Raw genomic sequence first — 47,045 nt, forward strand, 5'->3', positions numbered from 1 at the left:
CTCCCCCCCCCCCCCGGGGGGCGGCCCGCGCCCCCCCCCCCCCCCCCCGGGGAACCAGCTTAATTCAGCACCGGCAGCAGCGAATCAGATCGCGTCCGGGCCTTCCTTGCCCGGGTGGTTCTTCAGTTCGTCGCCGACCAGGGTCACCACGTGCAGCACGTTGGTTGAGCCCGGCGTCTTGAACGGCACGCCGGCGCAAAGCACCACGCGGTCGCCCGATGCGGCGATGTGATGGCGCAGCGCCATCCGCTTCGACTTGGCGACCATCTCCTCGAACGAATCGACGTCGCGGGTGTGCACCGCGTGCACGCCCCACAGCAGGCCGAGCCGGCGCGCGGTGTCGATATGCGGGGTCAGCACCAGGATCGGCACCGCCGGACGCTCGCGGGCGATGCGGCGCGCGGTCGAGCCCGAGCTGGTGAAGCAGGCGATGCCCGATGCCGAAACCGTCTTGGCGATGTTCTTCGCCGCTTCGGCAAGGGCATCCGCGGTCGTGGGATCGGGGCGCAGCACGGTGAAGTGGACGCGGTCGCCATGCGCGGGGTCGCGCTCCACCGCATCGGCGATCGAGTTCATCATCGCCACCGATTCGACCGGCCACTTGCCCGCGGCGCTCTCGGCCGAGAGCATGATCGCGTCGGCGCCGTCGTACACGGCGGTGGCGACGTCCGAGACTTCGGCGCGGGTCGGCGACGGGCTCTCGATCATCGATTCGAGCATCTGGGTGGCGACGATCACCGGACGGCCCATGCGGCGGGCGGTCTCGACGATGCGCTTCTGCAGCGGCGGCACGGTCTGCGGCGGCAGCTCGACGCCCAGGTCGCCGCGCGCGACCATCACGCCGTCGCACTGCTCGACGATCTCGTCGAGGCGGGCGATCGCCGAGGGCTTCTCGATCTTGGCGAGCAAAGCCGCCTTGCCGCCGATCAGGCGGCGGGCTTCCATCAGGTCCTCGGGGCGCTGGACGAAGCTGAGCGCGATCCAGTCCGCGCCCTGCTCGACCGCGAAGGCCAGGTCGCTGCGGTCCTTCTCGGTGAGTGCCGCGAGCGGCAGCACCATGTCGGGCACGTTCAGGCCCTTGTTGTTCGACAGCGGGCCGCCGACCTCGACGATCGTGGTCAGCCGGTCGGGCGCGACCGAGATCACGCGCAGCACCAGCTTGCCGTCATCGAGCAGCAGGCGGGCATTCTCGTGCGCCGCCTCGAAGATCTCGCGGTGCGGGAGTTCCACACGGGTGGCGTCGCCCGGCGTCTTGTCGCGGTCGAGGATGAATTCGTGGCCGGTGACCAGCTGCACCTTGCCGTCGGCGAACTTGCCGACGCGCAGCTTCGGCCCCTGAAGGTCGGCCAGGATCGTGGTCGGTCGCCCGAACTTCTTCTCCAGGCCGCGGATCGCCTCGAACAACGGCACCTTCGATGCCTGGTCGCCATGGCTCATGTTGATGCGGAACGCGTCGGCGCCGGCTTCGAACAGCTTGGCGATCATCTCCGGGGACGCGCTGGCGGGGCCGAGCGTCGCGAGGATGCGAACCTTGCGGGTGCGGGGGCTGATTGCCTTTGTCATCGTTGTCATATCCTCGGCTTGTGCCTCGGTGCCTCTAACCTCATATCGCACAGGATCAACCGCCGAGGTGGAAAATGGACGAACTCGATCATCTGGATGACGCTACCGCCGCCAAGGCGTTCCGCACGCTTGTCCGCCACCTCCGCCATCGCACCGATGCGCAGAACATCGACCTGATGGGCCTTGCCGGCTTCTGCCGCAACTGCCTGGCCGACTGGATCACCGAGGCGGATCCGTCGATCGCGAAGGACGAGGCGCGCCGCATCATCTACGACATGCCCTTCTCGGAGTGGAAGGCGCAGCACCAGGGCGAGGCAACGCCCGAGCAGATCGCCCGGATGGAAGAGAGCCTCAGGAAGAACGAAGTCCGCGACGAGGAACTGGACGAAGCGCTCGATGAGAGTTTCCCGGCTAGCGACCCGCCTTCGATGACCGAACCGGGCCGCTGACCGGCTTTGCCGGCGGCTTGCCCGCGCCGTGCGCGGGGGGCTTGGGCAGCGCGCGCGGGGGCAGGGGCGCCAGCTTCCACTTCATCGCCTTGCCCACCGCCGCGCGCCAGATGTCATAGCCGGTACGGGTCATGTGCAGCCCGTCGCCGAGGAACAGTTCGGGGCGCGGCCTGCCGTCCGGCCCCAGCATCTGCGGCACGATGTCGACATAGCCGAGCAGCGGATCGGTCGCGGTGTATTCGCGCACCAGCGCGTTGGTCGCGCGGATGCCGTCGATCAGCCGCCAGCGCGAGATACTCGGCTTGATCGACAGGAACAGGATGCGCGTGCCGGGCAGCTTCGCCCGGATCCTGGCCACCAGCGCCTGGAAATCGGCGAAGACCTCGTCGGGGGTGTGGCCCGCCTCCAGGTCGTTGTCGCCGGCGTAGAAGACCACCGTCTTCGGCGCATAGGGCGTGACGATGCGGTCGACATAGCGCACGCTGTCCGGGATCGTGGAGCCGCCGAAGCCGCGGTTGATGACATTGTGGCCCGGGAAATCCTTCGCCAGGTCGGTCCACATCCGGATGCTCGAGCTGCCGAGGAACAGCACGCCGCCTTTCGCCGGCCTGGCGACCGCGTCGCGCGCCTCGAACGCGGCGATCTCGGCGGCGAAGGGCTGCTTCTCGACCGGGATCGGGGCGGGGCGGATCGGAGCCGGCACGCGCATCGTCGGCGGCAGCTGCACCGGCACGGCCGGTTTGGTCTGCGCCAGGGCGGTGGCGGGCTGCAGGACAAGCGTCAGGGCGGCGAAAAGCGGGATTCGGCGGAAAAACGGCATGGCCCCGGGATAGCCGTCCCTGCCGCCGGGGGCAATCGACCGAAATGGATGGGGATGCGACCAGCGCGGAGCACGCGGATTGCGAGCTTGTGACTACAGACGTAAACGTTCTTCATGATCCGCCTCGCCTCCCTTCTCGCCCTGTCGCTCCTGCTTGCCGGCGGCCCGGCGCCGGTCCGTGCGCAGGCGGCGGATCCGTCCGCCGAGATCTACAAGCTGATGGCGCCGTGGAGCAGGCCGGACCGGCCGGGCTGCGCGGTTTCCGTGATCCAGGGTAGCAAGCCGCTCCACGCGCGCGGCTACGGCGCTGCCAATGTCGAGGCGGGCATCGCCAACACGCCCGACACCGCCTTCCACATCGCCTCGCTTTCCAAGCAGTTCACGGCTTTCGCGGTGCTGCTGCTGCAGAGCGAGGGCAAGCTCTCGCTCCAGGACGATGTGGGCAAATATGTGCCCGAGCTGCACCGCTTCGCTCGGCCGATCACGCTGGCCCAGCTCCTGCACCACAGCAGCGGGCTGCGCGACCAGCTCAGCCTGTTCTGGCTGCAGGGGCGGCGCGGCGAGGACAGCGTCACCCAGCAGGACGCGCTGCGCGTGATCTTTGGCCAGCGCGAGCTCAATTTCGCGCCGGGCACGGCCTTTGGCTATTCCAATTCGAACTACACGCTGCTCGCGCTGGTGGTCGAGCGTGTCTCGGGCAGGTCCTTCGCCGATTTCCTCGCCGAGCGGGTGTTCCGGCCGCTCGGGATGGACCACAGCTATGTGGTCGACGACTATCACCGCATCCGCGCCGGCCAGGCAATGCCCTATGCGGCCGGTGAGAAGGAGGGGGCGCCTGGGGACAAGCTGCCCGAGCGCCGCTTCCTGCCCTATGCCAGCTATGGCTCCACCGATATCCGCTCCACCGCCGCCGACCTCGCCCGCTGGGCGGGCAATTTCCACGATCCGAAGGTCGGCGGCAGGGCGATCATCGACGCGATGCTGAAGGCCGATCCGGTCACCGGTTACGGCGGCGGCCTCTATATCGGCACGCATCGAGGCCTGGCGATCGCCGGGCATAGCGGCATCGATCCGGGTTTTGTCGGCCACTTCCTGGTGGTTCCCGCACAGGGCCTTTCGGTCTCGCTAGTCTGCAATATCGAGACCGAGGACCCCGTCTTCCTGGCGCGCCGCATCGCCGATCTCTATCTGGGCGGCCCCTTCACCGATCCGCCGCGCCCGGAAGTGAAGCTCGCCCCGGCCGAGCTGCGGCGCGTCGCGGGCAACTACCGCGATCCGCTCGGCGTCGGCTTCCTGATCGAGGCGCGCGAGGGAAAGCTGTGGATGCAGGGTTTCGCGCCGATGGTCGCGCACGGCGCGGGCGCCTTCAGCGTGAAGGACGCGCCGGTGGCGATCCGCTTCTCCGGAGAAGTGCCGGCGCGCACGCTGACGATCGACGGCCCCGGCGGCGCCCAGGTAGCGACGCGCTATGTGAAGCGGCGCGCGGTGGCGCTCACCCCGGCGGGCATGGCCGACTATCTCGGAACCTATTACAGCCCCGAGCTCGCCACGCTGGTGACGGTCGCGCGGCGCAAGGATGCGCTCTGGATCATCGGGCCGGGGTGGGAAGCCAGGATCAGCCAGCCGCCCGAGAAATATCGCGAGCACGATATTTTCGACACCGACTCGGTGACCGGCACGGTCCGCTTCCGTCGCGATGCGCGTGGCAGGGTGGTCGCGCTGACCAGCACCAATGGCCGCATCGTCAACCTGCGCTTCCTGCGCGTGACCGGGTTGCCGCAGCTTGGCGCGCTTGGGGGTTGAGCGGCGGGGCCGGCTCCGATAATCGCGCCCCTTTCCCGACTCTATTCTTCCAGGAGCTTCCACCTTGTCCGATTCGATTTCCGCCGAGCAGCTGCGCCTTTTCATCGAGCGGATCGAGCGCCTCGAGGAAGAGAAGAAGGGCATCGCCGACGACATCAAGGATGTCTATGCCGAAGCCAAGTCGACCGGTTTCGACGTGAAGACGATGCGCAACATCGTCCGCCTGCGGAAGATGGAGAAGCATCACCGCGACGAGGCGGAGATGCTGCTCGAGACCTACAAGCAGGCGCTGGGCATCTAGGACAACGCGTCATCCCGCCCCGGACCCGATCCGGGACGGGATCTCGTGCCACGGGCCGGGCAATTGCCGCCTGAGGTCCCGGCTTTCGCGGGATGACCCAGTGGGCCGGGATGCCGAAATGGGGCAGGCATTGCCCATCCCCCCGCGCCTGGCCTAAAGCCGCGCGACCAGATTCATAGAGAAGCGCAATGGCAGGCCATTCCAAGTTCAAGAACATCATGCACCGCAAGGGCGCGCAGGATAAGAAGCGCTCGAGCATGTTCTCCAAGCTCAGCCGCGAAATCACCGTCGCCGCCAAGATGGGCTTGCCCGATCCGGACATGAACCCGCGCCTGCGTGCCGCGATCGCCGCCGCCAAGGCGCAGTCGATGCCCAAGGACAACATCCAGCGCTCGATCGACAAGGCGAGCAAGGGCGATGCGGAGAATTACGAAGAGATCCGCTACGAGGGCTTCGGCCCGGGCGGCGTCTCGCTGATCATCGAGGCGCTGACCGACAATCGCAACCGCACCGCCACCAATGTGCGCACCGCGGTTTCGAAGAATGGCGGCAATCTCGGCACCGCCGGCTCGGTGAGCCACGGCTTCGACCGGATGGGCCTGATCAACTATCCCGCCAGCGCCGGCGACGCCGAGAAGGTATTCGAGGCGGCGCTCGAAGCGGGTGCCGAGGACGTGACCTCTTCCGAGGACGGCCACGAGATCTGGACCGCGCAGGGCGATCTCCACGAAGTCGCCAAGGCGCTCGAGCCGGTGCTCGGCGAGGCCGAGGGCGCGAAGCTCGCCTGGCGCCCGCAGACCATGGTCGATGTCAACGAAGACGACGCGACCAAGCTGTTCAAGCTGATCGACGCGCTCGACGATGACGACGACGTCCAGACCGTCTGGGGCAATTACGAAGTCTCCGACGCCGTGATGGAGAAGCTGGGTTGATCCAGTAAAAGCCCCTCCCCTTCAGGAGTTGCAGGCCGGTCATGCCCCGGGCATGACCTAAACGATGCGGGGCATCGTTTGCCTGCAACTGAGTTGGGGTGGGGCAGTGCTGACAGAGAAAGAACTTCTCGATCGAGCCCATCAAATGCGCCGCAACCCCACGGAGCTGGAGGTGCGGGTCTGGCGGCACCTCTCCAACTCCCGGCTCGGCCACAAATTCCGCCGCCAGCATGTGATCTTTCCGTACATCTGTGACTTCTTCTGTCCGTCGAAAGCGCTGGTCGTGGAGATCGACGGCGACACGCATGACGCGCCGTACGATGCGCGTCGTGACGTACGCCTTGCGACCAAGGGATTTGCGACGGTGCGATTCACCAACCACGAAGTCTGGGACAATCTGGACGGGGTCATAGCTTCGATCGCGAGCGTCCTTGCCGAGCGACCGGATCGCTGGTCCGGCATGCCCCACCCCAACCCCTCCCCCGAGGGGGAGGGGCTAGCCAAGCCGCAACCAAAGCCCCTCCCCTTCAGGGGAGGGGTTGGGGTGGGGCCTATCCTCACTCCTGAAAGCTCGACAAAATGATCATCCTCGGCCTCGATCCCGGCCTCGGCACCACCGGCTGGGGCCTGATCCGCGCCGAGGGCAATCGCCTGTCGCACCTCGCCAACGGCAAGCTGAAGACCGATACCAAGGCGGCGCTGCCCCGCCGCCTCGCGCATCTCGATGCCATGCTCGCCGCGCTGATCGCCGATCACGCGCCGGAAGCGGCGGCGGTCGAGGAAGTGTTCGTCAATTCCAATGCCCAGTCGACGCTCAAGCTCGGCCAGGCGCGCGGCGTGGTGCTGTGCGCCGCCGCGCGGATCGGCATCGATGTCGGCGAGTACAAGCCGAGCACGGTCAAGAAGTCGGTGGTCGGCGTCGGCAATGCCGAGAAGGAGCAGGTCCATGCCATGGTCTCGCGCCTGCTGCCCGGGGTGAAGATCGACGGGCCGGATGCGGCGGACGCGCTCGCCGTGGCGATCTGCCACGCGCACCATCTCGCCAGCGCGCGGCTGGGGTTGCGTTGAGTTTTTCTATCTCGTCACCCCGGCCCTGAGCCGGGGTCCCGCTGCCTCGCTCCCAGACGATAGAAGAAAGAAGCGGGAGCCCGGCTCAAGGCCGGGATGACGGTGGAGATGAATCTAGGCAGCCAGCGCCAACCCCGCTCCATCCTCGTCATCATTGGAAGCCTCACGCCTCACCGGCCGAACCCGCCGCGCCCGCGTTGCCCGGCGCCCGATCGGCAACCGTGCCGCCACCCAGCCGCGCACCGCGCCCAGTCGCAGCGTCGATGCCGCCGCCGCCGTCACCACAAGCGCGTCGACCAGCGCGCTGATCTCGAACATCGAGACCCAGCCGGCGATCTCCGGCATCGCCATGGTGAACAGGCGAAGGCCATCCTCCTCGAGGAACCAGAAGCACAGCAGCCCGATCACTCCGAGCAGCGCCCAGGTGATGACTGCGCCGCGCTCGATCCGCGCCAGCCGCGCCGCCGGCCATTCGACCAGCACCCGGCGCAATATCCGCCCGATCGGCGTGCCTTCCGCCAGCGCCAGCATGCACCAAAGCCCAAGCAACGCGACGAACATCGAAAATCCCCCAATTCCCTGTCCGTGAATTGGGGAGGCGCGCGGCATTCCGCCAGAGCAGCCGGGGTGATTTCGCTTTCCTACACCCCGTTGTTCCGCTTATGTACCGGCCATGCGCCAGGCTCTCCCTTGTCCATCGATCCCGCTTCATGCGCGCATGCGTGGGGACTCAAGAGATTCAACATTTTTGCCCGGCTGCCCGGCTGGACAGGAGGGGGAGGCGGCATGATCGCGCATCTCAAGGGCCGCATCGAAGCGACCGGGATCGACAGCGTCGTGATCGACGTCAACGGCGTCGGCTATCTCGCCGGCGCTTCGGCGCGCACCCTGGCGGCGCTCGGTGCGGTCGGCGAGTTCGCGACGCTGCATACCGAGATGCTGGTCAGCGAGGACTCGATCCGGCTGATGGGCTTCGCCACTGCCGCCGAGCGGGACTGGTTCCGCCATCTGACCAGCGTGCAGGGCGTCGGCGCCAAGGTCGCGCTGGCGATCCTTTCGATCCTGTCCCCTGAGGAAGTGCAGACCGCCGTCGCCCGTGCCGATGCGGCGATGATCGCCCGCGCCAATGGCGTCGGGCCCAAGCTCGCCCAGCGCATCGTCAACGAACTCAAGGACAAGGCCGGTGGCGTCGCGCTCGGTGCCAGCGCCGGCGGTGCGGCTCCGGCGAGCGGCGCGGCGCAGGACGCCGTCTCGGCGATGCTCAACCTCGGCTTCAAGCCGGCCGAGGCGAGCGCCGCGGTCAATGCCGCCGCCGATGAGCTGGGCGCGGGCGCCACGCTCGACGCCTTGGTCCGCCTCGCCCTGCGCAAGGCCGCCAAGTGACCACCCGCACCGCCGCCTGCCGCTGCGGCCAGCTCCGCGCCGAATGCACGGGCGAGCCGGTGCGCGTCTCGGTCTGCCATTGTCTCAACTGCAAGCGGCGCAGCGGATCGGCCTTCGCCGTGCAGGCGCGCTTCCCCACGGATCAGGTGACGATCACGGGCCAGTCGACCGAATGGCTCGCCCCTTCGGAGAGTGGCGGTGCGCCGGCCAGCTTCCATTTCTGCCCGGTCTGCGGCGGCAATGTCTGGTACAGCGGCGGCGGCATCGCCGACACCATCGCCATTCCCATCGGCCATTTCGCCGACCCCGCTTTCCCGGCGCCGAGCATCTCGGTGTTCGAGGACCGGCAATGTGCCTGGCTCAGCATCACCGGCGTGGTCGAGCATTATGACTGAAAGGTCAGAGCAGAGGCGTCACCAGCCGCTGGCCCGCGAAATGCGCGTCGAGATTGGCGAGCACCAGCTTTCGCATCTCGGTGCGGCTTTCCTCGGTGGCGCTGCCCTGGTGCGGGGCGAGGACGACCCGGTCCATCGCCTTGAGGGCGTCGGGCACCTGCGGCTCATGCGCGAACACGTCGAGTCCGGCGCCGGCGATGCGGCCCTCGGCAAGGGCGGCCACCAGCGCCGCCTCGTCAACCAGGCTGCCCCGGGCGATATTGACCAGCACGCCGTCCGGCCCCAGCCGGTCGAGTATCTCGGCATCGACGATGTTCTGCGTGTCGCTCCCGCCCGGCGCCGCGATAATCAGCACGTCGCTGGCTTCGGCGAGCGCACCGATGTCGGGCACGAAACGCCACGGCACCGGCTTTGCGCTGCGGGCAGTGTAGAGCAGCTCGCCGGCGAAGGGCGCGGCGCGAAGGGCAATGGCGTGGCCGATCCGGCCCAGCCCGAAAATGCCGATGCGCCGACCGCTCGCCCGGCGCCCCAGCGGCGCGCTCCAGCCGCCGTTGCGCACCAGCGCGTCGTTCGCGGCAATCCGCCGGTGCACCGCGAGCATCAGCGCGATGGCAAGATCGGCGACATCCTCGGTCAGCACGTCCGGGGTCAGCGTCAGCGGAATGTTGCGAGCCCGCAGCGCCGCTGTGTCGATGCCGTCATGGCCGATGCCATGGATCGCGACGATCTCCAGATCGGGCAGCTGGTCGAGCAGCGCCGCGTCGAGCTTCGCCATGCCGCCGCCCACCACGGCGCGGATGCCGGGCACGGCCTCGCCTTCGTGCAAGGTGAAGCGTTCGGCCAGCGCCGCGCGGAGCGGGGCGGGCACGTTCGAGATCAGCAACAGGTCGGGGCGGGGCATGCACCGGCCCTAGCTCCTAGGGTGCAGGCAGGATAGGGCAGCGCGATGGAAATCGAAGTCAGCGCCGAGGCCAAGGACAAGTCGCTCAACCGCAAGGTGGCGATCACCGTGGTCGTGCTGTCGGTGTTCATGGGCCTGTGCGGGATCAAGGACGGCAATATCGTCCAGGCGATGCAACAGGCCCAGTCGGCCTCGGTCGACAAGTGGAATGAATATCAGGCGACCAAGACCAAGCAGCATGTCGCCGAGGCGAGCCGCGTCCAGATCGCCGCGCTCGCCGACCCGAAGCGCGCCGCCCCGGTCCTCGCCGGACTCGACGCCGATATCGCCAAGTACAAGGCCGAGGCGCCTCGCCTGGCCGCCGATGCGAAGGCGCAGGGCGACCAATATGACGCGCTCAATGTCCATGACGACCAGTTCGACGCCAGCGACGCGGCGGTCTCCACCGCCATCTCGATCGCGGCGGTGGCGGCGCTGGTCGAGAGCGGGTGGCTGCTCTGGGCCGGCTGGGCCTTCGGCGTCTTCGGCCTGTTCATGGGGCTATGCGGGTTCCTCGGCTGGGGTTTCCACCCGGCGCTGCTGAGCGGGGTGCTGGGGTGAGTAGGAGGGGAATCCATGAATGATGCGATAACCTTGCGTGCTCTGGCGTTGATCGAGGGCACGGACGACCCCGACGGTCTCAGGAAGATCGCGGCCAATGCCCGACGCCAGGGCAATGAAGTCGTTGCCCGTGCAGCAAAATTGCGCCTGTATTCTGTGTTGCCTTCGGAGGAGCCGGGCACGCTGGAATATGATGTTTGGCAGAGCATTTTTGCACTGGAAGGAACGCTTAGCGAGGAGCGGGGCAAGACCATTCGCCTCTCCAGGACACGGCAGAAAATTTCCCGGGACCTTGAACAGCAAACCGTTGAGGATCTCGTGCTCGGAAAGCAGTCTGAAGGTTTCGATTTGCTGGTAGAGCGCGACATGGGTGAGCTGACATTTGAGGCATTGGCGCTTCGCCACCCGGATCGATTTGAAGCAGCGATACTCGACGCAGCAAAGTCGCGGCTGAGTGCCGCCGGTCTAGACGAACAAGGTAAAAAGTGACCGACACCGATCGCCTCCTTTCCTCCGGCCGACGCGCCGATGACGTGGACGCCGCGCTGCGCCCGAAGAGCCTCGACGAGTTCGTCGGCCAGCGGGCGGCGCGCGAGAATCTCCGGGTGTTCATCGATGCGGCCAAGTCGCGGGGCGATGCGCTGGACCATGTCCTGTTCTTCGGCCCCCCGGGGCTGGGCAAGACCACGCTCGCCCAGATCATCGCCCGCGAGATGGGGGTCGGCTTCCGCTCCACTTCGGGTCCCGTCATCGCCAAGTCCGGGGACCTCGCCGCGCTGTTGACCAATCTCGAGGATGGCGACGTCCTGTTCATCGACGAGATCCACCGGCTGAATCCCGCGGTCGAGGAAGTCCTCTATCCGGCGATGGAGGACCGCGCGCTCGACCTGATGATCGGCGAGGGGCCGTCGGCACGCAGCGTGCGGATCGACCTGCCGCGCTTTACCCTGGTCGGCGCCACCACCCGCCAGGGACTGCTCACCCAACCGCTCCGGGATCGCTTCGGCATCCCGGTGCGCCTCAATTTCTATGGCGTCGATGAGCTGGAGAAGGTGGTCACCCGCGCCGCCACGTTGCTCGATCTCCATGTCGCCCCCGATGGCGCGCACGAGATCGCGCGGCGTTCGCGGGGCACGCCGCGCATCGCCGGCCGGCTGCTGCGCCGGGTGCGCGACTTCGCCAATGTGCTGGGCGAGGATGTGGTGCATGCCCGGGTGGCCGATCAGTCGCTCACCCGGCTCGAGGTGGACGCGCTCGGCCTCGATGCGATGGACCGGCGCTACCTGATGATGATCGCCGACATCTACAAGGGCGGTCCGGTCGGCGTGGAGACGCTGGCGGCGGGGCTCAGCGAGCCGCGCGACACGATCGAGGAAGTGATCGAGCCCTATCTGATCCAGATCGGGATGATCGCGCGGACGGCGCGCGGACGCTGCCTGAATGCGGCGGGATGGAAGCATCTCGGGCTCAATCCTCCGTCCACCGCGCAGGAAGGGCTGTTCGACTGAGGCAAGGGGTTCCCCCACGGTAAGCGCTGCGTTAGGGGCCGGGCATGGACGTCCGTTTCGCCCCTGGCCGGTTCGAGGGCCTCGAGCATCATTTCGTCCTGCGTGTCTATTTCGAGGACACCGATCTCAGCGGCGTGGTCTATCACGCCAACTATCTCAGGTTCATGGAGCGGGCCCGCTCGGATATGCTGGCCCTGGCCGGCGTCGACCAGCGCGCCGTCCATGAGGCCGGCACCGGCGCCTATGCGCTGCGCGAGGCGAACATTCGATTCCGGGCGCCGGCGCGCCTGGGTGACGAACTGGTGGTGGTCAGCCGGCTGGTCCAGCTGGGCCCCGCCGCAGTGGATATTCATCAACGAGTCATGCGCGACGTTACCATATTGGCCGAAGCGGAAGTCGAGGCGGTGTTCGTCTCCCCGTCCGGGCGGCCCCGCCGGCAGCCGGCGGAATGGATGGATCGATTCGCGCCGCTGGTCTGGAAGGGGAACTGAACCGATCATGGAATTTATCAGCACCGACGCCGCAACCATGTCGCCGATCGGCCTGTTCCTGCAGGCGGACTGGGTGGTGCGCGCCGTGATGATCGGCCTGCTGCTCGCCTCGCTATGGACCTGGACGATCATTCTGAGCTTCGGCTTCCGGGTCAGCTCGGTGAAGAAGGCGATCGACAAGTTCGAGGGCGAATATCGCGAAGCCGACGATATCGACGAGTTCCACCGCCGCGCCGCCGGCCGCGAGCAACCGATCGCTCGGGTCTTCGCCGCCGGCGTCACCGAATGGCGCCGCTCGACCTCGGGCAAGGCCATCGACCGCGAGGGCACCCGTGAGCGCCTGGCCACCGCGATGGGCGCGACGATCGCGAACGAGATCGACAAGCTGGCCGACCGGCTGAACTTCCTCGCCACCATCGCTTCGGCGGCGCCGTTCATCGGCTTGTTCGGCACGGTGTGGGGCATCATGCGCAGCTTCACCGGCATCGCCAAGGAGCAGAGCTCGTCGCTCGCCGTGGTCGCGCCGGGCATCGCCGAGGCGCTGTTCGCCACCGCGATCGGCCTGTTCGCCGCCATTCCCGCGCTGATCGCGTACAACCGCTATTCGCACGCCGTGAACCGCGTCGAGGCGCGGCTCAACCGCTTCGCCGACGGCTTCCACGCGACGCTCAGCCGTCGCCTGGAGATGGAGGCCTAAGCCGGTGTCGATGCATCTCCCTTCGAACAAGGGGCGCGGCCGCCGCGCGCCGATGGCCGACATCAACGTCACGCCGCTGGTCGACGTGATGCTGGTGCTGCTGATCATCTTCATGGTCACGGCACCGCTGCTCACCGCCGGCGTGCCGGTGAACCTGCCCGAGAGCCGCGCCAAGCCGGTCGACCAGGACCAGAAGCCCGTCCAGATCTCGATCGACGACAAGGGCCAGGTGTTCGTCGACAACGAGCTGACCGCCGACACGGCGCTGCCCGCCAAGCTCGAGGAGATCGCCGGCCGCGCGCCGGGGCCGGACGGCAAGCCGGCGGCGGTGTTCCTGCGCGCCGACCAGGGCCTAGGCTATGGCAAGGTCATGAAGGTGATGGGTGAGCTCAACCATGCCGGGCTCAACCGCGTCTCGCTGATCACCGACGCGAGCACCAAGCCGTGAACCGGACCGAGGGAGCAGGGCTCACCGTTGCGCTGATCGGGCATCTCGCCCTGTTCGGCGTGCTGTCGGTCGGTTTCCTCGCCACCCCCAATCCGATGAAGCTGAAGCCGACGCCGATCGAAGTCGCGCTGGTCGATCAGGTCGCGCTGGAAAGCACGTCGCCGACGCCGACCAGCGAGGAGCCGGCCGCCAAGCTCTCGCCGGTGGAAGCGCCGATCGAGCCGGACAGCGCGCCGCCCGAGCCCGCGCCCAATCCCCAGCCTATCGCCAAGCCGCAGCCTGCCCCGCCCAAGCCGGCACCGGCGCCCGATGCGGTAAAGCCCGCGCCGAAGACGCCGCCCAAGGCAGCCCCGGCTCAGGCGCCGTCGCGCCCGTCCAACCGCCCGGTCGCGCCGCCCGGCCGGCTCGACGGCCTGCTCAACGGCATCAACGACAAGCCGGCAAAGAGCACGTCGGTCACGCCGCCGGCCGCCACGGTCGGGCCGGAGCAGAAGGCTGCGCTCAGCGCCGCGATCATCCGCCAGATCCGCCCCCATTGGGCTCCGCCCAGCGGCGCCGATTCGGACAAGCTGCGCACGACGGTGACGGTGCGCCTCAACGAGGACGGCTCGCTTGCGGGCGAGCCGCGCGTCACGGCGCAGACCGGCATCACCGACAGCAACCGCGCCCAGGCCGATCTCGCCCGGGACCGCGCGATCCGAGCGGTGAAGCTGGCGGCCCCTTTCAAGCTGCCGCCGCAATTCTACAGCGCGTGGCGAGTCATAGCCCCGGTTTTGTACGAGGACCTGTGAAGATGAAATTTGCCCATCTGACGATCGCGGCCCTGCTGGCGAGCACCGTGGCCACCGTCGCGCAGGCGCAGGATGTGCCGGCGCCCGCGCCGATCCCGACCCCGGACCAGGACACGCCGCTCAGCGTCGATGTGAGCAACACGGCGGCCAAGGATCTCGTCATCGCGATCCCGGCGATGCCGACCTCGCAGTCGGTCGACACGCCGGCGGGCCCTACCGATCAGCTTGGCGCCAAGCTCGCCCAGGTGGTCGAGGACGATCTGCGCAACACCGGCCTGTTCAAGACGCGCGGGCCCTCGGCCAGCCGCGGCATCGCGTACAGCGAAGTCGCCGCGCCCAACTATGGCAGCTGGAACGGCAATCAGGCGATCATCCAGGGCTATGTCCGCGCCAATGGCAACGGTTCGCTGACCGTGGGCTGCTACCTCTACGACGTGCTGCTGCAGAGCGAGCTGGTGCGCCAGGGCTTCGTCGTCTCGCCGGGTGACTGGCGCCGCGCGGCGCATAAGTGCGCCGACGCGGTCTATTCGAAGCTGACCGGCGAGGGTCCCTATTTCGACAGCCAGGTGGTGTACGTCGCGGAGACCGGCCCCAAGAACAAGCGTCGCAAGCAGCTGGCGATCATGGACCAGGACGGTGCCAACCACCGCTTCCTGACCAACGGACAGTCGATCGTGCTGACGCCGCGCATGTCGCCGAAGCAGAACGCGATCGTGTACATGAGCTACACCCAGCGCAAGCCGTCCATCTATGTCTATGACATGGCGGCGCGCTCGAACCGGCTGCTTGTCTCCAATGTCAGCCTCAGCTTCGCGCCGCGCTTCTCGCCGGACGGCCGCTGGGTGCTGTTCTCGATGTCGCAGGCCGGCAATACCGACATCTATCGCATCGCGGCGGCGGGCGGCGAATCGCAGCGGCTCACCAATTCGCCGGGCATCGATACCGGCGGCAGCTATTCGCCCGACGGCTCGAAGATCGTGTTCGAGAGCGATCGCGGCGGCACCCAGCAGCTCTATGTGATGAACGCCGATGGCTCGAACCAGCACCGGATCAGCTTCGGCGGTGGCCGCTACGCCACGCCGGTGTGGAGCCCGCGCGGCGACCTGATCGCCTTCACCCGCACCGGCGGCGGCGCCTTCCGGATCGGCGTGATGAACCCTTCGGGCGGCGGCGAGAAGCTGCTGACCAACAGCTGGGGCGACGAGGCACCGAGCTGGTCGCCCAACGGCCGCGTGCTGATGTTCTTCCGTTCGGCCCAGGGTTCGGGCCGGCCGGACCTTTGGTCGGTGGACCTCACCGGCACCAATGCGCGGCGCATTCCCACGCCGCTCGACGGATCGGATCCCAGCTGGGGACCGATTCGCCCCTGAAACGTTACCGCATCTGTGCTAGCGTCCGGGCAAGCGGACGAGATGCGACCAGAGAAGGAGGAAAGACCATGTCCAAGATCACGACTGGCCTGGTGCTCGGCATCGCGCTGATCGCCACTGCGGGTTGCACCAAGAAGCGCAATGTCGCCGACATTCCGCCCGCGCCGTCGGATACCGGTCCGGTCAATGCCGGCGAGGGCGACAGCGACACGGTTGCGGCGCCGATCAACGAGCAGTTCCGCCGCGAAGTGGCGAGCGACACGATCCACTTCTCGTTCGACCAGTATGACATCGATCCGGAAGCGCGCGCGATCCTGGACAGCCAGGCGCAGTGGCTGACCAGCCACCCGAACACGCGCATCACGATCGAGGGGCATTGCGACGAGCGCGGCACCCGCGAGTACAATCTCGGCCTGGGCGATCGCCGCGCCAATGCCGCGAAGAACTACCTCGCTTCGCGCGGCATCTCGCCCGCGCGGATCACCACGATCAGCTATGGCAAGGAGCGCCCGATCGCGCTCGGCTCGGACGACGCCAGCTGGGCACAGAACCGCCGCGCTGTGACCATCGTCATCAGCTGAGGCGTTTCGCCTGACAGGAACCGGGCCGCCGGAGCAATTCCGGCGGCCTTTTTCGTGTTCAGGGCTGGCGAGGCAGCGGCAGTGCCGGGCCTTCGCCGCGGGCGAAATAGTCGAGCCGGATCACCGCGCCCTCCGCATCGCGTACCGGAAGGAAATAGCTGAGCTCGTCGGGCACGAAGCGGAGCGCGCCGTCGCTGCCCAGCACGGCCGGGATGCCGCCGCGATTGGGGCGGCTGATCACCAGCCTGCCGTCCTGCACCGCGATCGTGCGGGACGTTGCCGGATCGCTGCCATAGCTGCCGGCAAGCGGCCTCAGCGATTCGGCTGGAACGGCGCTGGGGCGTGGCAGCGGATAGGGCTTGCCGATCACGATCGCCGCCATTCGCCGGGCGAGCGTCTGCGCGTCGAAGCTGTCGCTGTTGGCCAGCACCACCACCGTCGCGTCTCCGGCGGGCAGGTAGAACAGCGCCGAGGTGAAGCCGTTGATCTGGCCCGTATGCCCGATCGCGTCCTGACCGCGGATCTGCCAGCGATAGAGGCCCAGCCCATAGCGCTCCTGCACACCGACGCTTGCCAGCGCAGGTTTGCTCATCTCGGCAAAGCCAGCTGTGCCGACCACCCGGCCCTGCGACAAGGCCCGCATCCAGCGCAGCAGGTTCGCAGCCGTCGAGCGGAGTGATCCGGCGGTCTTGGGGATCGAGACGTTGAACGGCGCGGCATTGCGCAGCACGCCCTTGTCACTGGAATAGCCGCTCGTCCGGCCGGGCACGATGTCGTCCAAGCGGTCATAGGCGGTTTCGGCCAGTCCGAGTGGCACGAACAGGCGCGTCCGCATCGCCTCGTCCCAGCTTTGCCTGGTCACTTTCTCGATCACTGCCGCGAGCAGGATATAGCCGGCGTTCGAATAGCGCTGCGCGGTACCGGGCTCGAAGGCGAGTGGTCGCGCGGCGATCCGCCGCACCTGCTCGGCGATCGGTACTTCGCCATTGCCGAAGGGCGGCTGCGGCACTGCGTCGGTCTCGCTGACGCCGGCAGTATGGCTGAGCAGCTGGCGCAGCGTGATCCGCGGATCCAGAGGCAGGTCGCTCAGGTAACGCACCGCCGGCGCATCGAGCGAGACTTCGCCGCGTGCCGCCATCTGGACGAGCAGCGCGCCGGTGAAGCTCTTGGTGATCGAAGCGATGCGAAACACCTGGTCGGGCGCGAGCGGCACGCCCAGCTCGACTTCGGCCATGCCGCGTGCCTTGCGATAGAGCACCGTGTCGCCCCGCGCGATCAGCACCACCGCGCCCGATCCCTTCGCATCGATTGCCGCGGCCATTGCCGAATCGGCATCGCGGGCGATCATTGCGGGGGAGGGCTGGGCCCAAGCCGGCGTCGCCAGCATCACGGTGCAGAGCATGGCAGGCAGAAAAGGTCGCATCGATTCCCCCTCTCGAACGGCGGGCACTCTCTCGAATGCGGATGAGCCGGGCATGAACCGCATTCCGATTCCGCTTGCGGGGCGTTCCGACTCGATATAAATAAGATATCATAATTTCGGGAGGTAATGATGACTGACGTTCGTAGCGCCGCGCCGGCACTGCGCCAGAGCAGCGAGAAGACTGCAACCACGGCAAGCGGCTATGGCATGCTGCTCGTGGCGCTGCTCGCGATTGTCGCGGCGGGCGCGGCGCTCTCGCAGATCGACCGCATCGCCGACTGGATCGTGATCACCACGCTCCTTGTCGCGATCCTCGTCGAGCTGTTCGTGCTGTGCGGCTTCTACCTGCTCCAGCCCAACCAGGCGGCGGTGATCACGCTGTTCGGCGACTATCAGGGCACCGATCGCACCACCGGTCTGCGCTGGGCCATGCCGTGGCTGATCAAGAAGAAGGTCTCGGTGCGCGCCAACAACATCATTTCGGAGCGCATCAAGGTGAACGACCTGCGCGGCAACCCGATCGAGATGGCGGCGCAGGTGGTGTGGCGCGTGACCGACACGGCGCAGGCGCTGTTCGACGTCGACGACTACAAGGCGTTCGTGAACGTCCAGATCGAAGCGGCGGTGCGCACCATCGGTTCGCGCTACCCCTATGACGATTTCGAGCATCAGGAAGTCACGCTGCGCGGCAATCACGACCAGGTCGGCACCGAACTGCGCGGCGAGCTGATCGAGCGGCTGCGCGTCGCCGGCATCACCGTCGACGAGTGCGGCTTCACCCATCTGGCCTACGCCCAGGAGATCGCGGGTGCGATGCTCCGCCGCCAGCAGGCCCAGGCCGTGGTCGCCGCCCGCCAGACGCTGGTCGAAGGCGCGGTCGGCATGGTCGAGATGGCGCTGGCCCAGCTTTCGGCCAAGGACGTGGTGCATCTCGACGACGAGCGCCGCGCCGCCATGGTATCGAACCTGATGGTCGTGCTGTGCGGCGAGCGGGATACCCAGCCGGTGGTCAACACGGGCTCGCTCTACCAGTAAGTATCAAGGCGTACCCCGTGTCCGAACCGCCCCAGAAGAAAGCTTTCCCGCTCCGGCTCGATCCCGCGCTCTATGCGGCGATCGAGCGGTCGGCGGTGGCCGACCTGCGCAGCGTCAATGCCCAGGTGGAATGCCTGCTGCGCGAGGCGCTGGGGCGCCGGGGCGTGAAGCTGGCCGAGCCGGTGCGTGCCCGGCGCGGCCGACCGCCCAAGGCAAGGGAAGACGAAGCATGACCCGGCCCCGGCGTCCCGATGCATGGTTCGTCCGGATCCGCCGGGGCGCCAAATACAACATCACGCCGTGCACGCGGCAGGGCTGGGCGGTCACCATCGCCTATGTGCTGTTCAGCATGGCGCTTACCCCGGTGATCCTTCCGCCCGAGCCGGTGCGGGTCGCCGCCTGGCTGATCCTGTTCCTTGCCGCGACGGCGCTGTTCCTGGTCGTCGCCTGGCGCACATCCTCGCCTGCCGCGGACGACGGCAAGGCTGACTGAAAGGGTTTCGCGATGTTGCTCGCCACGCATATCCGCCGCGTGCATCTCCCCTATGTGCTCGGCATCGCCGGGCTCGCGCTGGTCGCCGGCATCGCCCTGGCGCTGTTCCAGTGATGGGCGCCCGCTTCCGTGAGCAGGGCTCGGTTCGCCCCGGCTATTGGTTCCGTCCCAAGCGCTTCGGCCTGGGTGCGGTGCCGGTCACCTGGCAGGGCTGGGCGGCGACCTTTGCCTTTGTCGCGATCGTCGGCCTGATCGTCAATTTCGCGACGCACCGCGATCGGCTGTGGCTGGTGCTGCTCCTGCCGGTGATCGGCGCTTATCTGTGGCTGATTGCCAGCAAGACCGATGGCGACTGGCGTTTCCGCTGGGGCGGCGATGCGTAACGAACGATCAGTGCCCGGCACTGGAAGGAGAGGGACCATGCGGTCGAACAGCTGCCCGAAATGCCAGGGCTCTATGGAGGAAGGTTTCACGCTCGCCGATCGCGATAGCTATCGGCGGACAACGGGCTGGGTAGCCGGGCCGCCCCGCAAGGCGCTGCTGCTCGGCCTCAAGCTGCCGCACAAGCCGATCAGCATCCAGACCTGGCGCTGCCCGCGCTGTGGCTTCCTGGAGAACTACGCCAAGGGCTAGGCGGCGCGTCGCGTCGCGCGCGGTTCCGGCCGGGGACGCAAGAAGGGAGGTTGCGCATGACTGGCAACGCATTCCGGGTTCGCCCCGGCCATTCTTCTCTGAAGGTTGTGCTGGCGCTGGCATTTGCCGCCGTGCCTCAGGCCTTTGCGCAGCAGGCGCCCGCGGGTGTCGAGATCACCGCGCCGGGGCCGCAGGGGGATCTCGCCGGCACGCTGATCGATCCAGACCCCAAGGCGCCGCTGGTGCTGATCGTGCCCGGCTCCGGCCCCACCGATCGCGACGGCAACAACCGTTATGGCGTCGCCGGCGGGCCCTATCGCCAGCTCGCCGATGGGCTGGCGAAGCGCGGCGTCGCCACGCTGCGTATCGACAAGCGCGGCATGTTTGGCAGCAGGGCGGCGGTCGCGGACGGCAATCATGTCACGATCGCCGATTACGCGGCGGATGTCCGCGCCTGGATCGAGGTCGCGCGCAAGCGTACCGGCCGCTCCTGCATCTGGCTGGGCGGGCATAGCGAGGGCGGGCTGGTCGTGCTCGCCGCCGCGCGGCAGCCCGAAGGGGTGTGCGGCGTGGTGCTGGTCGCCGCCGCCGGGCGGCCGCTCGCCGCGATCATGCGCGCGCAGTTTCGCGCCAATCCGGCCAATGCACCTTTGCTCGAGCCGCTGCTGTCGCTCGTCGATACGCTGGAGAGCGGCAAGCATGCCGACACCGCCGCGATGCCGCCGCCGCTGCCCGCCTTGTTTCCGGATTCGGTGCAGGACTTCCTGATCGATCAGTTCCGCTATGATCCGCCCAGGCTCGCGGCGTCGCTGAAGGTGCCGCTGCTCGTCACCCAGGGCGATCGCGACATCCAGATCGGTGTGCCGGACGCCCAGGCGCTTGCCGGGGCAAGGCCGGGTGCCAGGCTCGCGATCGTGCCGGGGATGACGCATGTGCTCCGCATCGCCGCGAGCGAGGAGCGGATGGCGAGCATCGCGACCTATGGCGATGCGTCGCTGCCCGTTGCCCCGGCGCTGGTCGATGCCATCGCCGGGTTCGTCACGGAGAAGCGTTAGGCCAGGGCCTCGTCAAGCAGGCGAGCAAGGCGAAGGCCGCCCTTGATGACCTGGGTGCGTGCCTCGGGCACCCACTTCTCGATCATCGGCTCGGTGATCGCGATGCGGGTGGTGATCGGCTTGCAGGTCTCGCCGCCATTCAGGTCGGCATAGACGGTCTTGGCCAGCTCCCAGCTGTCCTTGCCCCAGTCCTGCACGGTGCCCCCGCCCAGTTCGGCGCGGTCCTTGCGGCTATAGGTGCGCACGATGTTCGGGCCCGAGGTGATCGCGCGCTCGGCGAGCAGCCCGTCCCACACCGAATGGAGGTTCAGCCGGTCGGTGGTGTAGATGCCATAGCTGACCTGCGCCTTGTTGCCGCCGGCGTCATGGTCGTGCTCGGCGCCGTGCAGCGGCTGGCCGATATCGCCGACGAAATGGACCAGGAAGAGCAAGGCCTTCACCCGCTCGACCTGCGGCGCCTTGCGGTCCTTGAGGATCTTCACGTCGCGCTCGATCTGGGCGGAGACGCAATTGCCGTCCTTGCATTCGGCGGTCACGTCGAACGGCTTGCAGACGTCGGCGTCCTGATAGTGCCAGACCGAGGCGTAGCGCCAGTCATTGCCCAGCTTCTTGATGCAATCGGCCCAGACCGAAGCCTCTTCGATATTGGTCGCGGGGCAGCCCTCGGTCTTGAGCAGGTCGGTGTGGCGGAGCAGCTGGGTGATCTTCGCGCGGGTGGCCGGGGTGACGTTGCGCCAGGCGATCGCGGCGACCGTCTGGTGGCCATATTCCCAATAGGCGTTGGCGGGCGCGGCGAAGCCGATCAGGGCCGCGAGGATCACGAGAAAGCGCATCAGACTACTCCAGAGGCAGGCGCTGTCTCCCTAGCAGGATGTTCGGGCTTCGCCAGCCGGTTGAGTCCGATCAGCGGGCGCAGCCAGCCGATCCGTCGGCCGATCAGATAGGTCGCGGCACAGACGCTCGCCGTGCCGCCGAGCAGCAGCGCGAAGTCGAGCGGGGCGCTCAGGTGCAGCGGCAGCGAATACCAGGCGATCAGCACGATCGCGGGATGGTGGACGATGTAGAAGGGGAACACCGCCTCGGCGAGCGGTTTGCGCAGCGGATGATCGCGGTTCCAGCGCGTCTCGGCAATGTGAAACAGCGCGAGGATCATGCCCCAGGCCATGGCGGTGCGGGCGGCGCGATCGAGCGCCATCACTTCATGCGGCGGCACGCTGGCGCCCGGCCAGGCCAGCTCGACCGATACGACCACCGCGCCGGCCAGCGCCGCCATCACCGCGCCCGGCTTCCAGTTGCGCGCGATCGCCGCCCATAGTCCGGGCGATCCCGCCAGCGCGAAGCCGAACAGGAAGATCGGCACATATTGCGCATGCCCGCCCCAGTCGCGCAGCAGCCCCTGGCGTTCGGGCGCCACGAACAGCAGCGCCAGCCGCGCTACCGCCAGTGCCGCCACCGGCACCCAGAGCAGGCGGCGACCCTGGGTGAGCCATTCCGCCGCTGCGTCGATCGCGCGCAGCGTCCGCCCGCCAGCGCGCGCCAGCACCAGCGCGAGCAGCAAGGTGTAGGCGGCGAGATAGGCGACGAACCAGAGATGCTCCCAGCTCGGGAACTCGCGGCCCCAGAAGATGCCGCTGCGCCAGTAGTCGAGCGCCCAGAAATGGAGATAGCCATGGGGATAGCCATTCTCCATCACCCGCACCCACATCTCGAGCGGCACCAGCACCGCCATGCCGAAGGCCAGCGGGATGAGCAGCCGCAGCGCACGGCTCCGCGCGAAGTCGCCGGGCGCGCGGTCATAGAGCTTGCGCGAGGCATAGCCGGAGACGGCGAACAGCAACGGCAGCCGCCAGGGGGTGAGGAGCGCCATGGGCGGGATCAGCCACTGGAAGGCATAGCCGGTCTTGATCACCCAGTCCCAGGGCGAGAAGGCCATGGCGATGTGATAGAGGATCAGCAGCCCGAACGCAGCGATCCGCAGCCAGTCCATGCCGTAATGGCGCTGGCTGGTTCGCGGTGCAGCTACGGGAACAGGATCGTGCCGCATCAGGCCTCGGGCTAATCGAACAGCCTGCAAGCTTAACCCGGGTTGCTTAGCATCGCGTAAAGCGCGGGGCGCGCATCTGCACGGAATCTCGATATTCTGGCGACTGGCCCCCCGGGGCCAAAGCGCCTATATGGCCGCCATGTCCGTACGTCCCTGGCGCGATATCGTCCGGCGGCCCAGCCGTCAGATCATGGTGGGTAATGTGCCCGTTGGCGGTGATGCGCCGGTGACGGTGCAGACCATGACCAACACTGCCACCTCCGATGCCCGCGCGACGATCGACCAGATCCGCCGCTGCGAGGATGCCGGCGTGGATATCATCCGCGTTTCCTGCCCGGACGTCGAATCGACCGCGGCGCTCAAGCAGATCGTCCGTGCCAGCCGTGTGCCGATCGTCGCGGACATCCATTTCCACTACAAGCGAGCGCTCGAAGCCGCCGATGCCGGCGCCGCTTGCCTGCGCATCAATCCGGGCAATATCGGCTCGGCCGACCGCGTGAACGAAGTGGTCAACGCCGCCAAGGCCAATGGCTGCGCGATCCGCATCGGCGTGAATGCCGGCAGCCTCGAGAAGGACCTGCTCGAGAAATATGGCGAGCCGTGCCCCGAGGCGCTGGTTGAATCGGCGCTCGACCATATCAAGCTGCTCCAGGACCGTGACTTCCACGAGTTCAAGGTCGCGGTGAAGGCGTCGGACGTGTTCCTGGCCGTCGCCGCATACCAGCAGCTCGCCGACGCAGTGGATTGCCCGCTGCACCTCGGCATCACCGAGGCGGGCGGGTTCGTCGGCGGTACGGTCAAGTCGGCGATCGGCATCGGTTCGCTGCTGTGGTTCGGCATCGGCGACACGATCCGCGTCAGCCTTTCGGCCGAGCCGGAGGAAGAGGTCCGCGTCGGCTTCGAGATTTTGAAGGCGCTCGGTATCCGCAATCGCGGTGTCCGCGTCGTCAGCTGCCCCAGCTGCGCGCGCCAGGGCTTTGACGTGATCCGCACGGTGCAGGCGCTCGAGGACCGGCTCCAGCACATCCGCACGCCGCTGTCGCTCTCGGTGCTCGGCTGCGTGGTCAACGGTCCCGGCGAAGCGCGCGAGACCGATATCGGCCTCACCGGCGGCGGCAATGGCAAGCACATGGTCTATCTGTCGGGCGTCACCGATCACACAGTGAACGATGCCGACATGCTCGATCACATCGTCAAGCTGGTCGAGGCCAAGGCGGCGGAGATCGAGGCGGCCAGCGAGGCCGCCGCGCAAGCCGCGGAGTGACCGCACGGCAGCGCGTGGTCGCGGCGCTGCTCGCCGCCTGCGCGGGCATTGCGCTCTATTCGATCATGGACGCGGTGATGAAGGGGATCAGCCTCGTCATCGGCGCCTATGCCGCGATCTTCTGGCGGCTGGTGGCGGGCGCGGCGATCATGACGCCGCTGTTCGCCTTTTCCGGGCAGCGCCTGCCGTCGGCCCGGGTGCTCCGCATCCATGCGATCCGCAGCGTGGTGATCGCGGTGATGGCGATCGCCTTCTTCTGGGGGATCGTCCGCGTGCCGCTGGCCGAGGCGATCGCGCTCACCTTCATCGCCCCGCTGATCGCGCTCGCGCTCGCCGCGGTCTTCCTGCACGAGAAGATCGGCACCCGCTCGATCCTCGGCTCGCTGCTCGGCCTGGCCGGGGTCGGCATCATTCTGGCCGGGCAACTCGGCGCGCCGCACCGGCCCGATTCGGCGCTGGGCATGATCGCGATCCTCACCTCGGCGGTGTTCTACGCGGTCAATCTCGTCATCGCGCGGCACCAGGCGCAGCAGGCCGGGCCGATCGAGATCGCCTTCTTCCAGAACTGGATCATCCTAGGCCTGTTCGCGCTGCCGGCGCCCTGGCTGCTGGTGATGCCGGCACCCGGCCAATGGTGGCTGGTGGTGCTGGCGGCCGGCCTGGCGATCGTCTCCCTGCTGCTGCTGTCCTGGGCCTACGCCAGGGCGGAGGCCCAGGTGCTGCTCACTGTCGAATATACCGCCTTCATCTGGGCGGCACTGATGGGCTGGCTGTTCTTCCGCGAGCCGCTCACGCTACTCACCATCGGCGGCACCTTGCTGATCGTCGCCGGATGCGTGATGGCGGCGCGCAGCAAGCCCGGCATCGCCGAGCCCGAAGTGGAGCCCGCCCTTTCATGATCGCCATCCGCACCGCCACCCCCGACGACGTCGCGCTGATCCTCGGCCTGGTCCGCGAGCTTGCCGTCTATGAGCGCGAGCCCGACGCGGTGGTCGCGACCGAGGCGATGCTGCACAAGGCGCTGTTCGAGACCCGCGTTGCCGAAAGCCTGATCGCCGAGCTGGACGGCGTGGCCGTGGGCTTCGCGCTGTTCTTCCACAATTTCTCGACCTGGACCGGCAAGCCCGGCATCTATCTCGAAGACCTGTACGTCACCCCCGACGCGCGCGGCGCGGGGGCGGGCAAGGCGCTGCTCCGGCATCTGGCGGGCATCGCGCTCGACCGGGATTGCGGCCGCTTCGAATGGTCGGTGCTCGACTGGAACACGCCGGCGATCGATTTCTACCGGGCGATGGGCGCCGAGGCGATGGAAGAATGGACCGTGCAGCGCGTCTCGGGCGATGCGCTGCTCAAGCTGGCCGGACGCGGCTGATGGCGATCGACCAGGGCCTGGTCGATTGGGTGGCGGAGACGATGGAGCCGATCGGCACGGTCACCTCGAAGCGGCTGTTCGGCGGCGCGGCGCTCTATTGCGACGGGCTGGCCTTCGCGATCCTCGCCTTCGACGCGCTGTGGCTCAAGGCGGATGCGGAGAGCGATGCCGAATGGGGCGATGCCGAGCGCTTCTCGGTCACGCGCGAGGACGGCAAGGTCCAGTCGCTCAACTATCGCCGCGCGCCCGACGAGACCTATGACGATGCCGACGAACTGCGCCGCTGGGCGCTGCTCGCGCTCGATGCGGCCCGTCGCGCACCGCCGAAGAAGCCCAAGGCAAAGCCAAGGAAGCGCTGACCGCATTCTTTGTCATGCTGAACTTGCGTCGGCATCCAACGTGCGGCGCGGGGAAGCGCTCGAGCCTCTTGCCCCTTCCTCGCGAAGGGTTCGACCCTGAAGCCAGTTCAGGGTGACGATCGCCTAGCCGCCGCCCAGCACGTTGATCGTGAACGCCAGGATGCCCAGGTTGAACACGAACGCCGCCAGGCAGTGCGCGGTCACCACGCGGCGCAGGCGCCGGCTGGAGATGGTCACGTCGCTGGTCTGGAAGGTCATGCCCAGGCAGACCGCGAAATAGAGGAAGTCCCAGTAATCGGGCTCCTTGGTGTCCGGGAATTCCAGCCCGCCCGAATCGGCGCCGTTCCGTGCCGCCGTGTAGAAGATATGCGCATAGTGCAGCGCGTAGATGGTGTTGCTGAACGTCCAGCTCAGCGCCAGTGTGCCGAGGATCGCGGGCAGCGCCCAGGGGTTGGACTTGATCCCGCTCAGCACTTCGGCGGCGATCGAGGTGAACACAGCGGCGCCCACCATTACCGTGATCAGCAGCAGCATCGGCCGGTTGGCATCGTTGCGGCAGGCGCTCTCACGCATCCCGCTGGCGCGGTGGCTCAGCAGGGGTATCGTCGAAATCAGGAAGGCGGTCGCGCCGATATCGAAGGCCAGCATGACGCCGAAATGCAGGCCGACCGCCGGCAACAGGATCCAGCCAGACGCGAGGGTCGCTGCGAGGAACAGCAGGAAGCGCGGCGGCGCCACGACATTGCCGATGCCGCGGCGATGCGGCGCGCTCATGCCCGGCGCACCCAGCGCGGGTTGATCGCACCCGCCACGGCAAGCGCGAGCAGCGCCATCCAGCCATAGCTGTGCGCCTGCATCATCCAGGGATGGTGCGGTTCGCTCAGCAGGAACCAGAGCGAGACCAGCCCGCCTGCCGCCAGCGGCACGGCGGTAAGCTTGGCGACCAGGGTTCCGCGCCATGCCAGCAGCGACAACATCAGCTCGCCGATGCCGAGCAGTGCGAACTTGGTGCGCACCACGACGAACAGCATGTCGAACAGGCTCTGCGCATCGGGGCCGACCGGCAGGATCTGGAGCAGGATCACGCCCTCGACCTGGTCGAACAGCGCGGCGGCGAACAGCACGCCCATCGCGGCGAGGCCCAGCGTGCGTGCGCCGTGGCGCAGCGCCCAGGCGCCGAGGACCAGGAAGGTCGCGTAAGCGGGGATGAAGACGAGCGCGTCCCACCAGCTCGCGCTCAGCTGCGCGATGCGGAACTTCTCCGAACAGGGCGGGGCGCCGAACAGTTCGGCGAGCTCGGCGGGATTGCGGACCAGCTCGAGCGCAATGATCGGCCCGGCACCATGGGTGGGGCCGCAGGCGACGAGGTCCGGGATGCGCCCGAACCCCATCGACGCTGCCAGCGTCGCCAGCCCGGCCACTGCGCACAGTCGCCAGGCCAGCGCGCCATTCAAGCCGCGGCGGCCTCCTTGGCCTTCTTCGCGGCTTCGATCGCTTCGATCACGATCTTCTTGGCTTCCTCGGCATCGCCCCACTGGCCGATGCGCACCCACTTCTCGGACTCGAGGTCCTTGTAGTGCTTGAAGAAGTGCTCGATCTGCTGGAGCACGATCGAGGGCAGGTCCTGCCGCTCGCCGATGTCCGAATAGTAAGGGAAGGTCGAGTCGACCGGCACGCAGATCAGCTTCTCGTCGCCGCCGGCCTCGTCCTCGAGCTTGAGCACGCCGATCGGGCGGGCGCGGACAACGCAGCCCGGCACGAAGGGCGAGCGCGCGATGACGAGCGCGTCGAGGGGATCGCCGTCGGGAGACAGGGTGTGCGGCACGAAGCCGTAATTCGCCGGATAGCGCATCGGAGTGTGCAGGATGCGATCGACGAAGAGCGCACCGCTCTCCTTGTCGAACTCATACTTCACCGGCTCGCCGCCGACCGGCACTTCGATGATGACGTTCAGGCTGTTCGGCGGATCATCACCCACCGGAATAAGATCAATACGCACGCTGCTGTTATCCCTTAGCTGGGCGGTTGCGCCCCTCCGGCCTCACTTGGGCTGGAGGAGTTTGTCCAGGCCAGCCTCTCCTTCACTTGTTTTTTCGAGGTGCGGATAGCGCAGCCCGTCATGATAGTCGATGGCCACGTCGCGGTAGCGCGAACCGCGCTTCACGGTGAGCTTGATCGGCTCCTTGCTGCCCTTGGCGGCCTTCACCGCGTCCCGCAGCTTGTCGCCGCTGAACACCGCGCCGTTCACCGCGACGATCTCGTCGGCCAGGGTGATGCCTGCGTCGAACGCCGGGCTGCCCCACATCACGCCCGTAATGCCCTTGGGCCCGATCGACAGGCCGATCGAATAGGACAGGTCGGTGGCGGTCTTGGGCGTCACCTTGTTGGGGGTGTCGTTATAGACCAGCTTGTAGCCGTTGCGCTCGAACCCGCTGAGCGGCGCATGCTCCGACACGTCGTTGACACGCTCCTTGAGCAGCGTGCGCCAGTCATAGGGCAGGACCTGGTTGAGCGTCGCGACGACATCGTCGAACGTGTAGGTCAGCTCGCCGAAATCGCCGTCACGGCCGCCGAAGAAGATATGCGCGAAATCGTCGATCGACTTGGTGCCGCCCGACTTCTCGCGCAGGATCGAATCGACTTCCATCCAGATCAGCAGGCCTTCGTTGTAATAGTCCTCGCTGCGCTGCCAGCTCACCCAGCCCTTTGGCGAGCGCGGGGTGATCACCGGATCGTTGGTGGTGTCGCCCATCGGGCGCCAGGTGCGGCCCTGGCGATTGTCGAGGTTGGCGGCGATATTGGCATAGGCATCCAGGGTATCGGCCTTGCTCACCAGCCCAGAGCGCGCCTGGAACACATAGCCCCAGAACTGGGTCTGGCCCTCATAGACCCACAGCAGCGAGCCGCGCATCGGCACGCGATAGTCCGGGGTCCACAGGTCGGCGCCGCGGCGGAACTTGCCGTCCCAGCTATGGGTGTATTCGTGCGGCAGCAGGTTGCGGCTGGTCGCCTTCTCGTCCCACTTGGTGAAATAGCCCAGGCCCGTGCCGTTCTCCGAGCTGCGGTGATGCTCCACGCCGATCCCGCCCAGTTCCTCGCTGATCGAGAGCAGGAAGCGGTAGTGATCATAATGCTCGACGCCGAAGGTCTTCACTGCCTGGTCGACCAGCTTGGCATGCGCCGCGATCTGCTCGGGCTTGGCGGCCAGCTCCTCGGCACTGTCGGCATAGGTCTCGATGGTCACGCGGTCGCTCAGCTTGAGCTGGCGGTAATAGCGGCCGGCGAGCACCGGCGAGTCCATCAGGATGTCGTAGCTGGTCTTGTCATAGCTGTAGACATTGCCGGCCACCTTGGCGTCCACCGCCGAGCTGGCGGTCCAGCCCTGGGGATAGGTCACCTTCGCCTGGATCGGCACGCGGCGGACGAAATAGCCGGCCGGATAGAGGCTCAGCGAGAAGAACTGCAGGCTCATCAGGTTGGGCGTCATCACGATGCGGCCCTGGTCGCCCACGGTGGCCGAGACGAAGTTGAAGCTTACATCGAGCTTCTTCGCGCCCGCCGGCACGTCGATGTGGAAGGCATAGACGTCCACGGGATCGCGCTTCCACGGAATCACCTTGCCGTTCGCCTTGATGACGAGACCGCCGACCTTCTCGATCTCGCCGCGCGGGCCGTGCTTGCCGGGAATCCACTTCGGATAGAGCAGCACCATGTGCCCGCTCTTCGCGACCGGGATCGTCTCCTTCACGTTGAAGATGCCGCGCGTGATGTCGGTCGCGTCGATGTCGAGCGTCAGCGTGCCGGGATAGGCGACGTCGCGCGCATCGGGGATGGTGTTCGGATAGGGCGCGGTCTGCGCCGGCGCCGATTGGACCACCGAATTCTGGGCGATGGCGGGAGCGGAGACGGAGGCGAGCAGGGCAGCTGCGGCAAGCGCACGGATCATCGGTGGAAGCGACCTCTCATTTTCGAGTGGGAGGGTCATAGGACCCTGCGGGCGGAAGCGTAAAGACCTGCGCGTGACAGCAATCCTTCACGGGACGCTAACCATTGCGCGCTACTCGTTTCCGCCATGTATCACGATCCCAAGCTGACGGCGGAAAGCCAGGCCGATCCGCGGCCCCGCTCGGCGGTGAGTACCGGTGTCGGCATGGCGGGCCTGGCCGGCATGAGCCTGTGGACCGCGATCGCGACTTTCTACGGCATGGACGGGCCCTATTCGGCACTGGTCAATGTCGTCGCCTGTGCCCTGCCGATGGTGCTCTGGTCGATCTTTATCGACAAGGTCCACCTGAACCGCAGCACCGGTATCGACTGGTCCTCGAAGCGCACGCTCAGGGATACGCTCGACATCTCGATCACCAAGCTCACCGGCCTTTGGCTCACCTGGGGCGGGATCGCGCTGATCTATGCCACGTTCCGCTTCTGGTGGACGGGCCGCTACGCCAATTTCGGCTGGTCGATCTGGTGCATCGAGATGGCGGCGCCGGCGCTGTTCCTGCTCTCCATCCCCTATGTCCTGTGGCTCGATCGCAAGCTGGTGCAGCCGAAGGACGGTGCCTGGCATCTCGGCGCCTGGCTGATGGGGATCAAGGAGCCGATCGATATCCCGGCGATCCAGAACCATCTGCGCAGCTGGGCGATCAAGGGCTTCTTCCTCGCCTTCATGCTCTCGATCGTACCGCCCAATTTCGGCGATTTCGTCGGCTGGAACTTCGCGCGCATGTTCGACAGCCCGGCGGTGATCGCCAATTACTGCATCAGCTTCATGTTCGTGATCGACGTGGCCTTCGCCACCGCCGGCTACATCCTGACGATGCGCCCGCTCGATTCGCACATCCGCAGCGCCACGCCCTATGCGGCGGGCTGGACCGCGGCGCTGATCTGCTACCCGCCCTTCGTGCTGATGAACGAAGGCGGCGTGCTCGATTATCACCCGGGCAGCGCCGACTGGACCTTCTGGTTCGCCAATCATCCCTGGATCCTGGGCGGGCTCGGCGCGGTGCTGGTGGTGCTGACCGGCATCTATGCCTGGGCGACGATCGCCTTCGGCCTGCGCTTCTCCAACCTCACGCACCGCGGTGTCCTGACCCATGGGCCGTACGCGTGGAGCCGCCACCCGGCCTATCTGTCGAAGAACCTGTTCTGGTGGCTCTCGGGCCTGCCCTTCCTCGCCACCACCAGCTGGGTCGAGGGGCTGCGCAACGCGGCCATCATGGGCGTGGTCAGCGGCATCTATTATTGGCGCGCCCGCACCGAGGAGCTGCACCTGGGTGCCGATCCGGCCTATCAGGAATACAGCGCCTGGATGCAGCGCAACGCCCCGGTGCCGCGCTTCTTCGCCTGGGTGGGTAGCAAGCTGCGGCCGGCCTGATCCACTCCGTCATGCTGAACTTGTTTCAGCATCCAGCGCGCCTCGGAAGATATCGTTGGTGGAGAATTGGACCCTGAAACAAGTTCAGGGTGACGGTTGGTGATACGCGGCGATCACCAGTCCCCCGCAGCCCCCATCCACAGCGACACCGCCGCCGCCGCCGCCGTCTCCGCCCGCAGGATCCGCGGCCCCAGCGCGATCCCGATCGCCTTCGGATGCGCCTTGATCGCCTCGCGCTCGCTCTCGTCGAACCCGCCCTCGGGCCCGATCAGGATCGCCGCCGGTCCCGGATTGGCGCGCATCGCGTCCACCGCCGGCACGCCGCCGGTCTCGTCGGCGAAGAACAGCACCCGTGCCTCGGGCCAGTCGCGCAGCAGCGCGGGCAGCTTCACCATCTCGTCGAGCCGGGGCAGGGCAGTGCGCCCGCATTGCTCGGCCGCCTCGATCATGTGCGCACGCAGCCGCTCGAGGTTGAGCTTGTCGACCACCGCGCGCCGGGTCAGCACCGGCACCAGCCGGTCGACCCCCAGTTCGCAGGCCTTCTCCGCGATCCAGTCGATCCGTCCCTTCTTGATCGGCGCGGCGCACAGCCACAGGTCCGGCACCGGCTCGCGCTCGCGCAACTGGTCGGTCACTTCGAGGATCAGGTCGCGCTTGCCGATCACGCGCGCCACCCCGGCCCATTCGCCGGTGCGATCGTCGAACAGCTTGATCGCCTCGCCGATCTTTATCCGCATCACCGAGATCAGATAATGCGCCTGCGGGCCGTCGATCTTGATCTCGCCGGGCGAAAGCTCGGTCTCGACGAACAGGCGCGGGGCGGACTGGGGCGGCCAGGCGGGCGTAGCGGGCATGGCAATGCTCTAGACTGGAACCCAATCCGGTTGAATCATTTTCCTGTCACCCCGGCCGTGAGCCGGGGTCCCGTTTCTGCTTGGTTTGGAAACAGCGGGGCCCCCGGGGTCGAGCCCGGGGTGACGAGAAAAGGCGGCCTTAGTCGGCCATACCACCCATGCCACCGCCCGAGCCCATGCCGCCACCGCCATAGCCACCGCCATAGCCGCCGCCACCGCGACGCCCGCCGCCGCCATGCCCACCGCGTCCGCGACCACCACCGCTGCCGCGCTTGCCGGGCCTGAAGCTCGCCTTCTCGATCTTGGGCAGTTCGGACTTCTCCAGCTTGCCGTCGCCATTCTTGTCGAGCAGCGCGAAGCGCTTGTCGGCGGCGACGCGGAACTCGCGCGCATCCACGCCGCGGTCGAAATTGGTGTCGGCCACCACCACCGGCTCGGGATAGTCGAAATAGCCGAAGCGGGCGGCGCCCTGCGCGACATAGGCAGGCGCACGCTTCTGGCCGTCGCCATCGCCTTCGGTGCTTTCCGGCTGGTCGCCCATATAGCCGCCGACGCTGATCATCGGCGCGACCACCGTCTCGTAATTCTCGATCTCCTCGGGATCGAGCTCGCCATCCTTGTTCTTGTCGAGCGTCGCGAAGAAGCGCGCCGCATCGGCTTCCATTTCGTCCTGGGTAAGCACGCCGTCATGATTGGCATCGGCCTTGTCGAACCAGATATTGGGCGCGTCCGGCCCGCGGAACGGCTCGCCCATCGGGCTGATGAAGAAGCTCGGCGCATCATCGGCCAGGGCAGGGGTGGCGACAGCGGCAAGCGTCAGGCTGGCGAGGAAAAGGCGCATCGACTGTTTCCCGGGTGAAATAAAGGCAACCCGCGCCTGCGCCCGCTTTGTCGCAGGAGTATGCCAGAATGTTGCGGGCTTGATCTTTGGCGCGCAGGCGCGGAGGGACAGGCCATGGCCGAAGCGCAGCAGATCGTACCCGATACCGAGCATCGCGGGCTGGTGGGCCTGCTCCCCGCCGCCGCACGACCCTATGCCCTGCTCGCCCGGTTCGACCGGCCGATCGGCTGGTGGCTGCTGTTCTGGCCCGGCGCCTGGGCGGTCGCGCTGTCGGGCGGTGCGGTCGAGCGCTGGGATCTGATCCTCTGGCTTCTCCTCGGCAGCATCGCGATGCGCGGCGCCGGCTGCGTGTTCAACGACATCGTCGACCGCGATCTCGATCGCCAGGTCGCCCGCACCCGCAGCCGCCCGGTGGCGAGCGGCGCGGTGTCGGTGAAGGCTGCCCTGCTCTGGCTCGGCCTGCTCTGTCTGGTCGGGCTGGTCGTCTGGTTCCAGCTCCACTGGCCGGCGCGGCTGGTGGCGCTCGCCAGCATCGCGCCCGTCGCCGCCTATCCCTTCATGAAGCGGATCACCTGGTGGCCCCAGGCCTGGCTCGGCATGGTCTTCTCCTGGGCGGCTCTGGTCGGCTGGGCCGAGATCGGCACCCAGCCCTTGCTCCCGCTCGCCTTGCTCTATGCCGGCTGCATCGCCTGGGTGATCGGCTACGACACCATCTATGCGATCCAGGATATCGAGGATGACGCGCTGGTCGGCGTCCGCTCCTCGGCCCGCGCGATGGGCGCGCATATCCAGGGCGGCGTGACGGCGTTCTACGTCGTCGCGATAGCCTGCTGGGGCGCCGCGATCTGGCAGCTCCGCCCCGACTGGCTCGCGCTCCTCGCCCTGCTGCCGATGGCGCTCCACCTGCTCTGGCAGGTCGCGACGCTCGACACCGCCGACGGCGCCAACGCGCTCGCGCGCTTCCGGTCGAACCGCAATGCCGGGCTGCTGATGTTCGCCGCCTGCTTCGTCGTCGGCCAGACGCTTTGACTGCTGCCGCTTTGACCTTCGGCCTCGGCATACCTAAGTCGGCGCGATGCTGACCATTTCCGAAGCCTGTGAACGCGCCGCCGATGTCGTCGCGCGGGCGCGCCGGGCGGGCGCCGATGCCGCCGATGCCGTGTTCGCCGCCGACAGCTCGCAGTCCGTCTCCGTCCGCATGGGTGCGCTCGAGGATGTCGAGCGTTCCGAGAGCGAGGAACTCGGCCTGCGCGTCTTCATCGGCCAGCGCTCGGCCAGCGTCTCCACCTCGGACCTGAGTTCGGCCGCACTCGACATGCTGGTCGAGCGCGTCGTCGCGATGGCGAAGGAAGCGCCCGAGGACAAATGGGCCGGCCTCGCCCCGCAGGACAGGCTGCTCCACGGCGCCCCGCCCCAGCTCGATCTCGACGACGGCGCGCATGTCGATCCGCAGAGCCTCAAGGCCCTGGCCGAGCGCGCCGAGCAGGCCGCGCGCAGCGTCGAGGGCGTCACCAACAGCGAGGGTGCCAGCGCCGGCGCCTCGCGCTCGGTGATGACGCTCGCGACCAGCCACGGTTTCACCGGCGGCTATGCCCAGACCAGCCACGGCATCTCGGCCAGTGTCCTCGCCGGCGCCGGCGGCAACATGCAGCGCGACTATGCGCACCATTCGGCCCGCCACGCCGCCCAGCTCGAGGCGCCCGAGGCGATCGGCACGCTCGCCGGCGAGCGCGCGGTCGCCCGGCTCGATCCGGCCAGGATCCCCAGCGGCGCGATGCCGGTCGTCTTCGATCGCCGCGTCTCGGCCGGGCTGATCGGCCATTTCCTCGGCGCGATCTCGGGTGCCGCGATCACCCGCAAGACCAGCTTCCTGCTCGATCGGCTCGGCCAGCAGGTCTTCGCCAGGGGCGTGACGATCCGCGACGATCCGCACCGCCCGCGCGGGCTGCGCTCGCGCCCCTTCGATGGCGAGGGGCTGCCGGTCCAGCCGGTCAAGCTGGTCGATGCCGGCATGCTCGAGACCTGGCTGCTCGAAAGTGCCTCGGCCCGCCAGCTCGGTCTCGAGCCGACCGGCCATGCCTCGCGCGGCATCGGCGGCGCGCCGGGCGTGGCGCCGTCCAACCTCTATATGGAAGCCGGCCATATCCCGGCGGAAACGCTGGTCGGCGAGATCGACTATGGCATCCTCGTCACCGAGCTGATCGGCCAGGGCGTCAACGGCGTCACCGGCGACTATAGCCGCGGTGCCGCCGGCTATCTGATCGAGAAGGGCGAGATCACCCGCCCGGTTTCGGAGATCACGATCGCGAGCAACTTGAAGGACATGTTCCTCGCGATGACCCCGGCGAACGATCTCGAGTTCCGCTACGGGATCAACGCGCCGACGATCCGCATCGACGGCATGACGATCGCCGGTGCCTGAAGCCGGCCTCGCCTCCGAAGTCGCGGCGATCGCCGCGGAGGCGGGCCGCCTCGCCATGACGCGCTGGGAGACCGAGTTCAAACGCTGGGAGAAGGTGCCCGGCAGCCCGGTCTGCGATGTCGATCTCGAATTGGACGCGCTGCTCCGCGAACGGCTGAGTGCGCTGCTTCCCGATGCCGGCTGGCTGTCCGAGGAGACCGCCGACAGCCGCGCGCGGCTCGACGCCCGGCGCATCTGGGTGGTCGATCCGATCGACGGCACCCGCGACTATCTCCGCCACCGTCCCGGCTGGTCGGTCTCGGTCGCGCTGGTCGAGGACGGCGCGCCGGTGATCGGCGTGCTCGATGCGCCGGCGCGCGGCGAGCGCTGGATCGCCGAAGCGGGCAGGGGCGCCGCGCGCAACGGCGTGCAGCTCCACGTCACCCCGCGCGACCAGCTTGCCGGATCGCGCATGCCGACCGACCATTTGCCCAAGGTCGATGCCGACCTGGTGATCGTCGACAAGCCCAATTCGATCGCGCTGCGCATCGCGATGGTCGCGGCGGGCGAGGCGGACCTGCTCGCCACGATCCGCTGGGGCAATGAATGGGACGTCGCCGCCGCCGTGCTGCTGGTGCACGAGGCGGGCGGGGTGATCACCGATGTGCTCGGCCAGCCGCTCGCCTTCAACACGCCGAGTGCCAAGGCCTTCGGCCTGCTTGCGAGCGCGCCGGGCATCCACGAAGCCGCGGTCGAGCGGCTGGCGCACCGCGCGCGGGAAGCGCTGGAGAGCTAGTTAGTTTCCTCCCTTAAGTTCCCCGGCGAAGGCCGGGGCCCAGTTTCGGCACAGCTGGTTGGCGCGGTCTAACCTCTCAGGCAACATTGCAACTGGGCCCCGGCCTTCGCCGGGGAACAGCTGATACTATTCCGTCATCAGAACTTCACCGCCCCGCCACCGCAATCAGCGCCGTCGAGGGTATCGGCAACACCGCTTGCCCATCGGCCATACGCCGCACCTCCTCGACCACCGCCGCCTGCTGCTCCGCATCCAGCGCCACCCAGTCCGGGCTCATCCCGAACAATTCGTCCGGCGTGTCGAGCTGCGACACGTCCAGCACGAAATCATGCGTCACTTGGCTGATCTCCGGCGCCGCGAACCCGGCATCGACCATCGCGGCCGACAGCCATTCGGGATCGCCCAGCGCCACCGCGCCCTCGGGCAGCCTGGTCTTGCCGTCGAGCCTGGGGAACAGTCGCCGCCGGATCTGCGAGAGCAGCAGGAACGTCGCCGCGCCTTCGCTCCGCCAGGTGGCGAGTACACCCAGCCCGCCGGGTTTCGTCACCCGCGCCATCTCGGCCAGCCCCTTGCGCCAGTCGGGGAACATGATGACTCCGAAGATCGAGAAGCTGATGTCGAAGCTCGCATCCGGCAGGTCGAGCGCCTGCCCGTCCATCACCTCCGCATCGACATTGGGCAGCTTCGCGGCGGCGATCCGCGCGACCATCCCGGCCGAGAAATCGGTGGCGAGCACATAGGCGCCGCTCCGCGCAGCGGCCAGCGTCAGCGCGCCGGTCCCCGCCGCCACGTCGAGCACCTGCATGCCGGGTGTCAGCGTCACCCGCGCCAGCGCCGCCTCGGCGAACTGCGCGGTGAAGGGATGGGCGGTGCGCTCGTAATTGGCCGCCGTCTCGTCCCAATGCGCGGGGTTCTCGTGCTTCTTCTCGGTCATTGGCTGCCTTTCGCGAATCATGTAACAATACAAGTATCGTGAAAGCACGCGCTTGCCAACCGGCCCGGCGCGCCCGAGGAAAGACAGGATGCGAAAGGACAGCCGCCTATCCCGGATGCTCCATGTGCTGCTCCACATGGCGCGGCACGACGGGCCGATGACGTCGGAGCACATCGCCCAGATGCTCCAGACCAATCCGGTGGTCGTCCGCCGGACGATGGCGGGGCTGCGTGATGCGGGCTATGTCCGCTCGGAAAAGGGCCATGGCGGCGGCTGGGCGATCGCCGCCGATCTCGACAAGGTCTCGCTGCTCGACATCCACCGCGCCGTCGGCGGCCCGACCCTGTTCGCGATCGGCAGCGAGCATGCGAACCCGGCCTGCGCGGTCGAGCAGGCAGTCAACGAAGCGCTGGACGATGCGCTGCGCGAGGCGGAGGCTTTATTGGTGGCGCGGCTGGGCTCGGTCAGCCTGGCCGAGCTGGCCCGCAGCTTCGACGCGCGCTGCGCGGCGGGCGGCTGGCCGCATTAGGCCCTGCCAACATACTTCTTCAGTTCCCCGGCAAAGGCCGGGGCCCGGTTTCGGCGAAGCTGGTTGGGGCGGTCTACCCTCGCGGGCGACAGTGCAACTGGGCCCCGGCCTTCGCCGGGGAACAGTTGGAAGCACGACGCGCCCGGATAGGTCCGCGCCTAGCCCTCTTCGCCCTGATACTTGATCTGCAGGAACCGCCCGCGCGTCGCGAGATTGTCGAGGTCGCCCTGCGCCAGCTGCGCGGTCATCTCGGCGATCTCGTCGTCGATCAGCTGCAGGCCCTGGGCAAGCTGCTGGTCCGGGGTGAGGCCGTTGCGCTCCACCCGGCGCAGCGGCTCGGGTACGCGGCCATAGCCCTTGACCAGCTCGGGCAGCTGCTCGCCGACCAGCTTGCGCACTTCCACCGCCGCCGGGCTGTTCTCGTCGAGCGTCGCCAGCTGCGGCGCCAGCGTCTCCAGCTTCACCCCGATCGAATCGACCAGCCCGCGCACCGGCGAGGGCAGGGCCGGGCGCTGCGTCTCCAGCCAGCGCTCGGTCGAGCGCGGCAGCGCCTTGAGCGGGATCTCCGCCAGCTTCTCGACATTCACCGGCGTGCTCGCCGGCATTACGGCGAAGAGCATCGTCGCCGCGATCATCAGCACCGCCACCAGCATCGCGCCCATGATGCCCAGCGGCGCCACGATCAGTGCAAAGGCGATGGCGCCGACGAGGATCGCGCCGTCCGCCGCCGCGATCCGCCCGAGCCGGCGGACCACTTCGGCCTCGCGGTGTTGGCGGTTGCGGCTGGAGACGGCCAGGTCGGTGCGGCTGCGCACGCGGTCCAGCGTGCTCCCGATCCGGTTCAGTTCGCGATCGACATCGGTGGGCACGGCTTACATCGCCTCCAGCTTGAACGTCTCCGCCCCGCCCGAGACCTGGTTCTGCGAAGCCCCCTCGGCGCGGGCGATATAGCCCTTCGACTTCTCGACTTCGTTCGACAGCGTGTTGACCGTCACCTTCATGTTGTCGAGCGCCTTGAGCTTGAACGTGTCGATCGCGTCCATCGTGTCATAGATGTTCTGGAAGGCACGCTGCAGCGTCTCGACCGGGATGGTCGAGTTCGCCGCCTGTTCGTGAATCGCCGCCGACTGGCTCTTGAGCAGCGCGCCGGTCGAATCGATCAGCCCCGCGGTGGTGCTGTTCAGCGCGGTGATCTGGTCGAGCACCAGCTTCTGGTTGGTCAGCGCCTGCGCCACGGTCACCGCGGTACGCAGTGCCGAGACGGTGGTGGTGCTGGCGCGGTCGACGCCCTTCACCAGCTCGACATTGTTCTTCTTGACCAGGTCGAGCGCGAGATAGCCCTGCACCGTCACCGCCATCTGGGTGAGCAGGTCGGTGGTGCGCTGGCGGACATAGAAGAGCGCGGTCTCGCGCAGCGCCTTGGCCTTGGCGGGATCGGTGTGATCCAGCTCGTTGGCCTTGTCCTCGATCTTCGCGTCCATCGCCTTGGACAAGTAGATCATCTGCTCCAGCCGCCCCATCGACGCCCAGAGATTCTGCCGCTCGGTATCGATCGCGGCATTGTCCATCAGCAGCTCGTCCTTGCCGTTGGCCAGGCTCTTGAGGATGCCGTTGATGTGCGTCTGCGACGACTGGTACTTGCGGAAATATTGCTGCATCCCGCCGCCGAACAGCTTGGACAGGAAGCCCTGGCTGCCGCCGATCAGCTTGCCGTTCTGGCTGGGATCGAGCTCCTCCACCTTCTTGCGCAGCGCGAGCAGGTCGGCGCCGACGCCGTCATTGCCCATCGCCTTGACCGGCCGGTCGAGGAAGCGGTTGGACTGGCCCGCCGCGTCGCGGATCTCCTTCTGCCCCATCGCCGCGATCGCATCGACGCGCTTGCCGAACTCGGGGCTGTTGACGTCCTGCGCGACGAGATCCTCGATGAAGCTGTCGACGCGGGTCTCCAGCTCGGTCTTCTTGGTATCGTCCACCGGCACCAGCCCGGCTGCCTTTTCCGGCGCGACGACCTTCACCGGCTCGGGCGGGGTCAGCACCAGATCCTGTTCGGCCACCAAGGTCTCGCTTGCCATTCTCGCGTCTCCAAACTGTCCGGCCTAAGCATAGGGTCATCCGGACAACAGTCCAACTGTGTCGTTTATATAATACACCCACGGGCCAAGCCAAGGGGCGCTTATTTGCTCTCGGTCTTCACCCGGCTCGAGCGATAGATCTGCTCGCCGTCGCGCAGCGGGGTGAGGCTGCAGCCGTTCTGCGGCTCGGCCCCGCCGGCGCAGAAGCGCGTGCCCTCGGCCGCGCCGGTCGCCGATTCCGCCGTCTTGCCCTTCTCCGCGCTCAGCCGCACCGGCTCGCCCGATCCGGCGACCAGCACATGGCAGCTGCCGCTGCTCGAATCGCGGCAGGTCAGCAGCAGCGTGCCGGTGGTGAAATCGGCATCGAGCACCAGGCTCACGCTCTGCTTCTCGGTGGTCGTCGCGCCGGAGCAGCCCGCCAGCAGCGCCAGCCCGAGCAGCGCCATTCCCTTGTTCATTCCCTTACTCCCTTGCGTGCCACACCCGGCAGCGCCGCTTGTGATATAGCTATATACCACACTCTGTTCCCGTCACCCCGAAACAGCTGGGCTGGAACCACGGGGCTCAGCCCTGTTCCCGCCCGGCCCGCAGCGTCCGGCCCCACCAGGTCAGCTCGTCATAAAGGTGCTGGGTCCAGCGTGCATCCTTGTCGTCCGGCGCGAAGCGGCCGCCGGTCACCTTGCTCCACACGCTCATGATGTGCACCGACGCTTCCAGCGGCGCCATGCGCAGCTCGCGCGCCACCATCGTCGCCTGCTCGATCGATCGTGCCGCGCCATTGCCGCCATAGCCGACAAAGGCCACCGGCTTGCGGTGCCATTCGGCATAGACGAAATCGAGCGCGTTCTTGAGCACCGCCGGCAGCCCGTGATTATATTCGGGGCAGATCAGGATATAGCCGTCGGCGCTCGCGATCTTCTCCGCCCAGCGCTGCTGCAGCGGGTCCTGATAGTCCCCCGCCGCCGGCGGCTTGGCAAAGGCATAGAAGGGCAGGTTCCAGTCCTTGAGGTCGATCAGCTCGGGATCGAGCTCCGGCCGCGCCGCCGCGCCCTCGACCACCCATTGGCCCACCGGCTCGGCCATCCGCCCCTCGCGGATGCTCCCCAGGATGACGAGGATCTTGAGCGGCTCGGCCATGGTCTTCCCTTCATGCGGTTCGCGCTGTCCTACACCGCGCCTTTGTGGTTCAGAATGTCCGATGCGCGCACTTGCTCCAATCCCCCCATTTGGTGAACCCGGCTCCCCTTGCCGCCGGCAATGCGCCTGCCCATCTCCCCTGAGAGACACCCCGCAGGCATGCGTAGTGATTCAAGGGATTCAACATTTTCGGGGCGGCAGGCGTTGAAGGCCGCGGCGAATCACCGGGCTTCCCGCAACGCACAAATTGCTGTACGGGCCCGCCAACTTACTTCCAGGATAGCATCATGAACCTCCGCAACGTGGCGATCATCGCGCACGTCGACCACGGCAAGACCACGCTCGTCGACCAGCTCTTCCGTCAGTCCGGCACCTTCCGCGACAACCAGCGCGTCGAAGAGCGCGCGATGGATTCGAACGACCTCGAAAAGGAGCGCGGCATCACCATTCTGGCGAAGCCGACCTCGGTCGAGTGGGCGCCTCCGGGTGGCGGCGAGCCGGTTCGCATCAACATCGTCGATACGCCCGGCCACGCCGACTTCGGCGGCGAGGTGGAGCGCATCCTCTCGATGGTCGACGGCGTGATCCTGCTGGTCGATTCGTCGGAAGGCGCGATGCCGCAGACCAAGTTCGTCACCGGCAAGGCGCTCAAGCTCGGCCTGCGCCCGATCGTGGTCGTCAACAAGATCGACCGTTCGGACGCGCGCGTGCAGGAAGTGCTCGACGAAGTGTTCGACCTGTTTGTCACGCTCGAAGCCAATGACGACCAGCTCGACTTCCCGGTGCTCTACGCCTCGGGCCGCAACGGCTATGCCTCGGACGATGCCGATGCGCGCGAAGGCACGCTGCAGCCGCTGTTCGAGAAGATCGTCGAGCATGTGCCGCCGCCCGCGCTCGACCAGGATGCGCCGTTCAGCTTCCTCGTGACGCTGCTCGATCGCGACAACTTCCTCGGCCGTATCCTCACCGGCCGCGTGCAGTCGGGCACGGTCAAGCTCAACCAGCCGATCCATGCGCTCGACATGGACGGCAAGGTGATCGAGACCGGCCGCGCCTCGAAGATCATGACCTTCCAGGGCCTGGAGCGCGTGCCGACCGACGAAGCCAAGGCGGGCGACATCATCTCGCTGGCCGGCCTGACGGTCGCCACCGTGTCGAACACCATTGCCGACACCACGGTATCGACGCCGATCCAGGCGCAGCCGATCGATCCGCCGACGCTGTCGATGCGTTTCGCGGTGAACGATTCGCCGATGGCCGGCCGTGAAGGCTCGAAGGTCACCAGCCGCATGATCCGCGACCGTCTCGAGCGCGAAGCCGAGAGCAATGTCGCGATCAAGGTCACCGAGAGCGAGGACAAGGACTCGTTCGAAGTCGCCGGCCGCGGCGAACTCCAGCTCGGCGTGCTGATCGAGACGATGCGCCGCGAGGGCTTCGAGCTCGGCATCAGCCGTCCGCGCGTGCTGTTCGGCGAGGACGAGAACGGCAAGAAGACCGAGCCGTACGAAACCGTCGTGATCGACGTGGACGATGAATTCTCGGGCACGGTCGTCGACAAGATGAACCAGCGCAAGGCCGAGATGACCGACATGCGTCCCTCGGGCGGCGGCAAGACCCGCATCACCTTCTCGGCGCCGTCGCGCGGCCTGATCGGCTATCATGGCGAGTTCCTCTCGGACACCCGCGGTACCGGCATCATGAACCGCCTGTTCGAGAAGTACGGCCCCCACAAGGGCCAGATCGAAGGCCGCAAGAACGGCGTGCTGATCTCGAACGGCAATGGCGAAGCGCAGAGCTACGCCCTGGGCCCGCTCGAAGAGCGCGGCATCCTGTTCGTCGGCCATGGCGAGGCGCTGTACGAGGGCATGATCGTCGGCGAGAACGCCAAGACGGAAGACCTTGAGGTCAACCCGATGAAGGCGAAGCAGCTCACCAACTTCCGCGCTTCGGGCGGCAAGGACGACGCCGTCCGCCTCACCCCGCCGAAGAAGATGACGCTGGAGCAGGCTATCGCGTACATCGACGATGACGAGATGGTCGAGGTCACCCCGACCAAGATCCGCCTCCGCAAGCGCCACCTCGACCCGCACGAGCGCAAGCGCGCCAGCCGCGCGAAGAACGCGGCCTGAGGCTCGAAGACACGAAAGGCGCCGGAGGGAAACCCCGGCGCCTTTTGCTTTGGGGGAGCTTCCTCTCGGAAAGGCGGGGAGGGTGCGCGCGAATGCAAATGGGTCATTTGCGCGTTAACTTCGCTTGATTTCAGCGCTCCCTTTGCCATCCTCCAGGCGGGGCGGAGGGGGCGATGCCGAGCTGGTGGGGATCACTTAAGGCGATATTCGTTTCGGGCGGCGCGTTTCTTGGAGGCGGGGCCGTCGCGGTCGGTGCTGCCTATGACAAGATCAAGGATACGCCAGGCACGGATTGGTCTGACGCCTGTATCGCCGCCTTTACGCCCGGCTTCCCCCTGATCGGCAGCATCGCCGCGATCCTCGGTTTCGTGGCGACAGCGGCGCAACTGCTCGGGCCGAGGCCGGTCACGGCAAAGGAAGCCTTGGCGATCGTTACCGACGACGGAGACCGGACGCGAGCGCTGGCCGAGGAGACGCTTGCCAACACGGCGTTGCAGGGTGCGGAATCGGAGCAGCGCGACGCTGGGATGTCCGCACAGCTGGATGAAATCCTTGCGATCCTCAAGCAACAGGGCGGTGTCGGCGGGCAGCAGCTCGAGACCGCGGCGCGCACCGTCCAGCAACTCGCCGGATCGGAATCCGCCCGCGACCGCGAGATCGCGAACGAGGCGACCAGCGGCGACCCGGAAGGCGCCTACCGGGCGCTGGTTGCCGAAGCCGAAGCCGGCAAGCGCCGCAACGCCGAACGGTTCCGCCAGGCCGCGCGTCTCATCGCGCCATTCTCCCCCGGCAAGGCGCGTGACGCCTATCGATCCGCGGTCGAGCTCGATCCCGAGGATCTGTGGAGCTGGATTGAATTGGGCCGGCTGGAGGCGGTTTACTCTTCGCTCGCAGAGGCCCGAGCTTGTTTCTCCTCGGCACTTCAACGAGCTCCCGACGAGCGGAACCGGAGTGTGCTGCATAATGAGTTCGGCGACATTCTAATCGCAGAGGGGGAATTGCGCCTCGCTCGGGCTCAATTCGAGGCCGGCCTCGCCATCTCCGAACGACTGGCCGCGCAGGATCCGGAAAACCGCTTGTGGCAACATGACCTGACGGTGAGCTGCAACAAGCTCGGCAACGTCGAGGTGGCATCGGGCAATCTGGGGGCGGCGCGCGAACGTTACGAGGCAGGGCTTGCCATTTGTGACCGGCTTGCTGCGCAGGAGCCGGAGAATCGAGCGCTGCAGCGCGACCTAACGGTCAGCTACAATAAACTCGGTGACGTTGAAATGGCGTCGGGCAATTTGGGCGCAGCTCGTGAGCGTTTCGAGGCAGGGCTTGCCATTCGTGCACGGCTAGCTTCGCAAGAGCCGGGGAACGGCGAGTGGCAGCGCGACTTGTCCGTGAGCCACGACAGGCTGGGCAACGTCGAGATGGCGTCGGGCAATTTGGGCGCGGCACGTGAATGGTTTGAGACAGGTCTTGCCATTGCCGAGCGGCTAGCCGCGCAGGAGCCAGGAAACAGCGAGTGGCAGCGTGACCTAGCGGTGAGCTATGACAGGCTCGGCAACGTCGAGGCAGCATCGGGCAATTTGGGCGCGGCGCGCGAGTGGTTTGAGACGGGCCTCGCCATTTGCGAGCGGTTGGCCGCGCAGGAGCGAGAGAACGGCGTGTGGCAGCGTGACCTGTCGGTTAGCTACGACAGGCTCGGCAATCTAGAAGTCGCGTCGGGCAATTTGGACGTGGCACGTGAACGGTACGAAGCCGGCCTTGCTATTGCCGAGCGGCTGGCGGCGCAGGAACCGGGGAACAGTGAGTGGCAGCGCGACCTGGCGGTTAGCTACGACAGGCTCGGCAATGTCGAGGTGGTGTCAGGCAATATGGACACGGCGCGAGAATGGTTCGAGGCCGGCCTCGCCATTTGCGAGCGGCTGGCGGCGCAGGAACCGGGGAACGGCGTGTGGCAGCGCGATCTTTCGGTGGGCTATAATAAGCTCGGTGATGTCGAGGTAGCGTCAGGCGATCTGGATGTAGCGCGTGAACGATTCGAGGCGGGGCTTGCCATTCGCAAACGGCTTGCAGCGCAGGCGCCGGAGAACAGCGACTGGCAGCGTGATCTGGCTGTGAGCTATAATAAGCTCGGCGATGTCGAAGGGGCGTCCGGCAATCTGGGCGCGGCACGCAAACGATTTGAGTCGGGATTCGTGATTTCCGAACGGCTGGCGGCCCAGGAGCCAGAGAACAGCGAGTGGCAGCGCGACCTCTTCGTCAGCAACGCCAAGCTGGCGGCGCTTGCCGAAGCTGAGGGGGATGCCGAGGGGGCTCTTGTTCGGTTCGAAGTTGCCGAGAAGATGATGTTACGCTTGGCGGAGCGCTCGCCGGATCATCCCAGCTTCGCGCGCGATCTTGCGTTGGTTCGCAATGAAATCTCACGATTACGGACGACGGATAGGTGAGTCCGATTCTCCGGAGCGCTGGCGCCATTTGAGATATCGCGCTTCGCGATTTGCTTAGCCCCGAGATCGGGCGTGAGAATGGGAGAGGCAGAGTCCGCAAAGGCTGCTGACCACGCTCGCGCCGCCTTCGAGTGATTTCTCCACCCCAAGGGCTTCCCTACAGGCGGTTATCCATGGTTAGCTCCGTCTAGTCCCCGGTGGATGGGCGGAGTTTTTGATGCTGCTTGTGGTGCTGGTCCTGATTGCCGCGCAGGATGCGCCAGGCACCGTCAACCAGCCCAGGCAGGCGGCGGACGGCAAGCAGAGCTGGTCGATCCTCAACGATCCCTGCACCAGCGGCCCGCCGCGCAAGCAGAACGAGATCCTGGTCTGCGGCCAGGGCGCCGATTCGGTGCCGCGCCTGCCCTTGCCCGACGAGCGCGGGCCGCCCGACCGGCCGATGCCCAGCAACCCGGATGTCACCGGCATCGGGGCGCTCAACGCCTCGGTCGCGCCCTGCGCGACGCGGTCGGAAGGCTGCACCACCGGGATCAACATCTTCGGCATGGGCACCGCGCTGATCCGCGGCATCGGCAAGATCGTCGATCCGAACAGCTGCTGCGAGGAGCCCGGCGAGTCGACCAATCCGGTCAAGCTGGTCGGCGATGCGATCGGCGGGGTCGGGCGGGTGTTTCGGAAGAAGCCCGACAAGTCCGGCCGCGTCGCGATCGACCTGGACAACCTCCCGCCTCCAGAGCCCGCGGGGCTGCGCGATCTGGACATCCAGCTGCCCCTTCCTTGACCGTTGGCACCGGTGTCATCTAGCCTCGCGGCAAAGAGGATTCAGGAGGGATGGATGTCGAAATGGATGCTCGCCGGGCTCGGCCTGGTGCTTTCGGCCGGCACGGCCCAGGCCCAGACGGCCCCGCGGACGACCTCGCAAGTCGTGCCTGCCGAGCGCCCGCCGGCGGTGCCGATCAAGGCGTCGAAGATCATCCTGGTCGGCGATTCGACCACCCAGGTGCTGTCGGGCTGGGGCGGCAGCTTCTGCGCCTATCACGTCACCAGTTTTGCGGCGTGCGTGAACCTGGCGCGGGGCGGGCGGAGTACCTATAGTTATCGGGCGGAGGGCAGCTGGGATCTGGCGCTGGCCGAGATGAAGACGCCGGGCTTCGTGAAGACCTATGTGCTCATCCAGTTCGGTCACAACGACCAGCCGGGCAAGCCGGGCCGCTCGACCGATCTCGCCACCGAGTTCCCCGCGAACCTGCGGCGCTATGTGGCGGAAGCGCGGGCGGCTGGTGCAGAGCCTATATTGCTCACGCCACTTACGCGAAGGCAGTTCAAGGACGGAAAGCTGGACCGCGATCTCGAGCCCTGGTCGGAGTCGATCCGCAAGGTTGCTGCTGAGTTGAATGTTCCGCTGATCGATTTGAATAAGCGCAGCGCGGACGCTGTCGAAGCACTGGGCCCCTCCATGGCAAACCGCTTCGCCCAGGTGCCGCCGGTGCGGGAAGTCTCGGCAGCCGCGCTGACCGGGACAACGATCGCGAACCCCACCGCCGTTGCCGCCTCGCTGGCGGCGCCGCAGAACAACGCTGCGGTAGAGCCGCTTGGTGATGCCAAGCTGGCCTTCGATTACACGCATCTCGGGCCGGTCGGTGCCGACTTCTTCTCCAAGATGGTTGCGGACGAACTTGCGGTGGTGGTGCCGAAGATGCGCCCGCTGCTCGTGCCCTGAGGGTTTCGGGGGGGGGGGGGGGGGGGGGGGGGGGGGGGGGG

54 protein-coding genes are annotated in these 47,045 nt (G+C 67.2%); 36 read left to right on the forward strand and 18 right to left on the reverse strand.

The features are described 5' to 3' along the window. Positions 1-84: 84 nt before the first annotated feature. Positions 85-1,563, reverse strand: a complete 1,479-nt coding sequence (gene pyk / locus AAHM44_RS16410; protein WP_269573009.1) for a pyruvate kinase — start codon at positions 1,561-1,563, stop codon at positions 85-87. 74 nt (positions 1,564-1,637) lie between these two features. On the opposite strand from pyk, the gene AAHM44_RS16415 reads away from it, so the two are divergent. Further along, positions 1,638-2,012 carry a DUF1244 domain-containing protein gene (locus AAHM44_RS16415; RefSeq protein WP_342250661.1) on the forward strand — a complete coding sequence of 125 codons (375 nt, stop codon included), beginning with the start codon at positions 1,638-1,640 and terminating at the stop codon, positions 2,010-2,012. On the opposite strand, the gene AAHM44_RS16420 is transcribed toward AAHM44_RS16415, so the two are convergent. Further along, positions 1,975-2,832 carry an SGNH/GDSL hydrolase family protein gene (locus AAHM44_RS16420; RefSeq protein WP_342250662.1) on the reverse strand — a complete coding sequence of 286 codons (858 nt, stop codon included), beginning with the start codon at positions 2,830-2,832 and terminating at the stop codon, positions 1,975-1,977. The genes AAHM44_RS16415 and AAHM44_RS16420 overlap by 38 nt on opposite strands. A 114-nt stretch (positions 2,833-2,946) precedes the next feature. Between AAHM44_RS16420 and AAHM44_RS16425 the strand changes: the two genes are divergently transcribed. The 5 genes from AAHM44_RS16425 (at position 2,947) to ruvC (ending at position 6,936) form a co-directional block, all read left to right on the forward strand. After that, positions 2,947-4,635: a serine hydrolase domain-containing protein gene (locus AAHM44_RS16425; RefSeq protein WP_342250663.1), complete on the forward strand. Its 1,689-nt coding sequence runs from the start codon at positions 2,947-2,949 to the stop codon at positions 4,633-4,635. Positions 4,636-4,699: 64 nt separating this feature from the next. Next, entirely contained in the window at positions 4,700-4,936 is a 237-nt protein-coding gene (locus AAHM44_RS16430) for a DUF2312 domain-containing protein (RefSeq protein ID WP_183999475.1), read from the forward strand. 188 nt (positions 4,937-5,124) lie between these two features. Beyond that, on the forward strand, positions 5,125-5,868 hold the full coding sequence (locus tag AAHM44_RS16435) for a YebC/PmpR family DNA-binding transcriptional regulator (protein ID WP_269573005.1): 744 nt from the start codon (positions 5,125-5,127) through the stop codon (positions 5,866-5,868). 64 nt (positions 5,869-5,932) lie between these two features. Continuing rightward, positions 5,933-6,451: an endonuclease domain-containing protein gene (locus tag AAHM44_RS16440; protein WP_342250664.1), complete on the forward strand. Its 519-nt coding sequence runs from the start codon at positions 5,933-5,935 to the stop codon at positions 6,449-6,451. Beyond that, positions 6,448-6,936 (forward strand): crossover junction endodeoxyribonuclease RuvC, encoded by a 489-nt coding sequence (ruvC, locus tag AAHM44_RS16445; protein ID WP_269573004.1) that lies wholly within the window; start codon positions 6,448-6,450, stop codon positions 6,934-6,936. The genes AAHM44_RS16440 and ruvC overlap by 4 nt, the downstream gene beginning before the upstream one ends. A 114-nt stretch (positions 6,937-7,050) precedes the next feature. Here ruvC and AAHM44_RS16450 read toward each other — a convergent pair whose 3' ends face one another. Continuing rightward, entirely contained in the window at positions 7,051-7,467 is a 417-nt protein-coding gene (locus AAHM44_RS16450; RefSeq protein WP_342250665.1) for a hypothetical protein, read from the reverse strand. A 255-nt stretch (positions 7,468-7,722) separates the two neighbouring features. Between AAHM44_RS16450 and ruvA the strand changes: the two genes are divergently transcribed. Together ruvA and AAHM44_RS16460 are read left to right on the forward strand one after the other, a co-directional pair. Then, entirely contained in the window at positions 7,723-8,319 is a 597-nt protein-coding gene (gene ruvA, locus AAHM44_RS16455; RefSeq protein WP_269573002.1) for a Holliday junction branch migration protein RuvA, read from the forward strand. Further along, positions 8,316-8,714: a GFA family protein gene (locus tag AAHM44_RS16460; RefSeq protein WP_269573001.1), complete on the forward strand. Its 399-nt coding sequence runs from the start codon at positions 8,316-8,318 to the stop codon at positions 8,712-8,714. Before ruvA ends, AAHM44_RS16460 begins: the two co-directional genes overlap by 4 nt. A gap of 4 nt (positions 8,715-8,718) precedes the next feature. Here the strand turns inward: AAHM44_RS16460 and AAHM44_RS16465 are convergent, their stop codons facing one another. Next, a complete protein-coding gene (locus AAHM44_RS16465) occupies positions 8,719-9,615 on the reverse strand; it encodes a 2-hydroxyacid dehydrogenase (protein ID WP_342250666.1) in 897 nt (298 codons plus the stop codon). A gap of 45 nt (positions 9,616-9,660) precedes the next feature. Here AAHM44_RS16465 and AAHM44_RS16470 point away from each other — a divergent pair, with 45 nt between their 5' ends. The 9 genes from AAHM44_RS16470 to pal all read left to right on the forward strand — a co-directional run bounded on the left by AAHM44_RS16470 (position 9,661) and on the right by pal (position 16,101). Then, complete coding sequence (locus tag AAHM44_RS16470) at positions 9,661-10,215, forward strand: DUF4337 domain-containing protein (RefSeq protein WP_342250667.1); 555 nt, start codon at positions 9,661-9,663, stop codon at positions 10,213-10,215. A gap of 15 nt (positions 10,216-10,230) precedes the next feature. Continuing rightward, the gene (locus AAHM44_RS16475; RefSeq protein ID WP_342250668.1) at positions 10,231-10,704 is read left to right on the forward strand and encodes a hypothetical protein; all 474 of its coding nucleotides are present in this window, start codon (positions 10,231-10,233) and stop codon (positions 10,702-10,704) included. Then, the gene (gene ruvB, locus AAHM44_RS16480) at positions 10,701-11,723 is read left to right on the forward strand and encodes a Holliday junction branch migration DNA helicase RuvB (protein WP_269572997.1); all 1,023 of its coding nucleotides are present in this window, start codon (positions 10,701-10,703) and stop codon (positions 11,721-11,723) included. The genes AAHM44_RS16475 and ruvB overlap by 4 nt, the downstream gene beginning before the upstream one ends. A gap of 44 nt (positions 11,724-11,767) precedes the next feature. Further along, entirely contained in the window at positions 11,768-12,214 is a 447-nt protein-coding gene (locus tag AAHM44_RS16485; RefSeq protein ID WP_269572996.1) for a YbgC/FadM family acyl-CoA thioesterase, read from the forward strand. 7 nt (positions 12,215-12,221) lie between these two features. Beyond that, positions 12,222-12,911, forward strand: a complete 690-nt coding sequence (gene tolQ, locus AAHM44_RS16490) for a protein TolQ (protein WP_269572995.1) — start codon at positions 12,222-12,224, stop codon at positions 12,909-12,911. A gap of 4 nt (positions 12,912-12,915) precedes the next feature. Further along, entirely contained in the window at positions 12,916-13,359 is a 444-nt protein-coding gene (gene tolR / locus AAHM44_RS16495; protein WP_269572994.1) for a protein TolR, read from the forward strand. Next, positions 13,356-14,150, forward strand: coding sequence for a TonB C-terminal domain-containing protein (locus AAHM44_RS16500; protein WP_342250669.1), 795 nt, complete (start codon positions 13,356-13,358; stop codon positions 14,148-14,150). Before tolR ends, AAHM44_RS16500 begins: the two co-directional genes overlap by 4 nt. 2 nt (positions 14,151-14,152) lie before the next feature. Then, on the forward strand, positions 14,153-15,520 hold the full coding sequence (gene tolB / locus AAHM44_RS16505; protein WP_342250670.1) for a Tol-Pal system beta propeller repeat protein TolB: 1,368 nt from the start codon (positions 14,153-14,155) through the stop codon (positions 15,518-15,520). A 68-nt stretch (positions 15,521-15,588) separates the two neighbouring features. Continuing rightward, positions 15,589-16,101, forward strand: a complete 513-nt coding sequence (pal, locus tag AAHM44_RS16510) for a peptidoglycan-associated lipoprotein Pal (protein WP_184164375.1) — start codon at positions 15,589-15,591, stop codon at positions 16,099-16,101. Positions 16,102-16,159: 58 nt separating this feature from the next. Here the strand turns inward: pal and AAHM44_RS16515 are convergent, their stop codons facing one another. Then, the gene (locus AAHM44_RS16515; RefSeq protein ID WP_342250671.1) at positions 16,160-17,524 is read right to left on the reverse strand and encodes a serine hydrolase domain-containing protein; all 1,365 of its coding nucleotides are present in this window, start codon (positions 17,522-17,524) and stop codon (positions 16,160-16,162) included. Positions 17,525-17,653: 129 nt separating this feature from the next. Between AAHM44_RS16515 and AAHM44_RS16520 the strand changes: the two genes are divergently transcribed. From AAHM44_RS16520 to AAHM44_RS16545, 6 genes are all read left to right on the forward strand, one after another. Further along, entirely contained in the window at positions 17,654-18,559 is a 906-nt protein-coding gene (locus AAHM44_RS16520) for an SPFH domain-containing protein (RefSeq protein WP_269572991.1), read from the forward strand. 17 nt (positions 18,560-18,576) lie between these two features. Continuing rightward, positions 18,577-18,792 carry a toxin-antitoxin system HicB family antitoxin gene (locus AAHM44_RS16525; protein WP_342250672.1) on the forward strand — a complete coding sequence of 72 codons (216 nt, stop codon included), beginning with the start codon at positions 18,577-18,579 and terminating at the stop codon, positions 18,790-18,792. Next, on the forward strand, positions 18,789-19,052 hold the full coding sequence (locus AAHM44_RS16530; RefSeq protein WP_269572990.1) for a hypothetical protein: 264 nt from the start codon (positions 18,789-18,791) through the stop codon (positions 19,050-19,052). The genes AAHM44_RS16525 and AAHM44_RS16530 overlap by 4 nt, the downstream gene beginning before the upstream one ends. Positions 19,053-19,165: 113 nt before the next feature. Further along, on the forward strand, positions 19,166-19,435 hold the full coding sequence (locus AAHM44_RS16535) for a hypothetical protein (RefSeq protein ID WP_269572989.1): 270 nt from the start codon (positions 19,166-19,168) through the stop codon (positions 19,433-19,435). A 37-nt stretch (positions 19,436-19,472) separates the two neighbouring features. Then, entirely contained in the window at positions 19,473-19,685 is a 213-nt protein-coding gene (locus AAHM44_RS16540; protein ID WP_269572988.1) for a PF20097 family protein, read from the forward strand. Between the two features lie 56 nt (positions 19,686-19,741). Then, the gene (locus AAHM44_RS16545; protein ID WP_342250673.1) at positions 19,742-20,740 is read left to right on the forward strand and encodes an alpha/beta hydrolase; all 999 of its coding nucleotides are present in this window, start codon (positions 19,742-19,744) and stop codon (positions 20,738-20,740) included. On the opposite strand, the gene AAHM44_RS16550 is transcribed toward AAHM44_RS16545, so the two are convergent. Next, positions 20,737-21,573: a S1/P1 nuclease gene (locus AAHM44_RS16550; protein WP_342250674.1), complete on the reverse strand. Its 837-nt coding sequence runs from the start codon at positions 21,571-21,573 to the stop codon at positions 20,737-20,739. The genes AAHM44_RS16545 and AAHM44_RS16550 overlap by 4 nt on opposite strands. Beyond that, on the reverse strand, positions 21,573-22,784 hold the full coding sequence (locus tag AAHM44_RS16555; protein ID WP_342250675.1) for an acyltransferase family protein: 1,212 nt from the start codon (positions 22,782-22,784) through the stop codon (positions 21,573-21,575). The genes AAHM44_RS16550 and AAHM44_RS16555 overlap by 1 nt, the downstream gene beginning before the upstream one ends. A gap of 139 nt (positions 22,785-22,923) precedes the next feature. Here AAHM44_RS16555 and ispG point away from each other — a divergent pair, with 139 nt between their 5' ends. The 4 genes from ispG to AAHM44_RS16575 are packed head-to-tail and all read left to right on the forward strand — an operon-like array spanning position 22,924 to position 25,779. After that, positions 22,924-24,048, forward strand: a complete 1,125-nt coding sequence (gene ispG, locus AAHM44_RS16560) for a flavodoxin-dependent (E)-4-hydroxy-3-methylbut-2-enyl-diphosphate synthase (RefSeq protein WP_184164397.1) — start codon at positions 22,924-22,926, stop codon at positions 24,046-24,048. Continuing rightward, the gene (locus AAHM44_RS16565) at positions 24,045-24,947 is read left to right on the forward strand and encodes a DMT family transporter (protein WP_342250676.1); all 903 of its coding nucleotides are present in this window, start codon (positions 24,045-24,047) and stop codon (positions 24,945-24,947) included. Before ispG ends, AAHM44_RS16565 begins: the two co-directional genes overlap by 4 nt. Beyond that, complete coding sequence (locus tag AAHM44_RS16570; RefSeq protein WP_269572985.1) at positions 24,944-25,420, forward strand: GNAT family N-acetyltransferase; 477 nt, start codon at positions 24,944-24,946, stop codon at positions 25,418-25,420. Before AAHM44_RS16565 ends, AAHM44_RS16570 begins: the two co-directional genes overlap by 4 nt. Next, positions 25,420-25,779: a TfoX/Sxy family protein gene (locus AAHM44_RS16575; RefSeq protein ID WP_342250677.1), complete on the forward strand. Its 360-nt coding sequence runs from the start codon at positions 25,420-25,422 to the stop codon at positions 25,777-25,779. The genes AAHM44_RS16570 and AAHM44_RS16575 overlap by 1 nt, the downstream gene beginning before the upstream one ends. A 123-nt stretch (positions 25,780-25,902) precedes the next feature. On the opposite strand, the gene AAHM44_RS16580 is transcribed toward AAHM44_RS16575, so the two are convergent. Genes AAHM44_RS16580 through AAHM44_RS16595 form a run of 4 tightly spaced genes read right to left on the reverse strand, consistent with a single transcriptional unit; the run spans position 25,903 to position 29,725 of the window. Further along, positions 25,903-26,553 carry a DUF1345 domain-containing protein gene (locus AAHM44_RS16580; protein WP_342250678.1) on the reverse strand — a complete coding sequence of 217 codons (651 nt, stop codon included), beginning with the start codon at positions 26,551-26,553 and terminating at the stop codon, positions 25,903-25,905. Further along, positions 26,550-27,233 (reverse strand): hypothetical protein, encoded by a 684-nt coding sequence (locus AAHM44_RS16585; RefSeq protein ID WP_342250679.1) that lies wholly within the window; start codon positions 27,231-27,233, stop codon positions 26,550-26,552. The genes AAHM44_RS16580 and AAHM44_RS16585 overlap by 4 nt, the downstream gene beginning before the upstream one ends. After that, a complete protein-coding gene (gene ppa, locus AAHM44_RS16590) occupies positions 27,230-27,778 on the reverse strand; it encodes an inorganic diphosphatase (protein ID WP_269572981.1) in 549 nt (182 codons plus the stop codon). Before ppa ends, AAHM44_RS16585 begins: the two co-directional genes overlap by 4 nt. Positions 27,779-27,820: 42 nt before the next feature. After that, positions 27,821-29,725 (reverse strand): M61 family metallopeptidase, encoded by a 1,905-nt coding sequence (locus AAHM44_RS16595; RefSeq protein ID WP_342250680.1) that lies wholly within the window; start codon positions 29,723-29,725, stop codon positions 27,821-27,823. A 126-nt stretch (positions 29,726-29,851) separates the two neighbouring features. On the opposite strand from AAHM44_RS16595, the gene AAHM44_RS16600 reads away from it, so the two are divergent. Further along, positions 29,852-31,153 (forward strand): methyltransferase family protein, encoded by a 1,302-nt coding sequence (locus AAHM44_RS16600; protein WP_342250681.1) that lies wholly within the window; start codon positions 29,852-29,854, stop codon positions 31,151-31,153. A gap of 113 nt (positions 31,154-31,266) precedes the next feature. Here AAHM44_RS16600 and AAHM44_RS16605 read toward each other — a convergent pair whose 3' ends face one another. Then, on the reverse strand, positions 31,267-32,007 hold the full coding sequence (locus AAHM44_RS16605; protein WP_342250682.1) for a 16S rRNA (uracil(1498)-N(3))-methyltransferase: 741 nt from the start codon (positions 32,005-32,007) through the stop codon (positions 31,267-31,269). A gap of 139 nt (positions 32,008-32,146) precedes the next feature. Next, entirely contained in the window at positions 32,147-32,848 is a 702-nt protein-coding gene (locus AAHM44_RS16610; RefSeq protein ID WP_342250683.1) for a hypothetical protein, read from the reverse strand. Positions 32,849-32,962: 114 nt separating this feature from the next. Here AAHM44_RS16610 and ubiA point away from each other — a divergent pair, with 114 nt between their 5' ends. The 3 genes from ubiA to AAHM44_RS16625 are packed head-to-tail and all read left to right on the forward strand — an operon-like array spanning position 32,963 to position 36,045. Continuing rightward, positions 32,963-33,877 carry a 4-hydroxybenzoate octaprenyltransferase gene (gene ubiA, locus AAHM44_RS16615; RefSeq protein WP_269572976.1) on the forward strand — a complete coding sequence of 305 codons (915 nt, stop codon included), beginning with the start codon at positions 32,963-32,965 and terminating at the stop codon, positions 33,875-33,877. Between the two features lie 46 nt (positions 33,878-33,923). Beyond that, entirely contained in the window at positions 33,924-35,270 is a 1,347-nt protein-coding gene (locus AAHM44_RS16620; RefSeq protein ID WP_269572975.1) for a TldD/PmbA family protein, read from the forward strand. Next, positions 35,263-36,045 (forward strand): 3'(2'),5'-bisphosphate nucleotidase CysQ, encoded by a 783-nt coding sequence (locus AAHM44_RS16625; RefSeq protein ID WP_342250684.1) that lies wholly within the window; start codon positions 35,263-35,265, stop codon positions 36,043-36,045. The genes AAHM44_RS16620 and AAHM44_RS16625 overlap by 8 nt, the downstream gene beginning before the upstream one ends. Positions 36,046-36,190: 145 nt before the next feature. On the opposite strand, the gene AAHM44_RS16630 is transcribed toward AAHM44_RS16625, so the two are convergent. After that, positions 36,191-36,979, reverse strand: coding sequence for a class I SAM-dependent methyltransferase (locus AAHM44_RS16630; protein ID WP_342250685.1), 789 nt, complete (start codon positions 36,977-36,979; stop codon positions 36,191-36,193). An 88-nt stretch (positions 36,980-37,067) separates the two neighbouring features. On the opposite strand from AAHM44_RS16630, the gene AAHM44_RS16635 reads away from it, so the two are divergent. Beyond that, positions 37,068-37,508, forward strand: a complete 441-nt coding sequence (locus AAHM44_RS16635; RefSeq protein WP_269572972.1) for an Rrf2 family transcriptional regulator — start codon at positions 37,068-37,070, stop codon at positions 37,506-37,508. Positions 37,509-37,666: 158 nt separating this feature from the next. Here the strand turns inward: AAHM44_RS16635 and AAHM44_RS16640 are convergent, their stop codons facing one another. From AAHM44_RS16640 to AAHM44_RS16655, 4 genes are all read right to left on the reverse strand, one after another. Beyond that, positions 37,667-38,377, reverse strand: a complete 711-nt coding sequence (locus tag AAHM44_RS16640; RefSeq protein ID WP_342250686.1) for a hypothetical protein — start codon at positions 38,375-38,377, stop codon at positions 37,667-37,669. A gap of 3 nt (positions 38,378-38,380) precedes the next feature. Further along, complete coding sequence (locus AAHM44_RS16645) at positions 38,381-39,580, reverse strand: toxic anion resistance protein (protein ID WP_184164449.1); 1,200 nt, start codon at positions 39,578-39,580, stop codon at positions 38,381-38,383. A 101-nt stretch (positions 39,581-39,681) separates the two neighbouring features. Next, on the reverse strand, positions 39,682-40,038 hold the full coding sequence (locus AAHM44_RS16650) for a hypothetical protein (protein ID WP_342250687.1): 357 nt from the start codon (positions 40,036-40,038) through the stop codon (positions 39,682-39,684). A gap of 106 nt (positions 40,039-40,144) precedes the next feature. Beyond that, positions 40,145-40,717 carry an NADPH-dependent FMN reductase gene (locus tag AAHM44_RS16655; protein WP_269572969.1) on the reverse strand — a complete coding sequence of 191 codons (573 nt, stop codon included), beginning with the start codon at positions 40,715-40,717 and terminating at the stop codon, positions 40,145-40,147. Positions 40,718-41,004: 287 nt separating this feature from the next. Between AAHM44_RS16655 and typA the strand changes: the two genes are divergently transcribed. From typA to AAHM44_RS16675, 4 genes are all read left to right on the forward strand, one after another. Then, the gene (gene typA, locus AAHM44_RS16660) at positions 41,005-42,846 is read left to right on the forward strand and encodes a translational GTPase TypA (RefSeq protein ID WP_269572968.1); all 1,842 of its coding nucleotides are present in this window, start codon (positions 41,005-41,007) and stop codon (positions 42,844-42,846) included. A 173-nt stretch (positions 42,847-43,019) separates the two neighbouring features. Then, positions 43,020-45,284 (forward strand): tetratricopeptide repeat protein, encoded by a 2,265-nt coding sequence (locus AAHM44_RS16665; protein ID WP_342250688.1) that lies wholly within the window; start codon positions 43,020-43,022, stop codon positions 45,282-45,284. Positions 45,285-45,501: 217 nt separating this feature from the next. Further along, positions 45,502-46,065 carry a hypothetical protein gene (locus AAHM44_RS16670; protein ID WP_342250689.1) on the forward strand — a complete coding sequence of 188 codons (564 nt, stop codon included), beginning with the start codon at positions 45,502-45,504 and terminating at the stop codon, positions 46,063-46,065. Between the two features lie 54 nt (positions 46,066-46,119). Continuing rightward, positions 46,120-47,004, forward strand: coding sequence for a rhamnogalacturonan acetylesterase (locus tag AAHM44_RS16675; protein WP_342250690.1), 885 nt, complete (start codon positions 46,120-46,122; stop codon positions 47,002-47,004). The last annotated feature ends 41 nt before the right edge of the window (positions 47,005-47,045 follow it).

The sequence above is a fragment of the Sphingomonas sp. OTU376 genome (genome assembly GCF_038440415.1).
Lineage (GTDB): Bacteria > Pseudomonadota > Alphaproteobacteria > Sphingomonadales > Sphingomonadaceae > Sphingomonas > Sphingomonas kyeonggiensis_A.

What these genes read in the sequence shown, in the direction of transcription:
- pyk (WP_269573009.1), bottom strand. Translation starts at nt 1,563, where the DNA reads ATGACAAAGGCAATCAGCCCCCGCACCCGCAAGGTTCGCATCCTCGCG.
- AAHM44_RS16415 (WP_342250661.1), top strand. Translation starts at nt 1,638, where the DNA reads ATGGACGAACTCGATCATCTGGATGACGCTACCGCCGCCAAGGCGTTC.
- AAHM44_RS16420 (WP_342250662.1), bottom strand. Translation starts at nt 2,832, where the DNA reads ATGCCGTTTTTCCGCCGAATCCCGCTTTTCGCCGCCCTGACGCTTGTC.
- AAHM44_RS16425 (WP_342250663.1), top strand. Translation starts at nt 2,947, where the DNA reads ATGATCCGCCTCGCCTCCCTTCTCGCCCTGTCGCTCCTGCTTGCCGGC.
- AAHM44_RS16435 (WP_269573005.1), top strand. Translation starts at nt 5,125, where the DNA reads ATGGCAGGCCATTCCAAGTTCAAGAACATCATGCACCGCAAGGGCGCG.
- AAHM44_RS16440 (WP_342250664.1), top strand. Translation starts at nt 5,933, where the DNA reads ATGCGGGGCATCGTTTGCCTGCAACTGAGTTGGGGTGGGGCAGTGCTG.
- ruvC (WP_269573004.1), top strand. Translation starts at nt 6,448, where the DNA reads ATGATCATCCTCGGCCTCGATCCCGGCCTCGGCACCACCGGCTGGGGC.
- AAHM44_RS16450 (WP_342250665.1), bottom strand. Translation starts at nt 7,467, where the DNA reads ATGCTGGCGCTGGCGGAAGGCACGCCGATCGGGCGGATATTGCGCCGG.
- ruvA (WP_269573002.1), top strand. Translation starts at nt 7,723, where the DNA reads ATGATCGCGCATCTCAAGGGCCGCATCGAAGCGACCGGGATCGACAGC.
- AAHM44_RS16465 (WP_342250666.1), bottom strand. Translation starts at nt 9,615, where the DNA reads ATGCCCCGCCCCGACCTGTTGCTGATCTCGAACGTGCCCGCCCCGCTC.
- AAHM44_RS16470 (WP_342250667.1), top strand. Translation starts at nt 9,661, where the DNA reads ATGGAAATCGAAGTCAGCGCCGAGGCCAAGGACAAGTCGCTCAACCGC.
- AAHM44_RS16475 (WP_342250668.1), top strand. Translation starts at nt 10,231, where the DNA reads ATGAATGATGCGATAACCTTGCGTGCTCTGGCGTTGATCGAGGGCACG.
- AAHM44_RS16485 (WP_269572996.1), top strand. Translation starts at nt 11,768, where the DNA reads ATGGACGTCCGTTTCGCCCCTGGCCGGTTCGAGGGCCTCGAGCATCAT.
- tolQ (WP_269572995.1), top strand. Translation starts at nt 12,222, where the DNA reads ATGGAATTTATCAGCACCGACGCCGCAACCATGTCGCCGATCGGCCTG.
- tolB (WP_342250670.1), top strand. Translation starts at nt 14,153, where the DNA reads ATGAAATTTGCCCATCTGACGATCGCGGCCCTGCTGGCGAGCACCGTG.
- pal (WP_184164375.1), top strand. Translation starts at nt 15,589, where the DNA reads ATGTCCAAGATCACGACTGGCCTGGTGCTCGGCATCGCGCTGATCGCC.
- AAHM44_RS16515 (WP_342250671.1), bottom strand. Translation starts at nt 17,524, where the DNA reads ATGCGACCTTTTCTGCCTGCCATGCTCTGCACCGTGATGCTGGCGACG.
- AAHM44_RS16520 (WP_269572991.1), top strand. Translation starts at nt 17,654, where the DNA reads ATGACTGACGTTCGTAGCGCCGCGCCGGCACTGCGCCAGAGCAGCGAG.
- AAHM44_RS16530 (WP_269572990.1), top strand. Translation starts at nt 18,789, where the DNA reads ATGACCCGGCCCCGGCGTCCCGATGCATGGTTCGTCCGGATCCGCCGG.
- AAHM44_RS16535 (WP_269572989.1), top strand. Translation starts at nt 19,166, where the DNA reads ATGGGCGCCCGCTTCCGTGAGCAGGGCTCGGTTCGCCCCGGCTATTGG.
- AAHM44_RS16540 (WP_269572988.1), top strand. Translation starts at nt 19,473, where the DNA reads ATGCGGTCGAACAGCTGCCCGAAATGCCAGGGCTCTATGGAGGAAGGT.
- AAHM44_RS16545 (WP_342250673.1), top strand. Translation starts at nt 19,742, where the DNA reads ATGACTGGCAACGCATTCCGGGTTCGCCCCGGCCATTCTTCTCTGAAG.
- AAHM44_RS16550 (WP_342250674.1), bottom strand. Translation starts at nt 21,573, where the DNA reads ATGCGCTTTCTCGTGATCCTCGCGGCCCTGATCGGCTTCGCCGCGCCC.
- AAHM44_RS16555 (WP_342250675.1), bottom strand. Translation starts at nt 22,784, where the DNA reads ATGCGGCACGATCCTGTTCCCGTAGCTGCACCGCGAACCAGCCAGCGC.
- ispG (WP_184164397.1), top strand. Translation starts at nt 22,924, where the DNA reads ATGTCCGTACGTCCCTGGCGCGATATCGTCCGGCGGCCCAGCCGTCAG.
- AAHM44_RS16570 (WP_269572985.1), top strand. Translation starts at nt 24,944, where the DNA reads ATGATCGCCATCCGCACCGCCACCCCCGACGACGTCGCGCTGATCCTC.
- AAHM44_RS16575 (WP_342250677.1), top strand. Translation starts at nt 25,420, where the DNA reads ATGGCGATCGACCAGGGCCTGGTCGATTGGGTGGCGGAGACGATGGAG.
- AAHM44_RS16580 (WP_342250678.1), bottom strand. Translation starts at nt 26,553, where the DNA reads ATGAGCGCGCCGCATCGCCGCGGCATCGGCAATGTCGTGGCGCCGCCG.
- AAHM44_RS16595 (WP_342250680.1), bottom strand. Translation starts at nt 29,725, where the DNA reads ATGATCCGTGCGCTTGCCGCAGCTGCCCTGCTCGCCTCCGTCTCCGCT.
- AAHM44_RS16600 (WP_342250681.1), top strand. Translation starts at nt 29,852, where the DNA reads ATGTATCACGATCCCAAGCTGACGGCGGAAAGCCAGGCCGATCCGCGG.
- AAHM44_RS16605 (WP_342250682.1), bottom strand. Translation starts at nt 32,007, where the DNA reads ATGCCCGCTACGCCCGCCTGGCCGCCCCAGTCCGCCCCGCGCCTGTTC.
- AAHM44_RS16610 (WP_342250683.1), bottom strand. Translation starts at nt 32,848, where the DNA reads ATGCGCCTTTTCCTCGCCAGCCTGACGCTTGCCGCTGTCGCCACCCCT.
- ubiA (WP_269572976.1), top strand. Translation starts at nt 32,963, where the DNA reads ATGGCCGAAGCGCAGCAGATCGTACCCGATACCGAGCATCGCGGGCTG.
- AAHM44_RS16620 (WP_269572975.1), top strand. Translation starts at nt 33,924, where the DNA reads ATGCTGACCATTTCCGAAGCCTGTGAACGCGCCGCCGATGTCGTCGCG.
- AAHM44_RS16630 (WP_342250685.1), bottom strand. Translation starts at nt 36,979, where the DNA reads ATGACCGAGAAGAAGCACGAGAACCCCGCGCATTGGGACGAGACGGCG.
- AAHM44_RS16635 (WP_269572972.1), top strand. Translation starts at nt 37,068, where the DNA reads ATGCGAAAGGACAGCCGCCTATCCCGGATGCTCCATGTGCTGCTCCAC.
- AAHM44_RS16645 (WP_184164449.1), bottom strand. Translation starts at nt 39,580, where the DNA reads ATGGCAAGCGAGACCTTGGTGGCCGAACAGGATCTGGTGCTGACCCCG.
- AAHM44_RS16650 (WP_342250687.1), bottom strand. Translation starts at nt 40,038, where the DNA reads ATGAACAAGGGAATGGCGCTGCTCGGGCTGGCGCTGCTGGCGGGCTGC.
- AAHM44_RS16655 (WP_269572969.1), bottom strand. Translation starts at nt 40,717, where the DNA reads ATGGCCGAGCCGCTCAAGATCCTCGTCATCCTGGGGAGCATCCGCGAG.
- typA (WP_269572968.1), top strand. Translation starts at nt 41,005, where the DNA reads ATGAACCTCCGCAACGTGGCGATCATCGCGCACGTCGACCACGGCAAG.
- AAHM44_RS16665 (WP_342250688.1), top strand. Translation starts at nt 43,020, where the DNA reads ATGCCGAGCTGGTGGGGATCACTTAAGGCGATATTCGTTTCGGGCGGC.
- AAHM44_RS16670 (WP_342250689.1), top strand. Translation starts at nt 45,502, where the DNA reads ATGCTGCTTGTGGTGCTGGTCCTGATTGCCGCGCAGGATGCGCCAGGC.
- AAHM44_RS16675 (WP_342250690.1), top strand. Translation starts at nt 46,120, where the DNA reads ATGTCGAAATGGATGCTCGCCGGGCTCGGCCTGGTGCTTTCGGCCGGC.